This window comes from Actinomadura bangladeshensis (assembly GCF_004348335.1).
Taxonomy (GTDB): domain Bacteria; phylum Actinomycetota; class Actinomycetes; order Streptosporangiales; family Streptosporangiaceae; genus Spirillospora; species Spirillospora bangladeshensis.
This window is the reverse complement of sequence record NZ_SMJW01000022.1, coordinates 1-49,876: the sequence shown is the minus strand read 5'-3', so window position 1 is coordinate 49,876 and position 49,876 is coordinate 1. Positions and strand designations below refer to the sequence as shown.

Sequence of the window (49,876 nt, the reverse complement as noted above, 5' to 3'; positions counted from 1 at the left end):
TCGCAGACCCCGCTCGGCGCCGCCCCCGTCCGCGGGTTCACCGGGCAGGACATGGGACGGGTGCTGGCCGTCCGCGGCACCGCCACCGCGGCCGCCGCGCTGGCGTCCTGGCACGTCGGCCGGCTCATCACGATCGTCCCGGGCGGCCGCGCCTCCACGATGGGCCTGGCCGCCCTGGTCGGCGCCCAGCTCGGCCAGACCCTCATCGCCCGCTGGCACAGCCCCCTCCTGCTGGCCACCTGCGCGGTCTCGGCCGCCGCCCTGTTCGCGATCGTCGAGACGCCGGGCATCAGCCAGTTCTTCGGCTGCACCCCCCTCGGGCCGGGCGCCTGGACGGTGGTGACCCTCTCGGCCACGGCCGCGACGGTCGCCGCCGCCGCGGCACCGCGCCTGCTCCCCTCCACCACCGAGCCGATCACGATCGGCGAGTCGGCATAACCGACCATCCGGACATGTGTGACACTTGGCGCGGTCGCAGCGCTCCCTGATCATGGCTCGACCGTGGACGGAGAGGCATGCTGAAGCGCACACTGATCGGGACGACGGCCGCCGCCGTGGCGGTGGCGGGCGCGGTGACCTGGACGGTCTCCACGGAGTCGACGGCGCGGACCTCGGCCGCCGTAGGACCCGGCCACGGCCGGGTGCACGCCCGCGCACTCCAGGACATGCCGGGCGCCGCCTCGTCCAAGGGCCGGACCGCTGGGCTGCCCGCCGCGACCACCGAGCCGTTCAGCCTCGTGGGCGTCACCTGGAACCGGCCCCGTGAGGAACTGCGCGGCACCGTCCGCCTGCGCACCCGCGACGCCCGCACCGGCCGCTGGTCGGGATGGCGCGCCCTGGAGCCGCAGCTCGCCGACGCACCCGACGAGGGCGGGCGCGGTGGCACGAACGGCCTGTGGGTCGGCCCGTCCAACGGCGTCGAGGTGCGGGTGGCCGGGCAGGGCCGCCGCCTTCCCGACGGCCTGCGCGTCGACCTGATCGACCCCGACCGCACGACTCCGGCGAAGCCCCGGGCCGCCGGCCCGGACGCGGGCACCGGGTTGAAGCTGATCGCCGCGACGACGCCCCTCACCGCGCCGAAACCGGCCATCGTCGCCCGCGCCGGATGGGGCGCCGACGAGTCCCTGGTCAGGAACCCGCCCACCTACGACTCCTCGGTGAAGGCGGCGTTCGTCCACCACACCGACACCGGCAACTCCGCCACGTGCGCGGAGTCGGCGGCGGTGATCCGGTCGGTGTTCCTGTACCACGTGAAGAGCCAGGGCTGGGACGACATCGGCTACAACTTCCTGGTCGACAAGTGCGGCACCATCTTCGAGGGACGCGCCGGGGGCGCGGAGCGTCCCGTCCACGGCGCCCACACCTACGGCTTCAACACCGACACCACCGGCATCGCCGTCCTCGGCACCTACACCGCCGCGAACGACGCCACCACGCCCGGCGTGGCCCCGACCAAGGCCGCCCTCGACGGCGTCGCGAAGATCGCCGCCTGGAAGCTCGGCCTGACCGGCATCGACCCCACCGCGAAGACGACCCTGACCTCCGCCGCCCCCGACGGCACGGGCGGCAAGTACCCGTTCGGGCAGCAGGTCGTCTTCAACACGATCTCCGGCCACCGCGACGGCTTCGCGACCGCGTGCCCCGGCGTTCAGCTCTACAACGCGCTGCCCGCCGTCCGGACGGCCGCGAAGCAGATCACCGTCCCGGCCCTCGCCGCCACCGTGACCGGTGCGGCGGCGAGCGGCGGCCGGTACTACACCAAGAGCACGGCCACCCTGAACTGGACGCCGTCCGAAGGCGCGACCTACACCGTCGCCGTGGACGGCAAGACGGCCGCGACCGGCGCGTCATCGGCGACGGTGACCCTCGCCCCCGGCACGCACACCGTCCAGGTGCACGCCACCTTCGCCGACGGCACCACGTCCTCCTCGCCCGCGTTCACGATCGTGGCGGACACGACGCGTCCCGCCGTCTCGTCCATGAACCTCGTCCTGCGCAAGGGCACGGTGAACAGCACCGCGGTGCCCCTGTCGCTCATCTGGAAGGCCACCGACAACGCCGCCCTGACGTCGGTGAAGGCGACCTCGCCGTCCGCGAAGACCTTCGCGCCGACCACCACGAAATGGGCGACGTCCGCGAAGCTGTCGGCGACGACCCCCTGGTCGCTGACCGCCACCGACGCCGCCGGCAACACCGGCACCGGCACCATCAGCCGCTACGTCGGCGGCATCAGCGAGGGCGCCGCCCGCCGCACCGGCACCTGGAAGCTCACCACCACGAAGTCCTACTACGGCGGACGCGGCCTCTACAGCGGCTCGAAGGGCGCGAGCGCCAGCTGGACCTTCACCGGCCGCGCCGCGGGCCTCATCTTCAAGCGCGCCTCCTACCTCGGCGCCGTCCACGTCTACGTCGACGGCACCAAGATCGGCACCCTCGACACCCGCGCCTCGACCACCGCCTACCGCCAGCTCACCTGGGGCGGCACCTGGGCGACCAGCGGCAAGCACACCATCAAGATCGTCGTGGCCGGCACCTCCGGCCGCCCCAAGGTGGGCATAGACGGCCTCATCTACCTCCGCTGACCCCTCCGCCCGCCTTCGAGCAAGAGGTGCCCATGCAGGCCGACCGAACATGGGTGGTTCCCCAAGGCGACCCGGCTGCGGTGATGGACGCCGTTCTCCGCACACTCGCCGCGCTGAATTGGAAGGACGTGACAAGGCAGGGCTGGACGGTGCACGCCAGAACCGGCTCACGCCTCGCATTCCGCCTATGGGGCGCCTACCTCGCCCCCGGCCGCAGGCGCTTCCCGGTGCGAACGACCGTGTCCGTCGCCTCCTCTCCTTCCGGCCCCGCCGTCACCATGTCAGTGGCCGGCGATGAGGGTTGGTACGCCGTCAGACTCCCCATCGTGGACCGCCTTCTCGCTGAAGCCGCCACCACGCTGCACACGGCCCTCGAAAACGCGACAATCCACACCGCAAACGACACCGGCTACTAGTTGCGCATGTGACGCGTGTTTCGCTTTCCAAGGACGGCGCCGACCAGTCCGCAGGGACCGGCCCGGAGTTTTCGGGTTCCAGAAAATCTTGCTGTCGCATCATCTACGCGGGTCGTCCATCTGCGGAAGGCGATCTGCCGCTCGGGTTCGCGGACGCACACGTGCAGGGCCTCTCACCCGTCCAGCACGCCGAGCTCAGCCCCCATGGCCCAACATAGCCGCGGCCTATACCCGGACTGGATCGAGCGGCTCGCCGCCGCCTGGGGGCGGCCGATCGAACTCCGCTCCTCCCGCCTGCTGTGCCTGGCGGACGAGGAGAAGGAGCATGGCCGGCTCGTCGACGAGGTACTCCCCTCCTCCGCGAGCGCGCCGTCGCCGCTGAGCCGCTCGTGCGGACGCGAGCCGCTTCTCGGATCCGCCATAACGCGAGGGCTGTAGCTGGCGGACGCCCTCGCGGTCGAGTTCATGCGCGTGATGGCCGTGCGGGAGTCGGCCCTTGAGACCGATGTCGGCATCGACTGCGTGTAGGACCATGCCGAAGAGATCCGCGCGGACGGAGATGGGGCGGTGGAGGCGTCGCGAGCGGCGGTCCGCGCCCCGGATCGTGCTGGCGTGTGCCGTGCCCGGTGCCAGTAACGCGCAGGTGGCGCGGATCTGGGGAGGTCGGTGGTGATGGTGCGCCAGTGGCGGGCTGCGTTCGCGCGGGCGGGCTGGATGCGCCAGGGATGGGCGGCCCGAGAACGGGTTGACGGTGACTGCCCAGGAGGACCGGCCGGGCCGACCGCCGCCGATCACCCTTGACCGGCTCCTCCTGGCTCAACCATGTCGAGCGCTGCTTCGGCTTCCTGGCCGAGCAGAAGATCCCTCGGGGGTGCGTACGAGAGCGTGCAAGCGACCGGAGGCCGACATCCGGGCTGGATCACCGACTGGTACGCCACCCGCGACCGTTCGTCTGGACCAAGACTGCCGAAAAGATCCTCGAATCCCTTGCACGCGTCTGCCGACGAATTTCAGGCGCAGGACACCATCTCACCGTATCCCCGGCCATTCGCTTTCCGCGCGCCGGACCAGGCGCAGGCTGTTGAGCGCCACATGGTCGCGGATCCGGGCGGTGGTCAGGTCCCACTGGCGGGTCAGGCCCTGAAAGCGGTCGAAGGCGTCCCACAGCCCGTACAGGCCGGGCTGGACCCGCGCCTTGGGCATCCAGTGGTGCAGCAAGTGGTCGATGACGGGGCCGATGTGCTGGAGCGTCCGGTCCAGGTCCCCGGATCCGGGGCGCGCCCGCTCGATCTGCCGGTGGACGAAGTCGAGCAGCCAGTCGTGCAGTGCGAGGTCCTCGACCAGGTCGAGCAGGTCGGAGATGTTCGGCCAGGCGACTGCGAGCCGGAGCAAGCGGGTGCCCTCGGGCAGGACGGTGAAGCGGTAGAGGCCCGGGTCGCCGTCCTCCACGGGCTGCAGCGCCCACCGCCACCGACCGAGAGGGGCGTGCAGCGGCTGCCTGCCGTCGAGCAGGCCCGACCGCTGGAGATCGAAGATCGTGGACTCGGCGGTCCGCCCCATCTCGATGTTCAGGTGGCCGTGCTCGTCCTCGGCGAATCCCGCGGCCACGTCCTCCGGGCGCAGTCGGCCGAGGCACTCGACCACGCCGGGCTCGGCCAGGTAGTGCGACCACGCCTGCCGGTACCGCCGGGACGACGGCACGAGCGTGGTGTGCGAGCAGGACTGCACGATCAGGCCGCCGGTCAAGGTGGCCCGTGTCGCGAACGTGCCGACGCCCCGGACGCGACGTCCCGAGTGCGAGGGCATGAAGCAGTCGATGCCGGCCAGCCGCCCGGGCGAGACCGCGTAGGCGCGCGGGTACGCGGTGTGCCGCACCTGCTCACCGGGCACTAGGTCGAGCAGCCTGACCGTCTCCGCCATGGACAGCTGCGCGGAGTGCCCGAGGAGGCCAGTGCGGACCTCCCCGATGGAAAGGGTGCTCTCAGAAGCCGTCGTTGAAGACATGGGAGATCCTGCCGACGACGTCTGCGGGAAGCTCGATGCCCTGGGCGGCGGCCTGCGCGGCGGTCTGCTCGCTGACGGCCGGATCGACGGAGACCTGATCGAGGATCGTCCGGACGGCGGCCTCCACACCGGCGAACCGGGTCTCCAGCACCGACATCGTCTGGAAGGCGGCGAACGGCTGGGCGCCGTCGGTGAGCCGGACCAGCGGCGGAAGATCCTCCCAGCGGTCCGGGTACTCGGCCGTCCACCGCTCGGGCGAGATCACGGGCTTGCCCTGATGACGGAGGAGTCCCAGCCGGAGCAGCTGCCAGACGGCCGAGAGCATCGCGCAGGACCATCGCCGTCGGCCGTCCAGGTCGTCCCAGAGCTGGACCTCCATGCAGATGGAGTGGCTCCGGGCGCCGTTCTGCTCGGGAGGGCGCCAAGGACGGGTGGCGAGCGCCTCGTCCAGCCCGTCCGGTCTGAGCCTGTCTCTGCTGTTGGAGACCCAGCCGGTCGTGTGGACCGGCGGGCGGAGGCCGTTGCTGCCGCGCGGGGGATCGGAGACGATGCGCCCGAGGACCAGTTCCGCCGGCGAGACCTCGCCGGCGGAGGCGCACGCGGACTCCCGCACCAGGTAGTCGATGCCGAGCCCGGCGTCGCGTGCCGCGTCGAGTAGTTCCGGCACGAGCTTCTTAGGCGAGGTGAGCTGGCTGAAGTAGTCGTCGACCAGGAAGCAGGTACTGACCCGCATCGGCGCTGGATGGCGGGCGCGAACGGAGTCCGCCCAGGGACTGATCCGCGCGAAGTGGCGGCCCAGGGCCTGCGGACCTTCCAGCAGGTCCTCCATGTACAGGTGACCGAGTTCGAGCGACAGGTGCGAGCGCGGCACCAGCTCCACGCGGGGCCTGCTCGTGAGGACGGCGACCTCCAGCTCGGGTTCCGTCATATCCGGCTCCATGCCCCCGGGTCGTCCAGATTCCTGGCGAGCCCGGCGAACGCCTCGACAGTGCCCTCGTTGGCGATCTCGGCGTAGACGTCCTCGTCGGTGATGAGCTGCTCCCGCCACTGGAGCACCGGGTCGACGGGCACCGTCGCGATCACCGAGGTGCGGCCCAGGCCCGCGATGTTGGCCTGCTCGTTGAGGTTCCGGTCGACCTGGCGAAGCCATGCCTCCTGCTCGGCGCGCAGGCCCAGCACGCCCTGGTCACTCTTCGGGTCGATCACCGCAGTCCGTACGAAGCGGATGCGGCGGCGCAGCTGGTCGCGGTCGTGGCCGAACAGGCTGCCGAACTCCAGCAGCCCCCGGTCCTCGAAGACCAGGTCCGCCGCGGCCGAGATATGCTGCCTGGTCCAGCGGTGGAAGACCAGCCAGCGGGTGTCGGGGATGCGCTTTTCCCGCGCGGTGACGGTGAGGATCATCTCCGCCGCGTGGGAGCGCCCGGCGCTCAGGTCGATGAAGATCACCGAGAACTGGCTCTGCAACAGCAGCAGCAGGTCGGCGCAGCGGTCGATGACCTCCGGCTTGGCGGTGAACTCGCCGCCGCCGAGGTCGCCGGGATACAGGACGAGGTTCCCGGCGCCGGTGGGCCGCGGACCGGTGCCCGGGGGCCGCCGGCTCTCCGACCATATGTCGACATGGCCGGGCGTCACCGTCTTGCCCTGCAGATAACGGTGGAGCCCGTCCTCACCCTGCGTCCCGTGAGCCATCCGCTCGACCCCGAAGATCGCCCCCGCGGTCGGCGAACCGAAGTCGAAGTCCAGGTAGCAGACGTCATCGCCCTGGATCGCGCGCCGGTAGGCGACGTTGCAGGTGGTGACCGAGCGTCCGGTGCCGCCCTTGTCGGAGGTGGCGATGACGAGCACGTCAACCGCTCCCTTCCGCGGCGTTCCGCCGCGCCACGCCGACCTTCTCCAGCATGCGCAGGATCTCCATCGCGATCCCGATGGCGGTGGCCGGCCGCAGCGGCGCGATCTCGTGGGCGTGGCGGAGGTTGAGGCGCGCCTCCTCCAGTTGCGCGCGCAGCGCTCCCCGATCGACCACGTTGGCCTCGAGGAGTTCCAGGTCGAAGAGGTTGTCGGTCTCGCTGAGGATGCCGCGGGCGTAGGCGTGGATGTCGCCGTTGCGCGGCGGCGGGTCGCGGATGAGGCCGATCGCCATGACGATGCACTCGACGATCCGCTCGGTGTAGTACCAGGACGGGCGGTCGTTGTGCTGCTGGATGCTCTCGAAGACGTTCGCCGCGTCGTCCCAGAGCCCCGCGTTGGCCGAGCGTTGGATCCGGCGGCGGAAGATGTGGTCCCAGATCTCGTCCGCAGTCTGCACGAGGTCTTCCCGCAGGTCGGCGTCCCCGGACAGCCGGGCCAGACGTAGGACGTTCTTGAGCAGCAGCGGGGCAAAGTCCGTGAGCCGCCAGAGCAGGTCGGGCCCGCCAACCCCGCTGCCACCGAGCTGGATCTCCGTCCCGGGAATGTGATGACGGAGGGCGGGATCGCCCTGGGTCGCCCGGCTGGTCACGCGGCCGCGCTCCCCAAGCTTGGTGAGGAGCTTCGCCAGCCGCGGGAGTTCCGTGGTCCTCCCGCCGCGGACCTCCTGGTCCTGCAGTACGAGCGAGATGATCAGCAGGCTGAAGTGGTCGGACTCCCGGTCGTCGGTGGTGCGCCATGGCAGGTCCTCCAGCGACCACCGGTGGGCGTCGCCGAAGGTCGCGATCGTGCCCCAGTACCGGTGGGTGAGTTCCCAGCGCAACTTGAGCGCACCGGCGAGGCGCTGCTGCTCCTCGTTGAGGAGGCCGAGGACGGTCGTGCGCCCGGAGAACAGGTCCGCGATGCCGTCCAGGGCGTTCACCGTGAAGTAGAGGAAGGGGGCGCTCTCGGCAATGCCGCTGCGCTGGTTCGTCACCGAGGTGGCGATGTCCACCTCGGGAGCGTCCTCGGCGATGCCCCAGGTCCAGCCGATCTCGAACAGCCGGTTGCGGTTGTCGATCAGTTCGGCGACGCGCTGCTGACGGAATCCGAAGAGCACGTCCCCGAGGGAGGCCCGGATCTCCTGGAGCGACGCGCGCAGTTCCTCGGCGACCTGGCGGTTCGAGCGGCCGGCCCGGTTCACCGTGCCGAGCAGAGCCCGGCCCTCGTCGGAGTCCGGCGTGAAGACGTTGATGACGAAGCTGCGCAGCAGACCCACCAGCGCGGCGGTCAGCCGCACGTTCGCGATCCGCTCAAGGTGGCGCAGCCGGCGCTCGACCTCGGGGTTCATGACCGTGCTGCCGAAGGTGCGGACGAGTGACAGCGTGCCCAGCATCAGCGAGACCGCCATCGAGAAGGAGTCGACGACGTCGATCCGCATCTGCTCCGGGGTGGGCTCCGCGCCGTCCGCGGTGCTCTCGAAGTAGCTGCCTCCGGTGAAGGAGGGGCCGTCGCTGTCGGTGTAGTACTCGATATGCTCGATGAGCAGCTCGATCAGGCGCCGGGGGATATCCAGCTCGTCGCCGAGCGGCCGGAGCACCTCGAGGATGTCGTCGGCGGTGTCGTCGGGCCGGTCGAGGCGGAAGTAGGGGAGGACCGTCGCCGGATAGATGATGCACAGGAGTTGCTCGGCATCGCTGATCGAATTACGCTCGTGCCGGCCACCCCATTGCCATTTGTCCCCATCGAGCGAGACCCTCACGAGGGAGCGCCAGAGGTTGAGGAGCTCTTCGCGTGGCTGAATCCTCATCGTGCTGGGCTTTCAGTTGATCTCTTAATGCCGCAAGCCAAGATCATTCCAGTGTAACCCGGGCGGATCGGCTTTTCTGCCGCGCTCAGCCGTTTCACCTGATGCAGCTCTGTGGAAACAGGCATGGACGCTGTGACGTCGGCGATGGACACCGCCACAGCCGGAAAGTCCTGATCGCGGACCCGCCAGCCTTCGGAGTTCTCCATGAATCCGACGGCGAACGGAGCGCCCGGCCGGAGTGCCTGCACGAACCTCGCCAGCGCCGCCCTGAACTCCGAGCTGTCCCCGGATATGGATTCGGCCACGAAGAACATCGTGCCGGCGTCCCATTGCTCGCCGGGGAGGTCGAAGACCGACGCCTGCTTGATCTCGATCCGGGCGTGGGCCTTGATGGCCTCGTGCAGCGGGCCGGCGGCTGCGTACTCGGGAATCTTGGTGTACTCGTCCCAGAAGGGGGTCCAGGCATCCAGTGAACCGCTGAGTTCACGTGTGAGCCAATCGATACTCGAGGTAGATAGATCGATCAGTGTCACTGTGGAGCAAAAGGGGAGCATGGAGAAGGCGGGATAGAGATTGGCTCCAGTGCCGACATCGACACCGCGCAGATCAGTTCTGCCCTGAAGATGATCGGCCATGAAGGCAGCGATCGTCGCGATGAAGCTCAGATCGTCCCGGTGTGGTTCCTGGTAGTTGGACTGCCAGTAGGTCGGCAAGTCCAACTGGTTCCACGAAACGTCTCGGTTGAAACTGCACTTCGCTGGCCGCTCCTGGTCAAGATCAGTCTTGCGGTGCGTGGACAATAGTCCTCCCGAAACGCCCATACCTCATTGTAAAAATGTATACGTGATGGCGCGTCTTAGATCAAGAGTGCGCCGAAACCAGGCAGGTGGGCATGTCCCTTTTGTCATCCGGGAACTACCGGAGCTCGACGAGCTGGCCGCGGCCTGCGAGTTGGTCGACCGGATCTGGGGGTTCGAGGACGGCGCCCTCTCGATCCTCGGGGAGATCATGCGCGGCTACGCCTATGAGGGGAACTACGTCGCCGGGACCTTTCACGGCGGCGCGCTGGTCGGCGCGTCGGTCATCTGGACCTTCGATCCGCCCGTACGCCGCAACGCGCACTTCAACCTCGCGAAGCTCGGCGCGCGCGCCGAGGCCTACCTCGAGAACCACTACGGCCAGTTGCCCGACGCCATCAACGGGGCCCGGACCAGTCCGACCGGATCAGGGTCGTCTGGGACATCGCGGAGCCCGATGTGCGGCAGGCGGTCGAACGCGGCCGTCCAACGCCGGTAGAAAATCCGGCCGATGCGCAGCGGCTGCTCGCCGTCCGGCCGGACGGGGGCCAGAAATCCGTGCGGCGGATTCCGAGACGGTCCTGCTCGAGGTGCCCAGGGACATCAAGGGCATTCGTATGGCCGACACCGACCTCGCTGCCCGCTGGTGCGGCGCGATGCGGAACACGCTGGGCCGCCTCGTCGCGGACGGCGGAGTCGTCCTCGGGTTCCACGATAAGGCCAGCTACGTGGTCCAGCAGAAGTGATCAAGGCCATGCGGAGCCTGATTCTAGAAAGTGGTTGACCGTGTCTAGAGAACCCTTACCGTCGATCACCGCTGGCGCTGTGGTCAGAAGGATGGCCGTCGCCGCGGTCGCCGGGACCTTCGCCTTCATCATCACGAACTACGGCGCTGACCAGACCGTCGCCCAGTCGCTCACCCTCTCGGTGCTGATCGGCAGCGTGATCATGCTCGTGCAGCTGCTGATCGACTTCGATGGCAGGATCGAGAGGATCGAGCGATGGATGCACGCCACCGATCTGGCCATTGAGTCCGCCAAGTGGCAGCAGGCACTGGGCGACTCGGCCCTGGACCGCGAGGCCTTCACCCGGTTCCGTGAGGCCGTGGTGAACTTCGGCCAGGACTGCCCGCCGCTGATCAGGCGGTTCACCGAAATCGTGGTGAAGGGCGACACCGAGCTGATCGACAGGCTCAGCCGAGGCGACCGCGAGATGACCTGCGATGGCGAGGACCACGACTGGATCCTCCAGCTCACCCAGGCCACCATGAAGACCATCGATGCGACGAGCACCACCACGGTCGACGGGGAAGAGGAAAGCTTCACCGGTGGCTTCTGGACCAGCGAGCACGGGCGGCGCTATCTCAAGGCACAGGCCGAAGCGAGGACCCGGGGAGTGACCATCCGCCGCCTGTTCATCATGCCGGGTGACCCCGACGACAACGACGAGGTCTTCCGGTCGATCGCCCAGGAGCAGCGCGGTGCCGGGATCGAGGTAAGGGTGCTTCGCTACGACCAGATTCCCGCTCTCCACGATGCTCCGACGGACTTCATCCTCTTCGACGAGGAGGTCGCCTACGAGGCCGTCCCGGCCTCCAACCGCCAGCTCGGCTTCTTCATGACCCGCCTCCGGACCCGGACCGACTACACCCGCGCATGCAAGGAGCGTTTCGAACTCCTCTGGCAACTCGCCGCGGAAGCGCCCTAGGCCGGTTAGAGGCCCGATCTGCTCTGCTTACGAGCTGCTCGTTGCAGACTAGGGTCGTCGCTGGGATCGGGACGCCCTGGCCCGGGATGACGTTGAGAGTCTGCGGTGCGCCGCCCTCGACCCAGGTTCAGCTCGGACATCGTGCCGGAAACGTCTTGACACCTTGGTCGAGGAGCCCGTTCTGCCCCGGACGCGTTCGTGAAGGAGAACGAGCCCGACTTGCTGAACGTGAGCGGGATGCTGTCGGCTCCCACCGCGATGCCCGCGCAGTTGATCGAGAAGCCGGCTGAGGACTTCAGGTCCACCTTCGTGGACGTGCCGCTGAAGCCGGGTGTCTGACTCGGTCCATTCAAACGACCGTTGGGACCGCCCCGCATGGCACGGGCATCGTGCTCGTCTTGCCCGTCGCCCTGCCGGAAACAGACAGCGCAGATCTCGAAGTGACTATTTCCGGCCTTTCCGGCGACAACCGCGATTCCTCGGCCGGTGCGAAAATCTGGTTGGTTCTGTCGGGCGCGTGGCTCAGGATGTGGCGTGTGGACGTTCCCAGGCTCGCCCCCGAGGAGGTGGATGCCCTGCTTCACGACCTGTGTGTTCGCCTCGGCTTCTGCCTGCCGCCGGCGGACCAGGCAGTGCTTCGCGCGTCACCTCCGGTGGGCGTGGACTCGTTCGCGGAGGCGGTCTTCCGAGCCGAGGGCCTGGACGCATCGCCTGATGGCGAGTTGTGGCGTCAGGTCCGCGAGACGGTGGCGCGGGCTTTCGAAGCCGGCTCTCGAACTGGGGGGTGTGGTGAGGAGTAGGGACCCTGGGGAGAAGAAGCGGCTCAGCTATGCCAAGGATCGGCGGAACGCCTACGCGGAGAACGACAAGTCGTCGCGGAACGCGGTGCGGCTGAACAAGCGGTTCCCCAATCGCGCCAACCGCCACCGTCTCCAGCGGATCCTTCGGGATGCCACGGGCAGTCCCGACGCCGGCAGGGCGGGCGAGGTCGAGGAGCGGCTGGCGCGGCGGCGGCCGAAGACGTGGCGGAAGGAGCCCGGTCTGCCGCTGGGGGACTGGGTCGAGAGCAGGCTGCAACGGCGTCTTCGCCGAGAGGGCGGAGGGTCGGTCGACGAGCAGCGGCTTGCCAGAGTCGAGCGGCGCCGCAGCCACCGGGCCAAGCTCCGCTCTCTCACACGGGCGCAGGTCGCCACCGAGGGGACTGTCGAGCGGCGCTGGTGACGTGGTGGCACCTGACCCGAGCCCTGCTCACCGACCGGGCGACGGGACAAGCCCGGAGGACACCCGCGGCACCGGCCTGCTGCGAGGGAAGCACGGCCCCGCCTGACGGGCTGTGATGCACAGTCCAGTTCCACGCGTCTCAACAAGCCTGCACCTGCGACCTCACCGCGAAATCTCCGTCAGCCGGGAGTCGCGACGCACCGGTACGGGGCCCACCCGCCGTGCGGCGTTCGCGTGCTCAGGCGCCCATGCCTCCCGGTTCGCAACCAGGTTCAGCGGACGTCCAGGCGGGAAACCGTGAGGCCCAGCGCTCCGCCCTCGCCTGGGCTGTGTCCGGCTTTCAGCAGCCAAGGGACGAGCCGCGCCATCTCCAGGATTGCGGCGCCGTGTCCGGCGAACGTCCAGTCCACCCCTCGACTCCCACCGGCGCTCGACCCGCTTGCTCCCCAGCACAGCGGGTGCGCGTGCAGGCTATCGATGATCTTTGCCAGGACGTCCAGGTCTCGGTGAGCCGGAGTGGCTACTCGCCGAGTCCTCGCACTGGAGGATCCCTCCTCAGCGGTTCGCTGGTCGTTCCGAGTTCTTGGCGGGCGGCCTCCAGGAATGCGAAGCGGAGTTCACGCTTCAACGGCGTGCCCTCTCCTGTGACCTGTCCCCGGAGCAGGGCATGGAGCTCCGAAGTGTAGTCGTGGGCTGCCTGCGCGACGGGCGGGGAGCAGAGGAGTTCGGGGGCCTTCTTGGAAAGCCAGAGCGCGTGCAGGAGTTGCCACTTCTCGGAGTCGTCCACCTGCTCTCCCATGGAAAGCCGGTCCAAACACAGTTCTACCTGCTGGGCGGCGGACAGGAAATCCATGAGCACTGTTTTGCGCTCTGAGCGCTCCGCGCTGGCTTGCTCCAACCTCATTCGACGTGCCTCTACACGCGTTGAGAGGTACTGACCGATCAAGGTTCCGGTCGAACCGAGAACCACCCCTGCCAGCGGCAGAACCGTCGTTGACACGCTCACGTTGCTGGGACGGCCGAAGCCGATCAACGGTTCCCGGGGTCCTGCAAGAGTGCTCCGCCCCGCGAAAGGCCCTGGAGCGACGTAGCCACTGGTGTTCCACACCTCCCCACGGCCCGACGAGACCGGGGCTCTTCTTCAGCCGACGCCGAGACGAGTATCTCCGCCAGTTGGTTTCGCAACCACTGCCGACACTCCGCCCGAGCCGCCGCCGACCTCGGCTGGTCACCCCGCATCCACGCCGTCCGCCACGCTCAAGCCTCTTGGCTCCTCGCCGGCGGCGCCGGCCTTCAGGTCGTCGAAGAGCGCTTGGGGCATCGCCGTACCTGGGCCGTCTCGGTCTCGCACACGATCGGCGTGAGGGGTGAGCATGGACGACCGCCGGGTACATGGTCGGCCTGAGGTCGATGAACCAGCAGGGGGATGAGCCATGCAGATCGCCATCATCGGGGCGGGCAACGTCGGCAGCGCCATCGCACGCGGCTGCGTGCGGGCCGGACACGACGTCGTCATCAGCGCGACCGACCCCGCCCACGCCGAGGGCGTCGCCGGCACGGTCGGGGCGCGGGCGGCCGAGTCGAACGCGGCGGCCGCCGACGGCGCCGACATGATCGTGCTCGCTGTGCCGTATCCCGCCGTCTCGTCCGTGGCGGCCGAGATCGCCGACGTCGTCGCGGGCCGCGTCATCATCGACGTCACAAACCCGATGAACGCCGACTTCTCCGGGCTGGCGGTCACCGACCGCTCCGCCGCCGAGGCTCTGCAGGAGTCGCTGCCGCAGGCTCTCGTGGTCAAGGCCTTCAACACCGTTTTCGCCGCCAACCAGGCCGACCCGGCCGTCGACGGCACGCAACTCGACGGGTTCTACGCGGGCGATGACGCGGACGCCAAGCAGAAGGTGGCCGACCTCCTCTCGGCCATCGGCTACCGCCCCATCGACACCGGCGCCCTCGCGGCGGCGCGGGCGCTGGAGCACATGGGCTTCCTCAACATCTCGCTCAACGCCGCCAACGGCTGGCCGTGGCGGTCGGGATGGAAGCTCGTCGGCCCCACCTCCGCTTGACGTCCGGCGGCCGTGCGGCACCAGCGGGTCACATGATGCGGGCGACGGCCTGGCGCAGCGTGTCGGCGCTGTGCCGCAGCGCCGCGTGCTCCTCGTCGTTCATGTGGGGCTGGTGCATCTGCTGACGCCGCCGCGGCCGACGACGCTGAGCAGCGACAGGGCATAGCGGATCTCGTTCTCGACCTGGTTGAAGGCGCCGCTGGGGGCGAACTCGCGGAACTCCTCCAAGCCGTCCTCGTCGGACGGGCCGAACGCCGCGGCGATCGCCGTCTACCTGTACTCGGGGCAGTTTATGCCAGTAGGTGTCGCCATCACCTACTGGCCGTTCTCACTTACTGGAGCCGGCATTGCTTGCTATACCGGAGGAGAGCTATTCCCTGCGCGCACTGCCCGTGCCATTGCGGGGGTTGGCCTAATCGGCGCGATGCGGGGAGGTGCGATCGGGTGGAGAGCCCGTCATTCATCGCTCCCAGCGGCCTGGAGTATGCGCGGGACGTTGCCGATGCCATTCTTTATGAAGGCTATCTGCTCTATCCGTATCGCCGTTCGTCGAGTAAGAATCGCGTGCGCTGGCAGTTCGGAGTGATCGTCCCACCGGCATGGGCGGAGGCGCAGGGGCTGACCGACACGGGCGTGGCCGGGTCCGCCGAGGCCCCATGGCAGCAGACTGCATGCCTGCTGCAGGCGCCGCTGGACGAAACGATCCTGTGCCGGGTCCGGTTTCTCCAGATTCAGCGCAAATCGGTAGAGGAGCGCTTGGGTGACGGCTCATACCTTTCGGTCGATTCGTTGCGTTCGGGAACACGGCTGGAACTCGGATTCGATGAAGCCCTGCCGCAGGAGTTCGATTTCTGGTTCTCCCTGCGGGATGTCCTGGACGATCCGCAGGAGTTCGGCGCCCAGGCCCCCGGCGGGATTGACACCGAGCATCTTGAGGATGAGGGAGGGCGTCTCTTCGGCCGAGTCCGGCGCCGGCGGTGCCCGGTCACGGCCACGGTCTCGGTGTCGGCCTCGGCAGCCGCCGGAGGAGACGGTCCGTGCCAGGCCCATCGGCTGAGCGTCCGCGTGGCGAACGCGGGCACGATGACGCCGCCGGGAGCCTCCCGTGACGAGGCGCTGGCGGAATCGCTGATCGCCTGCCATGTGCTGTTGGGCACGGACGGGGGCTCGTTCCTGTCTCTGCTGGATCCGCCGCGATGGGCCAGGCCGGCGGTCGAGGAGTGCGTGAACGTCCACACGTTCCCCGTGCTGGCCGGCCCACCGGGCGACGACCACGTGGTCTTGTCTTCGCCGATTCTGTTGTACGACCACCCGCGCGTCGCGCCGGAGAGCCCCGGTGATCTGCACGATGCGACGGAGATCGACGAGATCCTGTCGTTGCGCACCCTGACGCTGACGGACGCGGAGAAGCGGGAGGCTCGCGCCACGGATCCGCGTGCCGCCGCGATCCTGGACCGGACGGAGTCGATGCCACCGGAGGTGTTCTCTCGCCTGCACGGGGCGGTGCGGTCGCTGCGGCCCGTGGCGAGAACCGATTCGGAGTCGCCGCCGGGGGGCGGCGTCGTCGTGGTCGGCGGTGTGTCCGTCCGCCGGGGGAGCCGGGTACGGCTTCGGCCGCGGCGACGGGGCGTTGATCCCCAGGACCGGTTCCTGGACGGCAGGACCGCCCTGGTCGAGGCGGTGCTCTGCGACGTGGACGATGCCACGCACCTCGCGGTCACGGTGGAGGACGATCCGGCCGCGGAACTCAACCAGTGGTACGGGCGGTTCCGGTACTTCTCTCCGGACGAGGTGGAACCGCTGTCCGCGGAGGTGGGCCCGTGAGGGGCGGGGCGGCGGCGTGCCGGGTCCTGGTGGCGGGGATCGGAAACGTGTTCCTGGGGGACGACGGGTTCGGCGTGGAGGTCGTCCGGCGGTTGGAGCGCTCCGCGCTCCCGGCGAACGTGGAGGTCGCCGACTACGGCATTCGCGGTGTCCACCTGGCGTACGAACTGCTGAACGGCCGGCATGACGTCTTGATCATGGTGGACGCGGTACCCGTCGAAGGCCCGCCCGGCACCCTCACCGTCATGGAGGTGGACGCGGCGGCGGTCGACGGCGCGGCGCCCGGCGCGGACCCTGCGGATCCGCTCGGCCCGCCGGCCGTGGACGGGCACGGCATGCATCCCGTGGCGGTGCTCCGGCTTCTCCGGCAGCTCGGCGGCGAGCTGCCCCGTGTGCTCGTGGTGGGTTGCCGTCCGGCCGTCATCGATGAGCGCATGGAGTTGTCGCAGCCCGTGCACGCGGCCGTGCAGAACGCCGTCCGATTGGTGACCGAGCTGGCATGCGATGAAGCCGCTGGTGACGAGGCCGCACATGAACAAGACGCGAGCACGGATATGGAGCAGACGCATGCATGAGCTGGGGATGTGCGAAGGCATCGTCGAGGCGGTCGTGCGGCGGGCCGGTGACCGGCCGGTGCGCGCCGTCCGGGTCCGCGTCGGCGGCCACCCGGTCGACCCCGACGTGATCGAACAAGGCGTGCGGGTGGCGGCGATGGGCACTGTGGCCGAGGGCGCCGACATCGACCTGATGCTGGAGCCGCTCCGCGTCCGCTGCCGTCGGTGCCGCGCGGAGACGCCGGTGAACAGCGCCATGGCCCTGGCGGCGTGCCCGGCGTGCGGTGCCGTGGACGTGGAGGTCGCGGGCCACGAGGACGTCGTCCTGGAGTCGATCACCGTGGACGCGCCGGTCGGGAGGAACCGCTGATGGACGCCATCGGGCTGCTGCCGCGGGGCGTCGAGCACACCTCGCACTTGAGGAGGTACGGACCATGGCTCGGGTGAATGGTTACGACGAGATCCATATCTTGTGGATCTCCGAGGGGATGAGCTGCGACGGTGACACCGTCTCGGTGACCGCCGCCGGTCAGCCGGCGATCGAGGACGTGGTCAACGGCCTCATCCCGGGGTTGCCGAAGGTGCACCTGCACAACAAGGTGCTCTCGCCCACGCTCGGCGGGGAGGAGTTCCTGGCACCGTTCCGGGCCGCGGCGAACGGCGAACTGGAGCCGTTCATCTTCGTCCTGGAGGGCTCGGTCCCCAACGAGAAGATCAATGGGGACGGCTACTGGTCGTCGTTCGGGAACGACCTGGAGACCGGTGAGCCGCTGACGCTGAACTGGTGGATCGACCGGCTGGCGCCGAAGGCGTGGGCCGTCGTCGCCGCGGGCACCTGCGCCACCTACGGCGGGATCCACGCGATGGCGGGCAACCCGACCGGGTGCATGGGGCTGGCGGACTACCTCGGGTGGGATTTCAGGTCGGCGGGCGCTCTGCCGATCGTCAACGTGCCCGGGTGCCCCGTCCAGCCCGAGAACTTCATGGAGACGCTGACCTGGGTCCTCTACCATGCCGCGGGCGCGGCGCCTCCGCCGCCGCTGGACGACAAGCTGCGGCCCCAGTGGCTGTTCGGCAAGACCGTGCACGAGGGCTGCGACCGCGGCTCCTACTACGAGCAGGCCGACTTCGCCAAGGACTACAACTCGCCGAAGTGCCAGGTGAAGGTCGGCTGCTGGGGGCCGGTGGTGAACTGCAACGTGCCCAAGCGCGGCTGGATGGGCGGCATCGGCGGCTGCCCGAACGTGGGCGGCATCTGCATCGCGTGCACCATGCCCGGCTTCCCGGACAAGTTCATGCCGTTCATGGACGCGCCGCCCGGCGGCAGCCTCTCCACGACGCTCATCAAGCCTTACGGCGCCTTCATCCGCAGGATGCGCGGGATCACCAACGGCACCGCCAACAAGGAGCCGAAGTGGCATCACAACCGTGAGGTGCTGACCAGTGGCTACGACCCGCGCTGGCGCCCCTGAACCACACCCGGCGGCGCCGGGACCGCGGCCCCGCCTCGTCGACCACGACCGGATCGCCGGATCGAGGAGAGGACCGTACCGATGAAAACGTCCGAGCAGGCGGCCGCCGTCGGAGAGGCCGGGCAGCTCGTCGAGATGTCGTGGGATCCGATCACCCGCATCATCGGCAATCTGGGCATCTACACGAAGATCGATTTCGCGAACCGGCGGGTGGCCGAGTGCCACAGCACGTCGTCGCTGTTCCGCGGTTACTCGGTGTTCATGAAGGGCAAGGACCCGCGGGACGCCGGGTTCATCACCAGCCGCATCTGCGGCATCTGCGGCGACAACCACACCACGTGCTCGGTGTACGCGCAGAACATGGCCTACGGGATCAAGAACCCGCCGCTGGCCGAATGGATCCTCAACCTCGGCGAGGCAGCCGAGTACATGTTCGACCACACGCTCTTCCAGGACAACCTCGTCTTCGTCGACTTCTGCGAGGCGATGGTCAAGGACACCAACCCCTCGGTGCTGAGGCGGGCCAGGGACACCGAGGCGCCGAACGCCGCGGTGCACGGCTACCGGACGATCGCCGACATCATGGAGGCCTTCAACCCGTTCGAAGGCGCGGTCTACAAGGAGGCGCTGCAGGTCAGCCGCACCACGCGGGAGATGTTCTGCCTGATGGAGGGCAGGCACGTGCACCCGTCGACGGTGTATCCGGGCGGTGTCGGGACGATGCCGAGCCCCACGGTGTTCACCGACTACCTCTCCCGGCTGATGGACATCGTCGATTTCGTCAAGAAGGCCGTCGCCATGAACGACGACGTCTTCGACTTCTTCTACGAGGCGCTGCCCGGGTATGAGGAGGTGGGCCGCCGCCGCATCATGCTCGGCTGCTGGGGCGCCTTCCAGGACCCCTCGGTCGTCGACTACAAGTACGAGACGATGAACCGCTGGGGTAAGGCGATGTACGTCACCCCCGGCATCGTCGTGGACGGCGAGCTCCTCACCAGCAACCTGGTCGACATCAATCTCGGCATCCGCATCCTGCTCGGAAGCTCCTACTACGACGACTGGGTGAACGAGGAGCCCTTCGTTACCCACGATCCGCTCGGCAACCCGGTGGACATGCGCCACCCGTGGAACCAGACCACCCTTCCGGTGCCGCAGAAACGCGACTTCGACGACAAGTACAGCTGGGTGATGAGCCCGCGCTGGCTGCATCCGGGGACCGGCGACCACCTCGCGCTGGACACCGGCGGCGGGCCGTTCGCGCGGCTTTACACGACCGCGCTGGCGAATCTGGTCGACACCCCGTACGTGAAGTCGACCGGGTCCAGCGTGCAGATCTCGCTGCCGAAGGGCCGGAGCCTGCCGGAGATGACGCTCGAATGGCGCATCCCGCAGTGGTCCAACGCCCTCGAACGGGACCGGGCCCGCGCCTACTTCGTCGCCTACTCGGCGGCGATGGCGCTGCACTTCATCGAGCAGGCGCTCGGCCTCGTCCGCTCCGGCGACACCAAGGTGTTCGAGGACTTCGAAGTGCCCGACGAGGCGATCGGGTGCGGATTCCACGAGGCGGTGCGCGGCGTGCTGTCGCACCACATGGTGATCCGGGACGGGAAGATCGCCAACTACCATCCGTACCCGCCGACGCCGTGGAACGGCAGCCCGCGCGACAGCTTCGGGACGCCCGGCCCCTACGAGGACGCCGTGCAGGACATGCCGATCTTCGAGGAGAACGGCCCCGACGACTTCCGGGGCGTCGACATCATGCGCGCCGTCCGCAGCTTCGACCCGTGCCTGCCCTGCGGCGTGCACATGTACCTCGGCGGTGGGCGGACGCTGCAGAAACTGCATTCCCCGATGTTCGGATCGACCCATGGCTGAGCCCGCGACGGGCCGGGAGGCCCGTCCCGGCGTCGCGGACGACGACGTCCCCCGCCGCCTCGACGCTCAGGCGGTCGCCGGCCGGCTGGGCCTCCTCGACGAGAAGCTCGGCACGCTGGAACGGACGCCCGGCGCGACGGCGGAGACGGCGCTGGACGCGGTCACCCTCCTCACCGAGGTGTACGGGGAAGCCCTGACGCGAGTGATGGACTGCGCGTCGACGGAGCCCCGCCTCCTTGATCTCCTCCTCGGCGACGACCTCGTCGGTCATCTGCTGGTCCTCCACGACATCCACCCCGAGCCGGTCGAGCGGCGCGTCACCCGCGCCCTGGACGCGCTCCGGCCCCGGCTGCACCGCGGCGGCGCCGACGCGGAGCTCGTCGCGATCGAGGAGGAGACCGCCCGGGTACGGGTGAACAGGAGCGGATGCGGCTGCGGCGGAGGCACCGAACCCATCGAGGACGTCGTCCGCGAGACGGTGCTGGCAGTGGCTCCCGACCTGGCCGATGTCCACGTGGCCGCTCCGGACACGGGCACGGGCACGGCCGCGGCGTCGAAGGCCTTCGTACCGGTCGAGGCGCTGCTGCGGCCTCCCGCCGCCGCCGTGGACGGTGCCACATGACGACCTCCGGGGCGCTCGGCCGCGCGATCCTGAGATCTCCCACCCGGGAGCGGGAGGACACGTGCGGCCTGTGCGACGTGCCCATCGTGGACGGCCATGCCCATGTTCTCGACGAGCGCACCAGTGACCTGCTGTGCGCCTGCCGCGCGTGCGCCCTGCTCTTCGAGAAGGACGGGGCCGGAGTGGGGCACTACCGGCTCGTGCCGGACCGCAGGGTGCGGCTGACCGGCGTCTCGGTCGCCGACCTCGGCGTCCCGGTGCGGCTCGCCTTCTTCGTCGTCGGGTTGGACGGAGCCGTCGTCGCCCGGTACCCGAGCCCGTTGGGCGCCACGGAATGGACGGTGGACCCGCCCGCCTGGACGGCCGTCAGCGCACAGAACCCGGAGTTGGCGTCGATGCTGCCCGCGGTCGAGGCCCTGCTGACCAGTTCGATCCGTGAGGCGGACGAGCAGTGGCTCGTCCCGATCGACGACTGCTACCGCCTCGTCGCCGTCATCAAGGAGGCGTGGACGGGGCTGTCCGGGGGAGACCGCGTGTGGACGGCCGTCGAGGCGTTCTTCACCGGACTGGCCGATCGGTATGGCCGTCCAGGAGCCTCAGCCCGGCCTCACGGATCACGAGAGGAGACCTAGCCATGGCGAAGATCCGCGTCGGGAAACCGGACGTCGCCCCTGACACGCCGTCGCACACCAAGGGCGTGATGCAGGGAAACCGGAGGGGCGCCTACGGCCGCGAACACGGATACCACGAGGACGGCACCGCCGACTCACGGCGGTCGACCGGCATACGGCCCAAGAAGCGCGACCCGATTCTGCCGATCATGCCGAACCTGCCGCCCGGCTGACCCGAGGGGAGCGAGACGACGTGCGGAAAGTATGGATCGGTGCGGCCTGCCTGGCCGCTGCCGGATTCTTGGCGCTGGTCTGGAAGGAGATCCCGGCGATGCGCCGCTACATCAAGATCGAGCGAATGTGAGCGGGAAGGACGGCAGCGCGGATGTGCCTCGGCATTCCCGGTGAGATCGTCGAGCTCTCACCCGACCGCGACGACCTCGCCAGAGTCGACGTCGTCGGCGTCCGGCGCGCCGTCAACATCGGCCTGCTCGGACCGGACGGCGTGCGTCCCGGCGACTGGGTCCTGGTCCACGTCGGCTTCGCCATGTCCAAGATCGACGAGGCCGAGGCCCAGGCGACGCTCGATCTGCTGCGGGGGCTGGGGCGCGCCTACACCGACGAGCTGGAGGCGCTCGCCGATTCCGACATCAGCTGAGGCCCGTTGCGGGCCCGGCGCCACGCGAGGTTCCGACATCCCAAGGAGAGGCGGCTGACCGGTATGCGGTTCGTCGACGAATTCCGCGACGCGGATCAGGCCCAGGCGCTGTCCGCGCAGATCACCGCGCTGTGCGAGCCCGGCCGGCAGTACAAGTTCATGGAGGTCTGCGGCGGTCACACGCACACCATCTACAAGCACGGTCTGGAGGACTACCTGCCGGAGAGCATCGCGCTCGTGCACGGGCCCGGCTGCCCGGTGTGCGTGATCCCCATGGGACGCGTGGACGACGCGATCGCCATCGCCCGGCACCCCGACGTCATCATGACCTCGTTCGGCGACATGATGCGCGTGCCCGGCGGCACCGGCTCGTTCTTCGACGCCAAGGCCGAGGGCGCCGACATCCGCATGGTGTACTCGCCGCTGGACGCGCTGAAGATCGCCCGGCAGAACCCGGACCGCCGGGTCGTCTTCATGGCGATCGGATTCGAGACGACCGCCCCGTCCACGGCGATGACCGTCCTGCGGGCGGCGGCCGAAGGGATCGAGAACTTCTCCGTCTTCTGTAACCATGTGACGATCCTCCCGGCCATCAAGGCGATCCTGGACTCACCCGACCTGCGACTCGACGGCTTCCTCGGCCCCGGCCACGTCTCGACCGTCATCGGCTGCGGCCCGTACGAGTTCATCCCCGGCCGCTACGGTAAGCCGCTGGTCTGCTCGGGCTTCGAGCCGCTGGACGTCCTGCAGTCGGTCCACATGCTGCTGCGGCAGCTCGCCGGCGGCCGCGCCGAGGTGGAGAACCAGTACACCCGCGTCGTGCCCTGGGACGGGAACCCTAAGGCGCTGGAAGTCATCGGGGAGGTCATGGAGCTGCGGCCGTACTTCGAATGGCGCGGGCTGGGGTTCATCTCCCACTCGGCGCTGCGGGTCCGCGACGCATACGCCGTCCACGACGCCGAGCGCATCTTCGATATCCCCGGCATCCGGGTGGCCGATCCCAAGGCATGCCAGTGCGGCGAGGTCCTCAAAGGCGTCATCAAACCCTGGGAGTGCAAGGTCTTCGGCACCGCCTGCACACCCGAGACACCGATCGGAACCTGCATGGTCTCCTCCGAAGGGGCCTGCGCGGCCTACTACAACTACGGACGTTTCACGCGCGACCGCGTCAAGGAAGTGACGCGCGCATGACGACCGGCGCCGCGACCACCGCAGGGCGGTCAGCCGAGCAGCGAGTCCTGGACCGCATCGAGCGGGCACGCCTCCGCAAGGCCAAAGTCAACGCGGAACGCATCACCCTGGCCCACGGGGCCGGCGGCAAGGCAACCCAGAGCCTCATCGAGGCCGTCTTCGTCGACGCCTTCCGCAACCCGCACCTGGAAGCCATGGCCGACGGCGCCACCCTCACCCTGAACGGTGCCGCCCGGACGGTCTTCACCACCGACACCTTCGTGGTCTCGCCCCTGTTCTTCCCCGGCGGAGACATCGGGGACCTCGCGGTGAACGGCACGGTCAACGACCTGGCCGTCTGCGGCGCCCGCCCGATGTACCTGTCGGCGGGTTTCGTCCTGGAGGAGGGCTTCCCCGTCGCAGACCTGCGGCGGATCGTGGAGTCGATGGCCGTGGCCGCCGCGGCGGCGGGCGTCGCCGTGGTCACCGGCGACACCAAGGTCGTGCAGCGCGGCAAGGGCGACGGCTGCTACGTCAACACCTCCGGCATCGGCGTGCTGGAGCGGGACCTGACGCTGAGCCCCTCCGCCGTGCGGCCCGGCGACGCCGTGCTGGTCTCCGGGCCGATCGGGGACCACGGCGTCACGATCATGCTGGCCCGCGGCGAACTCGACATCGAGGCCGACCTCGCCTCGGACACCGCACCGCTGCACGAACCCATCGCGGCCCTCCTGGACGCCGTGGCCGGCGGGGTGCGCGTGCTCCGCGACGCGACGCGCGGGGGCGTGGCGACCGTGCTCAACGAGATCGCCCAGGCGGCCCGGCTCGGCGTCGTCCTGGACGAGGCGCGAGTACCAGTGACGCCCGTGGTCAACGGAGCCTGTGAGTTGCTCGGCATCGACCCGCTGTACGTTGCCTGCGAGGGACGGTTCGTCGCCGTCGTGGACGGCGAGCACGCCGATGCGGCGCTGGCGGCGCTTCGCGGCCACCCGTCGGGGGAAGCCGCCGCGATCATAGGACGTGTCGCGGAGGAGCCGCCTGGCACCGTCCTGCTGAAGACGTCATTCGGCGGCACGCGCATCGTGGACATGCTGGTAGGCGATCCGCTGCCGCGGATCTGCTGACCGTTCAGCTGGCGGCGCGGTCGCGCGCCGCCGCGACGACCGCTTGCCCGAGGGAGATTCCACCGTCGTTGGACGGCACCCGGGAATGGACGAGGACCCGGAAACCCTCGTCCTCCAACCCTGAAACGACCCGCTCCAGCAACACCAGATTCTGGAAGACGCCACCGGACAGAGCAGCCGTGCCGAGGCCGGTGCGTTCGCGCAGGACACACGCGGCCCTGACGGCGGCCTGCGCCAGCCCATTGTGGAATCGGGCGGCGATCCGGCCCACGGCGACACCGGAAAGCAGATCGTCGACGACGCAGCGGATGAGATCGCCTCCCTGGATGACCAGCGGATCGTCCTCCCGTACCGTCACCGGATAAGCGCCGCGTTCCCCCGGTGCGACCCGCTGTTCCAGCTCGATGGCGGCCTGCCCTTCGTACCGTGCCACGTCCCGGACGCCGAGAATCGCCGAGACCGCGTCGAAGAGCCGCCCGGCGCTGGAGGTGAGCGGGGCGTTGACGCCCTTTCGAGCCAGCGCGGCGACGGCGTTCCATCGCTCGCGATGCCGCCGCACGATGTCCAGATCGGGAAGGGCGTCACCGTAGGCGGCCAGGAGATGGGCCACCGCCATCCGCCACGGTTCCCGGATCGCTTGCGCGCCCCCGGGCATCGGCACCGCCTCCAAATGCCCGGCCCGCCGGAACTCCGCCAGATCGGCGACGAGTAGTTCACCTCCCCAGAAGGTGGCGTCATCCCCGAACCCGAGACCGTCGAACGCGACGCCGATGACCGGGCCTTCCTCCCCATTGTCGGCGAGACAGGACGCGATGTGGGCGTGGTGATGCTGAACCCCCACGATGTCGACGTCCTCCAACTCCAGCGCGTACTTCGTCGACAGATAGTCCGGATGCAGATCACGGGCGACGAGCATCGGCTCCACGTCGAAAAGGCGGCGGAAGTGCGCGATGCCCTCGGTGAACGACCGCAGCGTCTCGTAATTCTCCAGATCGCCGATGTGATGGGACACGAATGCCCGGTTCCCCTTGGCCACGCAGAAGGTGTTCTTCAGTTCCGCCCCGCATGCCAGGACCGGACGCGGGAACGGCCAGGCGGTGGTCAGGGGAGCGGGAACGTATCCGCGTGAGCGTCGGACGAGCAGCTCTCTACCGCGGAATACGCGCACCACCGAGTCGTCGGTACGCACATGGATGGCCCGGTCGTGCGTCAGGAACCCGTCCGCGATCCCGGAGAGCCTCTTCAATCCGTCGCCGTCGCGGTAGGCGATCGGCTCATCGGACACGTTGCCGCTCGTCAGGACGAACGGCCGTCCGAGATGCTCGGCGAGCAGGTGATGCAGGGGAGTGTAGGGCAGCATCACGCCGAGTTCCCGATTCCGCGGCGCCACCGCGTCCGCGACCCGGGCCCCCGGAAGGCGCGGCGCCAGCAGAACCGGGCGGCGTATTCCCGCCAGCACCCCTTCGCCGGCCGGTTCCAGCCGGACCAGTTTCCGCGCCGAGGCCAGATCCGAGACCATCACGGCGAACGGCTTGTCCTCCCGGTGCTTGCGGGCACGCAGCGCCCGGACGGCCCGCTCATCGTCGGCGAGGACGGCCAGGTGGTAACCCCCGAGGCCCTTGATCGCGAGAATGCGGCCCTGCCGGAGCCAAGCGGCCGCGGTCGTCAGCGGCTCCCCATCGACCGGAACTCCGTCCGGGCCGCTGAGCCGCAGTGTCGGCCCGCACTCAGGACAGCACACCGGTTGCGCATGGAACCTGCGGTCGGCGGTATCGGTGTACTCCCGCGCGCATGCCGCGCACATTCCGAACGCCGCCATGGTCGTGTTGTGCCGGTCATACGGCACATCGACGACGATGGTGAACCGCGGTCCGCAATTAGTGCAGTTCGTGAACGAATAGCCCGACCGGCGGCCCGCCGGGGCGACGACCTCGGCGAGACACTCGGCACAGGTCGCCGTGTCGGGGGAGACCAGCGCGGATCGTGCCGCCGCATCCGAACTCGGCACGATCCGGAACCCGCGCTCGTCCACCGGCACCGCCGGCTGCGACCGCACCCGCTCCACCACGGCCAGCGCCGGCGCCCGGCGTTCGAGGTCGGCGACGAACACGTCCAGCTTCGCGCGATCGCCCTCGACTTCCGCGAAGACGCCCTCCGAATCATTTCCCACGAACCCCGCGATGCCGTATTCCCTCGCCAGTTCGGAGACGAAAGGGCGAAACCCCACGCCCTGGACGATCCCCTCGATCCGGAGCCGGAGTCGCGTGACCGTCGCCATCGGACCTCACAACCGCCCGCACAGCGCCGACTGAGTGAGCTCCCAGAGCACGTGGTACAGCGTGGTCTGCGCCTCTTGGATCCTGTGGACGGACGAGGAGGGCACGACGAAGAGATGGTCGACCGTCCGGGCCTGCGCCATTCGCCCCCCGTCGTAGCCCGCGAACCCGACCGTCATCATTCCTCTGCGGTTCGCCTCGTCGAAGGCGTGCAGCAGATTCTCGGAGCCGCCGCTGGTCGACAGCCCCACGGCGATGTCCCGCGCACCCGCCAGCGCCGCCAACTGGCGCGCGTAGACCACCTCGAAGCTCACATCGTTGGACAGGGCGGTCACCGTGGCGACGTCATGAGGAAGGGACACGGCGGGCAGCGGCCGATGAGGCGGGGGAGGGCTGACATGGAGTTCCTCGATCTGCCGCGCATCGGTGCTGCTGCCGCCGTTGCCGAAACTGAACAGCCGGCCGCCGTCCTGAAAGCACGCGGCCATCTGCCGCGCGCATCGGACGAGCCGCTCACCGTGCAGGTCGACGAGAGATTCCCGCAGCGCGACGATCTCACCGGCCTTTTCCTGGGTGGACGCGCGCACGTCCGCGACAACCGAGCCGCTATCGACCAGTCCCGGAGAGAGGAACGGATACAGCGATTCCGGGTTCATGTCGGCTCCTCCACCACGGCGATGGCCTCCTTGGCGTGGACCAAGACCATGTCACCCGGCCCGGCGTCGACCAACGCGAGGCTGATTTCCTCCGGACCGTTCTCGGTATCGACGATCGCGAGCCGATCACCCATCACTTCACGCACCCGAACCTGGACCGCGGTGTCGGAACAGGTGACGCAGACATCCTGGTGACAAGCCGCCACGGGCACCTCGCCGACCGTTTCGCCCCTTGTCATATCCCGCCCTCCGGCTCCAGCGACCCCGGCCGCTCGATGAAGACATGAACCAGTTCCCACAGAATGTGGTAGGCGGTGACGTGCAGCTCTTTGACCACGCACGGATCGTGGGATCGGGCGATCAGGGCGTGATCCACCGCCTTGTCACCGGCGATGTCACCGCCGTCCCCGCCGAGCAGCGCCACCGTCAGGACCCCGAGTTCGCGACCGGCCTGAAACGCCCGCAGGACGTTCGGGCAGCGCCCGTCGGGCGAGATGCCGAAGGCGATGTCCCCGGGAGAGGCAAGTAGCCGCAACCGGTCGGCGAACCCCTCCGCGTCCTGGTCACCACGGCCGGTGGCGTGCAACGTGAGTGCGGGCAGGGCCCTCTTCCCGACGATGACCGGGTGCACGAATTCCACCGCGACATGCTGGGCGTCCGTCGCCGCACCGCCGTTGCCGAAGGTGATGATCTTGCCGCCACGGTGGAATCGCAGTGCCATGTCCCGGCAGGCCATGGCGATCAGGTCCGCGTCCTCGCCCAATGCAAGACCCGGATTCACGCGGCGCCGGAAAGCGGCTCGAACGGCGTCTTCCGCCGCTTCTTGTACCATCTCCTGCTCCTCAGGGACGAGAGAACGCGGCGGCAGGGTCGGGCGTCCGGGAGGCCGTCTCCCACAAGGACAGGAAAGCGCCGACCACGTTGCCGAAATCGGTCAGGTCCTCCATCCGGTTCTTCAGCTCGGCCGCACCCGCAGGCGTGAGTTCATACAGCCGCCGGGCCGGCCCCGAGTCGGAAGGAACCCATCGAGACGTCAGAAGCCGCTCACGCTCAAGGCCGCGCAGGACCCGATACGCATGCCCCGGCTCGACGCCCAGCACCCCCATTCCCGCCAACCGCTCGATCAGGTCGTAGCCATGGCCAGGCCGCTCGTAGATGAGGAGCAGCAGAAAGGGCTGAAGTAGGCGGACCTCACTACCCCACACGACTTCCCCCGCACCGTTCCAGCGCGACGAGAGCACTGACCGCAAGGGTGGGCCCGGGCGGTTTTCGATGCCCACCCGCGAGACGAGCCCCCATGGTCGACCTCCCAAGCTCGCTGTCCCCGAGCGCAACTGGCGACAGAAACCTCACCACACCGTGAACTTCACAAAGGCGGACAAAGCGATACCACCAAGCCCACCGGCCTCTCCGTATATGTCACTCGGCGAAACGACTAACCGCACCGAGCTGGAACCAACACCAAAACCTCAAGATCTATTGAAGGAGGGTGGTCGTGATCAGGGCGGAGCCGAGTTGTCGATCGCCGGCCCGCGACAGCCGGTGCCGTTCGACGTCCGCGGACGAGGCGTCCAGGCCACGCCGCAGCAGGAGGCGCGTCGCGTGACCCCGGTACTAGGACGGGCTGCAAGGCTCGGCGGGGTCCTGGTTCTCGACAACGACGCCATCAACAAGGCCGCCGCGGACCGCGACGTCCTTCTCTGACCCGAAGGGTGTGGTTCGGGGAGACATGTGGGCAGAGCGCCAGGCGGTGAGTCGGGCCGTGGAATGGTCGGTAGAAGAAGGAATCACCCTGAGGCATCGATGGGAGCAGATGGCGTGGGCGTGCTGTTCGATTACTTCCGGGCACCCGATGGGGAGGCGGCGCTTCGGCTCCTTGGACCGGTCGCCCGAAGAGTCTCCGTGGAATACCGGCCCTTGGGTGGAAGAACTCGGCAATCGAATCCGTGACGCATTCGCCGAGGTCGATGACTGCGCACTGCCGTCAGTCGCAGATGAGTGGGCCCGGATCGAGGAGTTCGGCGGTCATACGGACGCGGCATCTGCCCTGGACTTCATCGAGAAATTTGTGGCTCTGGCCCGTCGAACTCCTCGACGAGCACGGCGCGCTGCCCGCCTCCTGGGCCGCGTTCATCGGCGCCCAGGCGTGCGCGGTGCTGGCCGTCGCCCACTCCGTGGACCTGATCCACCGGGGCGTGAAACCGGAGAACCTCATGCTCTGCCCGGACGGAGCGGTCAAGCTGATCGACTTCGGGCCGGCGACCTCGACCGGCGACGAGTTCTCCCGCATCACCCAGACCGGCCAGGTCCCCGGCACGGCGCGGTACATGGCGCCCGAACTGCCGCGCGGCGAGGAGGCCGGCCGCGCCGGCGACCTGTACGCCGTCGGCTGCCTGTACACCACCGCCCTGGCCCACCTGCGCTAGGCGTGCCGGCCGGCGTAGGTGTCGTCGACCTCCCACCCCACCTGCGCCTCGGCCGACACGACGCCCTCGACGCGGCGGATGCCGTGCAGCAGCGCCGGGACGATCGACCGGCGGTCGACCGTGCCCTGGACCGTCACCCGGCCGTCGGTCACCGTGACGGTGCAGCCCCGGGCCTCCGCGCCGAAGCGGCGGGTGACGGCCTCGTCCAGGACGTCCCGGCGGATCTGCTCGTCGGGGCGGCCGTACACGCGCAGGACGTCGGCGCGGCTGACGATGCCGACGAGCCGCCCCGTATCGGCGTCCACGACGGGGAGCCGGCTGACGCGCCTGCGGCGCATCAGCCGGGCCGCCTCCTCCACGCTCGCGCCGGGGGTGATCGTGACGGCGGGCGCCGTCATGAGGTCGGCCGCCGTCGTGCCGGCCGCCTTGCGCAGCTCCCGCCGGCGCCGCGGCCCGGCGAACGGATGCGGAGCCTCGGCGGCGTTGGGATCGGCCTCCTTGAGCAGCAGGTCGGTGGACGACACCAGCCCGGAGACCGTCCCGTCCTTCCGCAGCACCGGGACGGCGTCCACGCCGTGCAGTCGCAGCTCGTTGACGATCTCCTTGAACGAGGCGCGCTCCGAGACGGCGAACACCCCGGTCGTCATGACCTCCTCGACCCTGGTCTGCATGGTTCCTCCAAGAGGTGCGGCGCGGCGACCGCTCGCCGGCTGCCTCCAGCGTGAGGCCGCCCGCCGCCCGCGCCCACGGACCAAGGTCCTCATGAGACGGGCCGCGGGTCCTCAGCCGCGCACCCCTCCTACCGGCCGACCCGCGGCGCGGCGTCCGCAGCGGCGATCACCGCGTCCCCCTGTGTCATGAGAGGTCATCGTGGGGCATCACGCCGGTCGTCGAGGAGACCGGAGCGCCCCGGTCCGGTGGACGCTTCACCAGACCGGGGCGCCGGGGCCGTCACACCGTGAGGCTCGGTGTGCCGGTCACGATGAGGTGCAGGTGGGGCTGAGCGATGTGGCCGTACCGGTGGCGGTGAAGCCGACCTGGACGGACGCGCCGGGGGCCAGCGCGCCGTTCCACGGCGTGTTGGTGACGGTGGCGGTGGACCCGCTGGTGGTCAGCGTGCCGTTCCAGAGCTGGCTGATCGAAACGCCGCTGGGCAGCGAGAAGGTCAGCTTCCAGCCGTTGATCGCCGAGGTTCCGGCCTTGACGGTGACCTGGCCTTGGAAGCCGCCTCCCCAGGAGTTCACCGTCTGGTAGGTCGCCGTGCAGGCGCCGCCGCCCGGCGGGGGAGTAGTAGGTGGCGTGGGGCTGGACGAGGCAGGCGGATCGGGCGCGTTGCGCGCGAGGTCGTAGGCGAGGGCGGGGACGAAGGATCCGGCCGAGTAGTCGCAGCCGTCCGCCTCACCCGGCGGCTTGACCCACAGGTAGCCGTCGATGTTCTGGTCGCCGGTGTCGAGGGTTGGGTAGGTGCCGATGCGGTGGTCGGTGTTGTCGTCGCCGCACCAGTCGCCCTGGGCGCCGGCGGCCCCGCCGTTGCGGCTGGTGTCGATGACCTGGTGTTTGCCGGAAATCCCCTGGGACTGCAGGTAGGAGATGATCGACCGGCCGTACGCCGCCTCGTTCGACAACGGCTGGAAGTTCGACACATTGGTGAAGAAGCCGTCGGCGTACTGCACACCGGCGGCCTTCAACCGGCTGCCCTGCTCGGTGGCGGAATTCCAGGCCGAGTGGCCGCCGTCGAGATAGACCTTCGCGTTCGAATCGGCGCTCTTGATCGTCCGTACCGCCTGGGTGAGCGCCTGGTTGCGCGCCGCGAGCGCGGAGCCGTCCAGGCAGGTCTGCAGCGCGAGCGAGTCGGTCTCCAGAATGATGACGGCCGCACGGCCGCCCAGACCCTGCGCGAACCTCGAGATCCACTGCTGGTACTGGCCGAGGTCGGGGGCGCCGCCGGCGCTGGCGCCGCCGCAGTCGCGGTTGGTGATCTCGTACACCGAGAGCACGGGAGTCTGGTTGACCGCGCTCGCCGCGTTGACGAACGAGGAGACCTCCGATGTCACGGTGTCCGGCTTGAACACGGCCATCCAGCGCGCCTGCGGCTGGCTGGCGATCCTGTCGCGGATGACCGGGGTCCGTGCGTCGTTCGGGTTGGCCGCGACCCATCGGACGACCTGCGTGTCCGGATCGCGGTAGAGGGTGCCGGACAGCGTGCCGGCGCTCGCCTGGCCGCCGACGACCAGGCCGGCGGCGGCGAGACAGGCGACGGCGATGGCGGCGATCAGCGCTCGCCAGCGGCCGTCACCCCGCGGATGATCGGGCATGACCCGTCCTTTCCGTATGAGGCGTCGATGAATGCCAGGGCGGCGCCTCCGGCCGATCCCTGATGGAAGCCCGCCATACGCGGTGTTGATCCACCGGCCGTCTCGATGATCGGCCACTCCGCCAACTCTGGAATGGGGTGCGTGCGGCACTCATCGGCGGCATGCAGGTATGACGCATTCGTGCATGTGACGTATATACCTGCAACACGCACGACTGCCCAGAACAATGTGGAAACGCCATGAAATGTGCTGGTAGCGCGCGTGAAAGAGATGAAACCCGGCGATGAGCCCGCCCGTCACGGCGCCACCGTGCGCGCCGCGGGTCAACCCGACAGGCGGAGCGGGACGGACTTGGGGCCGAACTCCAGCCAGTTCAGCATTTCCACGTTCCCGTCCAGCGCGACCTCGGACGTTCCGTCCAGCAGGGCCCGCAGGGCGGCGGTCATCTCCATGCGGGCGAGGGCGGCACCGGGGCAGCGGTGGGCGCCGCGGCCGAACGCCAGGTGGCGATTCGGGCGCCGGTCCAGGTCGAGCCGGTCGGGTTCGGTGAAGACCTTCTCGTCTCGGTTGGCCGAGGGGAACAGCATGGTCACCGGTTCCCCCGCGCGGATGGTCCGGCCGCCGACCTCCACGTCGCGGGTGGCGGTCCGGGCGAACACCCGGTACGGCGCGTACAGCCGCAGCAGTTCCTCGACGGCGCCCGCCAGCAGGTCGGCCCGGTCCCGCAGCCGTTCCTGGAGGTCCGGGTCTCGGGCCAGGTGGACGGCGGCGCTGCCGAGTACGGCCTGCGGGGCGCCGATGCCCGCGACGATGGTCTGCCGGACGGTCCCGACCACCAGGTCATCGGGGATGGGCGGGTCCGCGTCCAGGAGGCTGGTGACCATGTCGGTGCCCGGGTCCCGCGGGTCGCGGCGGCGCTCGTCGACGAGGGTCCGTGCGACGTCGTACAGTTCGTCGCTGGCCGCCATGATCCGGGCCCGGTCCATGTCCTGGATGGCGAAGCTGTACTCCACGCCGATGCGTCGGATCTCCAGCATCTGGTCGAGCGGAACGTCCAGGAACAGGGCGAAGCACTGCGCGGCGAACGGCAGCGCGAACTCCTTGGCGTAGTCGCCGCCACCGCGCGCCAGCAGCGGTCCGAGCAGTTCCCCGGCCGCCGCGGCGAAGGCCGGCTCCAGGCGCCGCACCGCCGCGCGGCTCATGACCCGGTCCAGCGGGGCGCGGTAGACCCCGTGCTCGGGCGGGTCGAAGTGCAGCGGCGGCCGGCGCCGGCTGCGTGGCACGTGCGGGACGACGTTCTGCACGGCGGTGCTGAACGTTGCGCTGTCGCGGGCGATCCGTACGACGTCGTCGTAGCGGGTCACCGCCCAGAAACCGCCGTAGGCGTCACTCCACGGTACCGGGCAGCGCCGCCGCAGGTCGGCGTAGACCGCGTGGGAGCTGTCGAAGGTCTCCGGCTCTCGCGGATCCCAGTCGGACGGGCGTTCTGTGGTCATGCGTCCCCGATTCACGGTGGTCGGAATTCACTGTGGTTCGGAATTCACTGCGGTCAGAGCGGGCGGGCGGGTCACAGCAGGTGGCGGCGGGCGAGGCGGGCGAGCGCCTCGATGCCGTAGACGACGACGGCGATCGAGATGACGATGGCGCCGGTGACGTCGTAGCGCAGGGTGGCGATGGACTCCTGCATCAGGTAGCCGATGCCGCCCGCGCCGACGATGCCCAGCACGATCGACTCGCGCAGTGCCAGGTCGGCCACGAACAGCCCGTTGGCGGTGAACGACGGCACGAACTGCGGCCAGATCCCGGCGGCGAACGCCTGCGGCCGGGTGGCGCCGACCGAGGTCAGCGCCTCGTGCGGGACGGGGTCGAGCACTTCGAGGGAGTCGGTGAAGAACTTGGCGGCCAGCGCGGTGCAGGAGATCCACAGCGCGAGGAACCCGGCGAAGGGGCCGAGGCCCAGGGCCGCGACGAACAGCAGTGCGTACACCAGATCGGGGATGCCGCGGATCACGACGACCAGAGCGCGGACGACCATCGACAGCGGTCGCAGCGGTGCGACGTTCGCCGCGGTGAGCAGTGCCAGAACGAGGCCGCCGAGGGTGCCGACGGAGGCGGCGCCGAGCGCCATGAGCAGGCTCTCCAGGACACCCGTGAAGATCTCGCCGGAGAAGGCGGGCGGCCACATGCCGGTGAGTATCGCGCGTACGTTCGACCAGGAGTCGGCGAGCCGGCCCGGGCTGGGGTCCAGCGACCACAGCGACGCCAGGAAGAGGACGACGGCCGCGGCCATGCCGGCGAAGCGCAGCACACGGTCGCGGTCCCAGCCGACGTCGGCGCGGGCGCGGCCGGCGGGCAGTACGGCGGCGGCCGTCCGGTCGTGCCCGGAGCGGCGGCGGATCGCGACCGACAGCAGTTCGAGGAGCAGGATCAGGATGGTGATCAGGCAGATGATGCCCGTCGCGCGCCGGTAGTCCAGGCTGCCCAGGGCGGTCTGGAGCGCCACTCCGATGCCGCCGGCGCCGACGACGCCGAGCACGGCCGACGCCCTGATATTGATGTCGAGCCGGTACAGGACGATGGAGACCAGCGCGGGCAGCACGCGCGGCAGCACGTTGGACACCGCCACCTGGATCTCGCGGGCGCCGCAGGCGCGGACGGCCTCGGCGGGGACCGGGTCGGCCTCCTCGATCGCGTCGGTCAGCAACTTGGCGATCATGCCGACCGAGTGGACGGCCACCGCGAGCGCGCCGGCCAGTGGCCCGAGCCCGAACACCCGGACGAACAGGATCGCGAAGACCAGCGTCGGCACCGCCCGGGTCAGCACGATCACCATCCGGGCCGCCGGCCGGGCGACCGGCCGCGACCGGCGGCCGCCCGGCGCGGCGCGGGCGGCGGCGAAGGCGAGCGGCACCGAGGCCAGGGTGGCGAGCCCGGTGCCCGCCACGGCGATTAGCAGGGTCTCCAGGATCAGCGTCGCGATGTCGCCGGCGGCGGGGAAATCGGGCGGCAGCATGCGTTCCAGCAGCCGCCGGGTGTCGCCGAGCCCGGCCGCCAAGGACGCCGGCGACAGGCCGATCCACCAGAACGTCACCCAGGTGGCCGTGACGGCCCCGGCGAGCAGGCCGGCCGCGACGCCGGTCCGGGCCTCCAGAGGCGGGCGCAGGGTCGGCGGGTCCGGCTCGTGCTTGGTGCGCACGGCCGGCTCGGTGCTAGTCATGGGCCGCGTCCGCCGTCCTGTAGACGGCGCGCAGCCGTTCCTCCGGCAGGGTGGCGGCGGGCTCGTCCAGCACGATCCGGCCCGAGCGCAGCGCCACCACCCGGTCGGCGATGGACAGCGCCAGGTCGGTCTGGTGCAGGCTGCACACGACCGAGATGCCGTCCTCGGCGCTGATCCGCTTGAGGATCTCGAGTACCCGTACGCTGGCGGCCGGGTCGAGCGAGGCGACCGGCTCATCGGCGAGCACGAGTCCGGGCCGCTGCACCAGGGTGCGGGCGACGGCGACCCGCTGCTGCTGGCCGCCGGACAGCGTGTCGCAGCGCTGGAAGCGCTGGTCGGCCAACCCGACGCGGTCGAGTTGCTCGACGGCTCGCTCCCGCAGGGCGCGCGGGTAGGTCATCACGCCGTAACGGGGCCCGCGCAGGGTGGCCAGCGCCCCCATCAGCGCGTTCTCCAGCGCCGAGAGCCGGCCGACCAGACCGAACTGCTGGAACACGAACCCCACCCGGGCCCGCAGGGAGCGCAGTTCCCTGCGGGAGCAGCCGGCGGGGTCGGTGCCGAGCGTGCGCACGGACCCCTGGTCCGGCCGGTGCATCCCGTTGACCAGGCGCAGCAGGGTGGACTTCCCCGCGCCGGACGGGCCGACCAGCGCGACGAACTCTCCCTGCGGGACGGTCAGGTCGATGCCGTCGAGCACGACCTTGCCGGCGAACGCCTTGCTCGTTCCGGTGAGGTCGAGGACGGCTCCGCCGCGGTTGTCCTTCATGGCGCGCTCCTCAGTCACCGGACGTGCACACCTTGGCCTTGGTGATGTCGCAGATCCGGGCGATCGGCGCATACGTCGCGTCGTTGGCGGTGATGAACGTCCAGGCGTTCGAGGCACCCAGCGGGCAGGCCTCGGCACCGGCGTGCTGCTTCCATGTCGGCGGGCCCTTGATCTCCTTGCCCTCGCACAGCCCGGCGGCGGCCGCGTCGGTGGCGGTCAGCCCGGTCAGCGCTTTGGTGATCTTGGTCCGGACGTCCTGGGGCAGCCAGCTTCCGACCACGACGGGCGGGCCGGGGATGAGCGGCGAGGTCCACACCTTGCGGACCTGACCGGGCTTGAGCTGGCCCCGCGCGGGCAGCAGCTGGTCGATGAAGATGTCGCCGACGAACGCGATGTCGCAGTCGCCCGCCAGCAGCGAGGCCACCGCCGTGTCGTGCCCCTTGGTGAACACGGTCTCGGCGTCCTTTGCCACGTCCACCCCGGCCTCCTTGAGCGAGGCCAGCGGCTGGAGGTAACCGGTGGTGGAGCCGGGGTCGGTGAAGCAGATGTCCTTGCCCTTGACGTCCTTGAGCGAGGTGATGGAGGTGTCGTCCCCGCGCGTGACCCCGTAGGCATGGGCGCCGGGTTCGCCCTCGGGCGCCTGCACGGGGACGGCGACCGGCTCGACTTGGGCGCGGCTGCGCGCCAGGTGGTAGCTGAAGGCCCCGTACACGGCGACGTCGACGCGCTTGGCGACCTGCGCCTCGACGACGGCGGCGTTGCTGGCGACGGGCTGGAACTCGACGGGGGTGCCCAGGTCCTTCTCCAATGCGGCGGTGATCGGGGCGAAGGCCGCCCGGAGTTCGCCGGTCTGCTCGGACGGAACGGCCGCGAAGACGAGCTTGCCGGGTCGGTCTCCGTCGGTCGCCCCGCGCGCTCCGGGCCCGGTGCCGCAAGCGGAGGCGAGGACGCTCGCGGCTGCGACCGCGAGCACGCTGGTGGTTGTCTTCCGGAACATCAGCGACTCCCGTGGTACAGGGTGGTCGGCTCAAAGTAAGCAGGTACCGGGGCATTGTCAACGCCTACGTGACGACCGTAGGATTTGTGTCTACCATTATTGACGGCATGACGAGGACGACCGTCCGACTACTGTCTCCTTTTCCCTGGAGCCGGCATGCGCCTTCCCCACGTCCCCCTTCGGCGAGCGGCCACGGCCGTCACGGCGGCCGCCGCCCTCGCCCTCACCACGGCCCCGCCCTCGGCCGCCGCCGGGCACGCCCCACTCAGCCTCCGCGGCGTCCACCCCACCGGAGCCACCTACGCCATCGAGGTACCCGCCGACTGGAACGGCACGGTGCTGGCCTTCAGCCCGGGCTACGGCCAGGGCGCCGGCGACCAGCAGCGGCCCGCCGAGCTCGGCGGCAACGCCGCCGCGCGGCAGTGGCTGCTGGACCGCGGCTACGCCCTGGCCGGGACCCGCCCGTACGGGGACGGCTGGGCCGTCGAGGAGACACTGCGGGACTCCGCCGCGACCCTCGCCGTCTTCGCCGCCAAGGCCGGAAAGCCCAAGACCGCACTGGCATGGGGCTCCTCGATGGGCGGCAATGTCGCGGCGGGCCTGGCCGAACGCCGGCCGGACCTGGTGGACGGCGCGCTGCCCTACTGCGCCTCGGTCGCCGGGCCGGTGGCCATGCTCAACCAGTCGCTCGACGCCGCGTTCGCGTTCACCACCCTGCTGGCGCCCGGAACCGACGACATCACCCTCGCTCGGCTCGGCTCGGCCGACGCGGAGGCGCGTACCAGAGCCGCCGCCGGGAAAGTGCTGGAGACGGCCCAGCAGACCCCCCAAGGCCGGGCGCGCATCGCGCTGGCCGCCGCGTTCGCGCAGGTCTCGACCTGGTCGGTGCCCGGCACACCCGAGCCCGCCGACGACGACTGGGCCGGGCAGCAGGAGCAGCAGTACGCGGCGTTCATGCCGACCGTGTTCTCGCCGCGATTCCCACTGGAGCAGCGGGCGGGCGGCAACATGTCCTGGAACGACGGTGTGGACTACCGCGAACAGCTCCGGCAGTCCGGGAACGCACGGCAGGTGCGGGCCCTGTACGAAGCGGCCGGGCTCGACCTCGACGCCGACCTCGCACGTCTCGACAGGGAGCCCCGGATCTCCGCGGACCCGGGCGCGGTCGCCTATATGGAACGCAACTTCACCCCTGACGGCGAACTGGACGTCCCCGTTCTGACGCTGCATGAGCGCGGTGACAACTTCCCCACGGTCACGCAGGCCCGCGCCTACTCCGACGCCGTCCGGCGCGCCGGGGACGGGCGGATGCTGCGCCAGGCGTTCGTCGACCGGCCCGGGCACTGCGGCTACACGGGCGCCGAACTGGTCGCCACCGCACTGACCCTGGAACGCCGCGTCAAGACCGGCCGGTGGGGCGCCGACGCCGACGCGCCGCACCTGGGGCGCCTCGCGGAACGTCTCGCCGCCCGGGACCCGGAGCTGGGCACCGCGCAGTTCGTCCGCTTCCGCCCCGACCGGTTCCTGCGTCCGCACGTTCCCGGAGACACCCGATGAGACGGCGCACCGCCATCGCCGCGCTGACCGCGCTGACCACGTTCACCGCGCCGCCGGCATTCGCAACCGCCGCCGCCGGCACTGCCGCACCGCGGGAACTGACCGGCCGGCACGCCGACGGAACCGCCTACACGATCACCGTCCCGCCCCGCTGGGACGGCACACTGCTGCTGGTCGCCAACCGGCAGCGCCTTGACGACGCGTTCCAAGAGCACGTCCTCCGCCAGGGCCGAGCGGTCGCCGGAACGGCGTCGCGGCCGGGCTGGCGGCTCGGCGACGACCTGCGCAACATCGCCGCCACCCGCGCGGTGTTCGCCGGCGAGGTGGGTGCACCGGCCCGCACCATCGTGATGGGCGACTCCCAGGGCGGGCTGCTCGCCCGCGGCTTCGTCCAGTACTACGGCCACCTCGTGGACGGCGCGCTCCCGGCGTGCGGCGGCGGCGCGGGCACCGTCGCCATGTGGAACGCCAAGCTCGACGCCGCCTGGGCGCTGAAGACGCTCATCGACCCGGACTCGCCGATGTCCCTGGTCGGCATCACCGACGCCGACGCCGAGCAGGCAGCCCTCACCGAACTGGTCGACCGCGCCAAGGCGACCCCGCAGGGCCGCGCACGGCTGGCGTTGGCCGCCGCGTTCGCGCAGGTCCCCGCGTGGAACGACCCGGCCGTGCCGCGCCCCGGCCCCGGCGACACGCGAGCACTCGTCGACGGGTGGATCGCCGGGCTTCCGTTCGGCGTCGGCGCCCCGATCCGCGCCGTGTACGAGCAGTACCTCGGTGGCAATCCGTCCTGGAACACCGGAGTCGACTACCGGCGGCAGCTCCGTCTTTCCGGGCGGCAGAGGACGATCACCGGCATCTACCGGAAGGCGGGTGCCGACCTGCGGGCCGACCTGGGCAGACTCGCCCACGCACCCCGGATCGCCGCCGACCCGAGTGCCCTCGCCAGGGCCGAACGGTTCATCACCTACGACGGCGAACTGCGCGACCCCGTCCTCACCCTGCACACCGTCGGCGACCCGGCCGGGCCGGTGTCCGACGAGCGCGCCTACCGCGATACGGTCACCCGCGCCGGATCCGGATCGATGTTGCGGCAGGCGTTCGTGGACCGCGCCGGGCACTGCACGTTCAGCGTCGCCGAACGGGTCACCACCCTGTCGGTCCTGCTGGAACGCATCGACACCGGACGCTGGCCCGCGGTGACCCCCTCGGCCCTGCGCCGCCGGTCCGGAACAGACGTTCTGTTCACGCGAGCCGAACCGACGGCACCGGCCAGGACGTGGGACGCCGCTGACACCCACAGAGGAGAACGCACGCAGGGGAAGATCCGGTGACCGCGGCCGTCCCGGGCTCCCTTCCCCGAGGTAAGCAGGGCGCCGAACCGCAGCGCCTCCTGACGACGCTGCTCGGCGACTACTGGTTCTGGCGGGCCGAGCACATCCCCTCCGCGGCCCTGGTCCGGCTGCTCGAAGAGTTCGACATCAGCGAGGCCGGTGCCCGCGCCGCCCTGCGCCGGGTCGCCTCCCGGGGGCTGCTGACCAGTTCCCGTTCCGGCCGTACCACCGCCTATGGGCTGCCGCCCCGCGCTCACGACGTCATCGTCGCGCACATGCTGCGACTACTGACGTTCGGTGCCTCCACCCCCTCCTGGGACGGCGAGTGGACCGTGGTGATGTTCTCCGTGCCCGAGGACCAGCGCGACACCCGGCGTGCCCTCCGCGACGGCCTGCGCCTCCTGCATTTCGGCATGCTGTTCGACGCCGTCTGGGTCAGCCCCCACGACCGGACCGCCGATGTGGTGGCGCTGACCCGCAGGCTGGAGGTTTCCGGGGTGACCGTCCTCCGCGCCCGCGAGATCGCCGAGGAGGGTCTCGACGGCGTTCTGGACCGCGCCTTCGACATCACCGCCCTGCGGGAACGGTACGAGCGGTTCGTCACCACCTACCGCGAGGAGGGCGAGCGCGTTGCCCGGTCCGGCGTCGCGCCGGCCGAGGCTCTGCGGCTGCGCACGGCCGTCATGACGGACTGGCGGGTGTTCCCCAACCTCGACCCGGACCTGCCCGCCGAACTCCTGCCGCCCGGCTGGCCGCGCGACGAGGCGCGGTGGCTGTGCGTGCGCATCTACGATTCGCTCGGCGAGCCCGCCGAGCAGCGGTTCCGCGAGATTCTGGCCGGCTACGCCCCCGAACTGGCCGAACTTGCCTCCCACCACGTCTTCGCCCAAGCCTCCACGCTGCGCACCGACCATGTGCGGCGGCGCACCGAGTTCGACGAGAGCACCGACCGCGACCGCCTCACCATGCTCAATCGATGACCGGTCGGCGAAGTGGAACCCGGGCGACGACGATCCAGCAGCGGTTTCGGTCCGATGCTCCGACCAGCTTGGTACCGGGCCGGGCCGCGGTGAAGTCGCGGTTGACCAACTCGGGAACCGCGCCGGGTCGCCGCTCCAGCACCGCGCGTTCAGCGGCCCGTGGACGCCGGTGCGGCCGGTGGCCGCGAGGACGTGGGCCGGCGTGGTCTCCGGTGCCGTCGCCGTGCTGGAGGCGGTGATCTTGCACCGGAGGGCGCCGATGTCGTCGAACTCGGCGACGACGACCTCGACCTCATCGTCGGCGCGATGGCCCCTGGCTCGGGCTTCGTCTGCTCCGTGACCAGCGGAGACGCTATCGGCAAGCCCGCGGAGGAGTGCTTCCGGGTCTAGCGTCCGACACGAACCGGCGTGGCGCGCACCGGCGGGGGGCGACGGGGCGCGCCACGACCTTCGCGAAGTGGCCTTGGAGCTCTCACATGCTTTTGATCATCAGTAGTCCCGACGACGCCGCCACCATTGATTTCGTACGCCCCAAGGTGGAAGCGCGCGGAATCCCGGTGCTCTGGTGGGACGAGGATCAGTACCCGGCGCACAGCCGGCTGACCGTCGAGATGGACAACGGCGGATGCCGGCAGATCCTGAAACACCGCGGCCGGACGTACGACCTGGCAGAGGTCACCGCTGTCTGGGATCGTCGCCCCAGCCCGATCCAGGTCGGTGACCTGGTGACCGATGAGGACTACCGGGCGCATGCCGATCTGGTCGCCGGCCGCTTCCGCGACGGCTTCTGGGAACTGCTGCCGGCGCGCTGGATGCCGGCCAAGCCCACTCAAGCGCTGCGGTCCGACAACAAGCTGGTTCACCTCGCCAAGGCCGCCGAACTCGGTTTCACCGTGCCGCAGACCCTTTTCACCAATGACCCGGACGAGTTGGTCCCCGCCTGGAACCGCGCCGGCGGGCAGCTCATCAGCAAAGCGCTGACGTACAAGGACTTCTGGGTCTACGGCGAGCAGCACCTCATCTACACCACCCAGGTGCAGCGGCGTCACCTCGCCGGTCGGCACCGGATCCAGCACGCGCCGGTGATCCTCCAACCCAACATCGCCAAGGCCGCCGAGTTGCGGGTGACCGTGGTGGGCGACCAGATCTTCGCCGCCGAGATCGATTCGCAGTCCTCCCGGCTGACCGCGCAGGACTGGCGGCGGTACGACGACAACACGGTCGCCTACCGTGCCGTCAAGCTTCCCGGCGAGGTGGCCGGACGCTGCCTGGACTTCATTTCCGCACTCGGGCTGAACTTCGGGGCCATCGACCTCATCCGTCGCAAGGACGGAGAGTACGTCTTCCTCGAGGTGAACGTGAACGGGCAGTGGGGCTGGATCGAAACACTCACCGGAATGCCGATCAGCGACGCGATCGCCGATTGGCTGACCGCCGATGAACCCGTCACCCGGACGCGACCAAGGAGACAGCGCCGTGACCACCCAATCGGCATCGACAGCAGTCGCCGAAGCCGCCGCCGAAGCCGGCGTGGACGCTGCATTCGGCGCTGATCTGGTCAGCGCGGTGGCGCTGCTGCGCCGACTGCCCCGGCACCGGGACCAGGTCGGCGAAGCCAGGCGGATGGTCGCCGACTGGTCCTCCGCCCACCCGCGGCGCCGACCCGAACTCGTCGTCGATTCTCCGCCGGGAGACCTGCGGGTCGGCTACGAGACCTGGTGCTCGCCCACCCGGAGGGCGGGAGCGTCGCCCTCACCGGGCAGACCGAAGACGGGGTTCCGTGGTCGATCGAGTACTCCACCCACTTCGCGGCCAACCGGCTGCTCAGCGTGAATGAGCGATCGCTTTCGGTCCCCTCCGCGCTGTTCACGATCCGTGCCTCAACCGGCGGGACCCCACCCTGCACCGGCAACTCGTCGACTACTGCCTCCTGTGGGACCAGGTGTTCGACGAGGACGAGGCGGCGACCGCCGAAGAGCTGGCGGCGGCCGCTGATACGTTCCGCCGCGGCCGTGGCCTGCACAGCCGGGCGGCCACCCTCGAATGGCTGGCCGACGTCGGTCTCTCCGAACGGGCCTTCGCCACCCACATCGAGTTCGTCGCCCGCATCGAGCGGTTCCGGCGAGGCTTCAAGGCCGAGCACGCGGCCGGCCACCTGCGAGCCCACCTTGCCGACTTCGACCGGGTCGACGCGCTCTGGGTGCGGGCGGCCGATTCGAAGGCACTGGACGACTTCGCGGCGGCGCGCACCCCGGCCGACCTTCTCACCTGTCTCGGTCGGCGCACCGGGGACACCCGGCAGGTCGGAGAGGTTCAGCTCACCATGGACCGGCGCTGGGCGCTGGACCTGCCCGCGCCGCTGCGCTCCCTCGCGGCGGGGGAGCTCGCCGGGCCGGTGCCGGAGGCGGGACATCTCATCCTCGGTGGCGTGCGGGGACGGGAAGCCGCCACCGAGGCGGATCCGGCGGCGCTGGCCCGCGCCGGCGAAGCGGCGCTGGCCGAGTGGCTCGCCGAGCAGCGGGCCAAGGCGGAGATCCGGTGGCACTGGCTGTGATCCGCCGGTTGCGGCCACGCCGCCGCGTACCGCTGCGAATGCAACTCTCCGCAGCGGACTGCGCGGCCGCCTGCCTAGTGCGGTGACCACAAACGTGCACCGGGTTGGGTGACACGCCGGCCAGGGGCTGGGACGGGGAGGTTGATCGGCTCCACCCTCGATGACGACAGGTCGTTGTCGAGAGGGGAGTCGGGCTGGTGGCAGAGCCAGTCAGAGCACGGCGGTTGACCCAGGACGAGGGGCGCCGGCTGCAGCAGATCATCCGGCGGGGCAAACACGAGTCGATCCGGGTCCGCCGGGCGATGATCATCCAGGCGTCGTCGGCGGGCACACCGGCCCCGGCGATCGCCCGCCTGGTCGCCGCGCACGAGGACACCGTCCGGGACGTGATCCACGACTTCAACCAGCGGGGGCTGGCCTGCCTGGACCCTGACTGGGCGGGAGGCCGTCCCCGCCGCATCTCGGGCGGTGACACCGCGTTCATCATCCAGACGGCCACCACGCGCCCGGCCAAGCTCGGGCGTCCGTTCACCTGCTGGAGCATCCGCAAACTCGCCGACCACCTCGCCGACCACAGCGACCGGAAGATCCAGATCGGGCGTGAGCGGCTGCGGCAGATCCTGCACGCCCACAGGGTCACCTTTCAGCGGACCCGCACCTGGAAGACCTCCAACGACCCCGACTTCGAGACCAAGCTGGACCGCATAGAGGAGGTCACGACCCGGTTCGCGGACCGGTGCTTCGCCTTCGACCAGTTCGGGCCGCTGTCGATCAGGCCCTGCCACGGCAGCGGCTGGGCCGAGCAGGGGCGGCCCGACCGGTTGCCGGGCACCTATCGACGCACCCACGGCGTCCGCTACTTCCACGGCTGCTACTCCCTCGGCGATGACACCCTGTGGGGCGTCACCCGCCGCGGCAAGAGCGGCGCCAACACCCTGGCGGCGCTGAAGTCCATCCGTGCCGCCCGCCCGGACGGCGCACCGATCTACGTGATCCTGGACAACCTGTCGGCGAACAAGACCCCGCAGATCAGAGCTTGGGCGGCCCGCAACAACGTCGAGTTGTGCCTCACCCCGACCTACGCCTCGTGGGCCAACCCGATCGAGGCGCAGTTCGGGCCGCTGCGCACCTTCGTGATGGGCAACTCCAACCATCCCAACCACACCGTGCTCGCTTGGGAGATCCAGGCCTACCTGCGCTGGCGCAACGCCAACGCCCGCCACCCCGACGTGCTGGCCGCCCAACGCCGCGAACGCGCCCGGGTCCGCAGCGAACGCCAGCAACGCTGGGGACGACCCCGCCCCAAAGCAGCATGACAAGACCCGGCGAACGTTCGTGGTCACCGCACTAGCGATGGTGCTGAGCTTCCACGGCCGGCGCACCTCCGTCATCGAGGCGCGGCGGCATCTCCCCTCGGACAGGGACGGCGCCTCCGCCCGTGAGCTGATCGGTGCAGGGAAGCGATTCGGGCTGAATCTGCGCGCGTTCGCCGCGCCGGCGGCCGGCATCGCCCGGCTGCCGGGACCGCTCATCGCCCATTGGGGGCACAATCATTTCGTCGTCGTCGAGGACATCCGCGACACGGAGGTGAGCATCGCCGACCCGGCCCAGGGCCGGCGCCGACTGAGCCATGATGAGTTCAAGGGCGGCTACAGCGGCGTCGTACTCTGCGGGAGACCCGCCGGGAAGCTGCCCCGCGGCGCCGACCCGACCTGGCGGACCGCCGTCCGGCTGCTCAGCGGGGTGCTCGGCAGCTGGCCGCTGATCGCCGCCCTGGTCGCCGCGTCCCTCGTGGTGCAGATGTTCCCGCTGCTGGTGGCGGGGGTCACCCGGGTAGTGGTCGACGGGACGACCAGCGGGAGCCTTGCGGAGATGCTGTTCCCGCTCACCGCGGCGGCGGGCGTCTCCTGGCTGGTCTTCACGGTCGTGAGCTGGGTGCGATCGGTGTTGCTGATCCAGCTGCAGACCGGCGTAGCGGCCCGCCTGATGCGCCGACTCGTCGACCACACTTTCACCCTGCCCTTCCGCTTCTTCGACCAGCGTGGCTCCGGCGACCTGCTCACCCGGCTCTCCACCGCCTCGACACTGCGTGACCTGCTGACGGAACGGTCCCTCGCGTTCGGCATCGATTGCATCACCGGACTGGGATACCTGGTACTGCTCGCGGTCGCCTCCCCGCCGATCGCGATCGCGGCCACCGCCGTCGCGGCCCTGTAGGCACTCATCGCGCTGCTGGCCGGACGGGCGAGCATCCAGCGCGTAAGCGAATCGTCGAACGCCCAAGCGTTGACTCAGAACACCCTGGTGGAAAGCCTCGGTGGCGTGGAAACGGTGATCGCCTGCGGGGCGGAGGAGACCACCGTCGCCCGCTGGCGGGCCCGCCATGACCGCGAACTCGCGGCCGCCCGGCGTCGCGATCTGTTCCTCTCCGGGGTCCAAGCGCTCACCACCGCGGCACAGACCGGCCTGGCCGTCGGGCTGCTGCTCATCGTCGCCTACCAGCTGCCCAGCTCGGCGCAGCTCGGTGAACTGCTCGCCCTCGCCGCGCTGGCCGGTGCTGCGCTGGCCCCGCTGGGGTCGCTGCTCACCACCGTCCAGCAACTGCAGGCCGCGATCGCCCATATGGAACGCCTCGGCGACATCATGGACACGCCGTCGGCGCCGACCGGCCGGGTGCAGTTGCCCGGCGGCCTGCACGGCCGCATCGAGGTGCGCGACGCGTACTTCGGCTGCCACCCCTCCCGCCCGGTCCTGCACGACATCACCCTTCGGATCGAACCCGGGCAGCGCGTCGCGATCGTCGGGCCGACCGGCTCCGGCAAGACCACCCTCGGCCGGCTCCTGCTCGGTCTGTTCGAGCCCACCGACGGGCAAATCAGTTACGACGGGGTGCCGCTGGAATTGCTCGACCGCCGGCGACTGCGCCGGCAGATGGGGATCGTCACCCAGCAACCGTTCCTCTTCGAGGGCACGATCGCCGACAACATCACCGCCGGGAAGGACCACTGCACCACCGAACAGATCCAGGCGGCGGTACGGGTGGCCGCGCTCGCCGAGGACATCGCGGCTATGCCGATGGGATTGCACACCACCGTCGGCGAGGCCGGCTCGCAGGTCTCCGGTGGCCAGCGGCAACGGATCGCGCTGGCCCGTGCCGTGGTGCATCAGCCCAGCGTTCTCCTGCTCGACGAGCCGACATCGAGCCTGGACGCCCGTACCGAGGCGATGATCCAGGCGGGACTCACGGCGCTCGGCTGCACGCAGGTGGTGATCGCACATCGCCTCTCCACGATCCGGGACGCCGACCTCATCGTCGTCATCGACCGGGGGTCGATCGTGGAACAGGGCACCCACGACTCTCTTGTCTCCCGGGGCGGCCGCTATGCCCGACTCGTACGCGAACAGCAGGACCAGCGGAACCCGGCGATCAGCGGACCATGAGGCCGTCCTCGGCGAGTGCCGCCGCCAACTCCGTGCGACGGTGGATGCCGAGCTTTTCATATGCCCGCTGGAGATGGTTCTCGACCGTACGGGGGGATACCGACAACGTCCGCGCGATCGTCGCGGTAGCCATCCCGCTCGCCGCCAGCTCGCTGACCTGCGGGCAGTCTGTCGCCGTCCGTGATGGTCGATGCTGTCAATCCCCTCAAAGCACGGTGGTTCTGACTCTCTCGCGGAGCAGCCGACTCCTACCGTTGGTATGATTAAGTCGTGGACGCCAAGAAAACTTCCGTTAACCAGCCTCTCCGTGTCGCGAAACGCCGCAAGGCCGCGAGTGGACACGGTGCGACCGAGAAGTTGTCGGCCACCATCAGCCGGGGCCGCAAGGCTGAGATCCGCGAACAGGCCCGCAAGCTGGGCCTGTCCGATTCTGCCTACGTTGATGAGGCGATCGCGGCCAAGCTCCAACTCGACGCCCTCGCCGAGTTCGTTGACGAACTGGAAGATCGGCACGGACCGTTCAGTGAGGACGAGATCCAGGCCGCTCTCGCCGCTTGGCCGTCCGCGCAAGATCAGTGAGCACCGGGCGAGGCCGTCGGGCTGCGAGGCTCGGCGGGGTTCTGGTACTCGATAACGACGCCATCAACAAGGCGGCCACGGACCGCAACGTTGCGATCTTCTTCGCGGCTGCGCTGCGCAAGCAGGCCCGCTTGGTCACGTCCAGTGTCGTGCTGACGGAGATCCTGCGCGGTTCCGACCGGGACACGAAACTGAACCATGTGCTGTCCAGCACCAGGACTCTCGTTGAGCCTGTCACTGAGGACCTTGCGCGCGCCGCCGGGAAGCTGGTCGGTGACGCAGGGTTCGACTCCACGGAGGTTGTCGACGCCTTGGTCGCCGCGACGGCTCACATGTACGCCGATCGTGCGGAGGCGGCGGGGCAACAACCTGATGTGCTGATCTTGACCGCCGACGCCACCCATCTGCCGGGCTTGGCCGGCGACCGAAAGGGAGTAAGGGTGCAGAACGTAAAGGACATTTACTCGTCCTGAAACCGCCCGTCACGGCCCCACTGGACGCCGGGGGACGGCCCCGGTGACGAGGCCGCTCTCGACCGTGACGTGCAGGGCGAACCGGGCACGATAAGCGCGCCCGGCGGACCGGGTCGTCTGGCGGATCTCCCCCGGCACCACCGCGTCAGCACCGTCCACCAGAATGCGCTCCACCTGAGTGTCGGCCTTCTCAGGAACGTGATGCTCGGCGATCTCCCGGAAGTCGGACGAGCCGACTTTGACAGCACCACCTGCCCTGCGGCGATTACCTCCCATGTAATCGCTGCCGGCGGCCAAGTCGGCCTTCGCGTGTCGCCAGGACGTCGGCGAAGGCGTCGCGGACGCGTGTCGTCGTCACCAATGTCCATGGGCACATCTAGCGGCGGGAGAACTCGGCCCTGACCCTGCTCGACCAGATGAAGGGCTGGACGCCGAGCCAGAGCAGGCCCAGGAGCATGAGAGAAGCGACGAGGGGGGAGTGGCCCGCGACCAGGTCCAGGCCCGGCCCTGCCACCTCGTAGACGGGCACGACCCAGAGCAGGGCCACCAGGCCCTCGACGAGTACGGCCATGGTGATCAGGGCATGGCGGGCGGGTGGATCGGTCACCCGTCCGGCGAGTGATGGGTTCACCGCGGTGAAGCCGAACATGAACGCGAGCGCGCTCAGCACCCAGGAGATCTCAAGTCCGACAATGGGCATGACCGGTGTGTCGTACCCGAGGAACGAGTCCAAGATGAGGGCTTCCACGTGAATGCCGGTGAGGATCGCGAACAGGAGGGCGAGGACGAGGGGCTGCCTGTGCGGCAAGAACCACAGCCCGCACATGAGGATGAACGCCACGACCACGGGCAGCAGAAAAATGATCGTATTACGCGCATACAGTTCGAGGAGAGGATCCCCGCCGGGGTCCCTCAGCGGCCCGCCCAGAAAGACCAGGGCGGCGAGCGCGGTGCACACGACGGCGGCTCTGACGAGGGCCGTCCGGTAGCGCTGGAGCGGCATCTCGCTGGTGGGCGGATGGAGGAGCGCGGTGCGGGGCGGCCGGTGAGGGATGGGCGGTCCGGCGTCGGCCGCGGTCTCGGCGGTGTCGGCGGTGGGGTCCAGGACGGCGTGGAGCAGGTCGCGGACCTGGGCGGGGGAGAGCCGTTCGTCCGGGTCCTTGCGCAGCAGGCCCTTCAGGGCCTGTGCCAGCGGGCCGCCGCACTGGGGCGGGGGCGGCTGCCCGGTGGCGATCGCGACGAAGACGGCGCCGTGGCTGGGCCCGTCGAACGGGCGGCGGCCCTCGACCGCCGCGTACAGGGTGGCGGCCAGGGACCACAGGTCCGAGGCCGCGGTGACGGCCTTGCCCTCCACCTGTTCGGGTGACATGTAGGCGGGCGTGCCCAGCACCATGCCCGAACGGGTGATGGTGGCATCGCCCTCCAGCGCGGCGATGCCGAAGTCGGTGAGCAGGACCCGGTCGCCTTCCAGCAGCACGTTGGCGGGCTTGACGTCGCGGTGGACGACGCCCTGGGCGTGGGCGGCCGAGAGGGCGTCCAGCATCGCCAGCCCGATCGCGGCGACCTGGCCCTGGGGGAGCGCCTTCTGTTCGGCCAGCAGTTGTTCGAGGGACCGGCCGCGGACCAGTTCCATGACGATCCAGGGACGGCCGTCCTCGCCCATCACCCGGTCATGGACGGTGACGATGCCGGTGTGCCGCAGCCGCGCGGCGGCGCGGGCCTCGCGTTCCATCCGGGCGTACCAGTCATGCCGCTCCTGGTCGGTGACCTGCTCGGGCACCTGGAGTTCCTTGACGGCGACCTCGCGGTCGAGATCGATGTCATGGGCGCGCCACACCGAACCCATTCCGCCCCGGCCGATCTGGCCGAGCTTCCGGTACCGGCCCGCCAGCACCCCGTCCCCGTCCC

Annotated in this window: 56 protein-coding genes and 1 pseudogene; 35 read left to right on the top strand and 22 right to left on the bottom strand. The window is 69.8% G+C overall.

Features of this window, described 5'->3' with window-relative positions; genetic code table 11:
* The 4 genes from E1284_RS07120 to E1284_RS07105 form a co-directional block, all read left to right on the top strand.
* Positions 1 to 438 (top strand): cation transporting ATPase C-terminal domain-containing protein (locus tag E1284_RS07120; protein ID WP_131938189.1); only part of this gene is annotated, 438 nt, incomplete at its 5' end.
* A gap of 77 nt (positions 439 to 515) precedes the next feature.
* Positions 516 to 2,582: an N-acetylmuramoyl-L-alanine amidase gene (locus tag E1284_RS07115; RefSeq protein ID WP_131938188.1), complete on the top strand. Its 2,067-nt coding sequence runs from the start codon at positions 516 to 518 to the stop codon at positions 2,580 to 2,582.
* Between the two features lie 32 nt (positions 2,583 to 2,614).
* Positions 2,615 to 2,998, top strand: a complete 384-nt coding sequence (locus E1284_RS07110; RefSeq protein ID WP_131938187.1) for a hypothetical protein — start codon at positions 2,615 to 2,617, stop codon at positions 2,996 to 2,998.
* A 204-nt stretch (positions 2,999 to 3,202) separates the two neighbouring features.
* On the top strand, positions 3,203 to 3,436 hold the full coding sequence (locus E1284_RS07105) for a hypothetical protein (protein ID WP_131938186.1): 234 nt from the start codon (positions 3,203 to 3,205) through the stop codon (positions 3,434 to 3,436).
* A 591-nt stretch (positions 3,437 to 4,027) separates the two neighbouring features.
* Here E1284_RS07105 and E1284_RS07100 read toward each other — a convergent pair.
* From E1284_RS07100 to E1284_RS07080, 5 genes are read right to left on the bottom strand one after another with little or no spacing between them, the layout of a single operon-like run.
* A complete protein-coding gene (locus E1284_RS07100; protein WP_131938185.1) occupies positions 4,028 to 5,002 on the bottom strand; it encodes an SCO2521 family protein in 975 nt (324 codons plus the stop codon).
* A complete protein-coding gene (locus E1284_RS07095) occupies positions 4,980 to 5,930 on the bottom strand; it encodes an SCO2522 family protein (protein ID WP_131938184.1) in 951 nt (316 codons plus the stop codon). The genes E1284_RS07100 and E1284_RS07095 overlap by 23 nt, the downstream gene beginning before the upstream one ends.
* The gene (locus E1284_RS07090) at positions 5,927 to 6,847 is read right to left on the bottom strand and encodes an SCO2523 family variant P-loop protein (RefSeq protein WP_131938183.1); all 921 of its coding nucleotides are present in this window, start codon (positions 6,845 to 6,847) and stop codon (positions 5,927 to 5,929) included. The genes E1284_RS07095 and E1284_RS07090 overlap by 4 nt, the downstream gene beginning before the upstream one ends.
* 1 nt (position 6,848) lies before the next feature.
* The gene (locus E1284_RS07085) at positions 6,849 to 8,696 is read right to left on the bottom strand and encodes an SCO2524 family protein (RefSeq protein ID WP_131938182.1); all 1,848 of its coding nucleotides are present in this window, start codon (positions 8,694 to 8,696) and stop codon (positions 6,849 to 6,851) included.
* On the bottom strand, positions 8,693 to 9,517 hold the full coding sequence (locus tag E1284_RS07080) for an SCO2525 family SAM-dependent methyltransferase (RefSeq protein ID WP_279433027.1): 825 nt from the start codon (positions 9,515 to 9,517) through the stop codon (positions 8,693 to 8,695). Before E1284_RS07080 ends, E1284_RS07085 begins: the two co-directional genes overlap by 4 nt.
* A gap of 46 nt (positions 9,518 to 9,563) precedes the next feature.
* Here E1284_RS07080 and E1284_RS07075 point away from each other — a divergent pair, with 46 nt between their 5' ends.
* The 6 genes from E1284_RS07075 (at position 9,564) to E1284_RS07055 (ending at position 12,421) form a co-directional block, all read left to right on the top strand.
* Positions 9,564 to 9,992 (top strand): hypothetical protein, encoded by a 429-nt coding sequence (locus tag E1284_RS07075; protein WP_131938180.1) that lies wholly within the window; start codon positions 9,564 to 9,566, stop codon positions 9,990 to 9,992.
* A 118-nt stretch (positions 9,993 to 10,110) separates the two neighbouring features.
* Positions 10,111 to 10,239 (top strand): hypothetical protein, encoded by a 129-nt coding sequence (locus tag E1284_RS43605; RefSeq protein WP_279433026.1) that lies wholly within the window; start codon positions 10,111 to 10,113, stop codon positions 10,237 to 10,239.
* Positions 10,240 to 10,330: 91 nt separating this feature from the next.
* Complete coding sequence (locus E1284_RS07070) at positions 10,331 to 11,200, top strand: DUF6879 family protein (RefSeq protein ID WP_131938179.1); 870 nt, start codon at positions 10,331 to 10,333, stop codon at positions 11,198 to 11,200.
* A gap of 198 nt (positions 11,201 to 11,398) precedes the next feature.
* Positions 11,399 to 11,539, top strand: coding sequence for a hypothetical protein (locus E1284_RS41265; RefSeq protein ID WP_165965158.1), 141 nt, complete (start codon positions 11,399 to 11,401; stop codon positions 11,537 to 11,539).
* 59 nt (positions 11,540 to 11,598) lie between these two features.
* The gene (locus tag E1284_RS07060; protein ID WP_207923606.1) at positions 11,599 to 12,000 is read left to right on the top strand and encodes a hypothetical protein; all 402 of its coding nucleotides are present in this window, start codon (positions 11,599 to 11,601) and stop codon (positions 11,998 to 12,000) included.
* Positions 11,990 to 12,421, top strand: a complete 432-nt coding sequence (locus tag E1284_RS07055; protein ID WP_131938176.1) for a hypothetical protein — start codon at positions 11,990 to 11,992, stop codon at positions 12,419 to 12,421. The genes E1284_RS07060 and E1284_RS07055 overlap by 11 nt, the downstream gene beginning before the upstream one ends.
* Positions 12,422 to 12,693: 272 nt before the next feature.
* Here the strand turns inward: E1284_RS07055 and E1284_RS41260 are convergent, their stop codons facing one another.
* Together E1284_RS41260 and E1284_RS07050 are read right to left on the bottom strand one after the other, a co-directional pair.
* Positions 12,694 to 12,831, bottom strand: a complete 138-nt coding sequence (locus E1284_RS41260) for a hypothetical protein (protein WP_165965157.1) — start codon at positions 12,829 to 12,831, stop codon at positions 12,694 to 12,696.
* A 110-nt stretch (positions 12,832 to 12,941) separates the two neighbouring features.
* Positions 12,942 to 13,421, bottom strand: a complete 480-nt coding sequence (locus E1284_RS07050; RefSeq protein WP_131938175.1) for a hypothetical protein — start codon at positions 13,419 to 13,421, stop codon at positions 12,942 to 12,944.
* 433 nt (positions 13,422 to 13,854) lie between these two features.
* Here E1284_RS07050 and E1284_RS07040 point away from each other — a divergent pair, with 433 nt between their 5' ends.
* Positions 13,855 to 14,487, top strand: coding sequence for an NADPH-dependent F420 reductase (locus E1284_RS07040; RefSeq protein ID WP_131938174.1), 633 nt, complete (start codon positions 13,855 to 13,857; stop codon positions 14,485 to 14,487).
* A gap of 99 nt (positions 14,488 to 14,586) precedes the next feature.
* Here the strand turns inward: E1284_RS07040 and E1284_RS43600 are convergent, their stop codons facing one another.
* Positions 14,587 to 14,715, bottom strand: coding sequence for a hypothetical protein (locus E1284_RS43600; protein WP_279433025.1), 129 nt, complete (start codon positions 14,713 to 14,715; stop codon positions 14,587 to 14,589).
* A 216-nt stretch (positions 14,716 to 14,931) separates the two neighbouring features.
* Between E1284_RS43600 and E1284_RS07035 the strand changes: the two genes are divergently transcribed.
* From E1284_RS07035 to hypE, 12 genes are all read left to right on the top strand, one after another.
* Positions 14,932 to 16,311, top strand: a complete 1,380-nt coding sequence (locus E1284_RS07035; RefSeq protein WP_131938173.1) for a hypothetical protein — start codon at positions 14,932 to 14,934, stop codon at positions 16,309 to 16,311.
* Complete coding sequence (locus E1284_RS07030; protein WP_131938172.1) at positions 16,308 to 16,886, top strand: hydrogenase maturation protease; 579 nt, start codon at positions 16,308 to 16,310, stop codon at positions 16,884 to 16,886. The genes E1284_RS07035 and E1284_RS07030 overlap by 4 nt, the downstream gene beginning before the upstream one ends.
* Positions 16,879 to 17,235, top strand: coding sequence for a hydrogenase maturation nickel metallochaperone HypA (locus tag E1284_RS07025; RefSeq protein ID WP_243714306.1), 357 nt, complete (start codon positions 16,879 to 16,881; stop codon positions 17,233 to 17,235). The genes E1284_RS07030 and E1284_RS07025 overlap by 8 nt, the downstream gene beginning before the upstream one ends.
* Before the next feature lie 64 nt (positions 17,236 to 17,299).
* Positions 17,300 to 18,337 (top strand): NADH-quinone oxidoreductase subunit B family protein, encoded by a 1,038-nt coding sequence (locus E1284_RS07020; RefSeq protein ID WP_131938171.1) that lies wholly within the window; start codon positions 17,300 to 17,302, stop codon positions 18,335 to 18,337.
* An 81-nt stretch (positions 18,338 to 18,418) separates the two neighbouring features.
* Positions 18,419 to 20,212 (top strand): nickel-dependent hydrogenase large subunit, encoded by a 1,794-nt coding sequence (locus E1284_RS07015; RefSeq protein WP_131938170.1) that lies wholly within the window; start codon positions 18,419 to 18,421, stop codon positions 20,210 to 20,212.
* Positions 20,205 to 20,834: a NifU family protein gene (locus E1284_RS07010; RefSeq protein ID WP_131938169.1), complete on the top strand. Its 630-nt coding sequence runs from the start codon at positions 20,205 to 20,207 to the stop codon at positions 20,832 to 20,834. Before E1284_RS07015 ends, E1284_RS07010 begins: the two co-directional genes overlap by 8 nt.
* Entirely contained in the window at positions 20,831 to 21,466 is a 636-nt protein-coding gene (locus E1284_RS07005; RefSeq protein WP_131938168.1) for a DUF5947 family protein, read from the top strand. Before E1284_RS07010 ends, E1284_RS07005 begins: the two co-directional genes overlap by 4 nt.
* A gap of 2 nt (positions 21,467 to 21,468) precedes the next feature.
* Positions 21,469 to 21,678, top strand: coding sequence for a hypothetical protein (locus E1284_RS07000; protein WP_131938167.1), 210 nt, complete (start codon positions 21,469 to 21,471; stop codon positions 21,676 to 21,678).
* A 20-nt stretch (positions 21,679 to 21,698) separates the two neighbouring features.
* Complete coding sequence (locus E1284_RS43955; RefSeq protein WP_424923472.1) at positions 21,699 to 21,809, top strand: DUF6893 family small protein; 111 nt, start codon at positions 21,699 to 21,701, stop codon at positions 21,807 to 21,809.
* A 21-nt stretch (positions 21,810 to 21,830) separates the two neighbouring features.
* Positions 21,831 to 22,103 carry a HypC/HybG/HupF family hydrogenase formation chaperone gene (locus E1284_RS06995; protein WP_131938166.1) on the top strand — a complete coding sequence of 91 codons (273 nt, stop codon included), beginning with the start codon at positions 21,831 to 21,833 and terminating at the stop codon, positions 22,101 to 22,103.
* A gap of 63 nt (positions 22,104 to 22,166) precedes the next feature.
* The gene (gene hypD, locus E1284_RS06990; protein ID WP_131938165.1) at positions 22,167 to 23,294 is read left to right on the top strand and encodes a hydrogenase formation protein HypD; all 1,128 of its coding nucleotides are present in this window, start codon (positions 22,167 to 22,169) and stop codon (positions 23,292 to 23,294) included.
* A complete protein-coding gene (gene hypE, locus E1284_RS06985) occupies positions 23,291 to 24,397 on the top strand; it encodes a hydrogenase expression/formation protein HypE (protein WP_131938164.1) in 1,107 nt (368 codons plus the stop codon). Before hypD ends, hypE begins: the two co-directional genes overlap by 4 nt.
* A gap of 4 nt (positions 24,398 to 24,401) precedes the next feature.
* On the opposite strand, the gene hypF is transcribed toward hypE, so the two are convergent.
* Genes hypF through E1284_RS06960 form a run of 5 tightly spaced genes read right to left on the bottom strand, consistent with a single transcriptional unit; the run spans position 24,402 to position 28,570 of the window.
* A complete protein-coding gene (hypF, locus tag E1284_RS06980) occupies positions 24,402 to 26,675 on the bottom strand; it encodes a carbamoyltransferase HypF (RefSeq protein WP_131938163.1) in 2,274 nt (757 codons plus the stop codon).
* A 6-nt stretch (positions 26,676 to 26,681) separates the two neighbouring features.
* On the bottom strand, positions 26,682 to 27,329 hold the full coding sequence (locus E1284_RS06975) for a D-sedoheptulose-7-phosphate isomerase (RefSeq protein ID WP_131938162.1): 648 nt from the start codon (positions 27,327 to 27,329) through the stop codon (positions 26,682 to 26,684).
* Positions 27,326 to 27,568, bottom strand: coding sequence for a HypC/HybG/HupF family hydrogenase formation chaperone (locus E1284_RS06970; protein WP_131938161.1), 243 nt, complete (start codon positions 27,566 to 27,568; stop codon positions 27,326 to 27,328). Before E1284_RS06970 ends, E1284_RS06975 begins: the two co-directional genes overlap by 4 nt.
* Positions 27,565 to 28,161 (bottom strand): D-sedoheptulose-7-phosphate isomerase, encoded by a 597-nt coding sequence (locus E1284_RS06965; protein ID WP_131938160.1) that lies wholly within the window; start codon positions 28,159 to 28,161, stop codon positions 27,565 to 27,567. Before E1284_RS06965 ends, E1284_RS06970 begins: the two co-directional genes overlap by 4 nt.
* Before the next feature lie 10 nt (positions 28,162 to 28,171).
* Positions 28,172 to 28,570 (bottom strand): helix-turn-helix transcriptional regulator, encoded by a 399-nt coding sequence (locus tag E1284_RS06960; RefSeq protein WP_243714305.1) that lies wholly within the window; start codon positions 28,568 to 28,570, stop codon positions 28,172 to 28,174.
* 825 nt (positions 28,571 to 29,395) lie between these two features.
* Here E1284_RS06960 and E1284_RS06955 point away from each other — a divergent pair.
* The gene (locus E1284_RS06955; RefSeq protein WP_165965156.1) at positions 29,396 to 29,755 is read left to right on the top strand and encodes a protein kinase domain-containing protein; all 360 of its coding nucleotides are present in this window, start codon (positions 29,396 to 29,398) and stop codon (positions 29,753 to 29,755) included.
* On the opposite strand, the gene E1284_RS06950 is transcribed toward E1284_RS06955, so the two are convergent.
* The 6 genes from E1284_RS06950 to E1284_RS06925 all read right to left on the bottom strand — a co-directional run bounded on the left by E1284_RS06950 (position 29,752) and on the right by E1284_RS06925 (position 37,050).
* Positions 29,752 to 30,426, bottom strand: coding sequence for a CBS domain-containing protein (locus tag E1284_RS06950; protein ID WP_165965155.1), 675 nt, complete (start codon positions 30,424 to 30,426; stop codon positions 29,752 to 29,754). The two genes, E1284_RS06955 and E1284_RS06950, sit on opposite strands and share 4 nt — an antisense overlap.
* A 306-nt stretch (positions 30,427 to 30,732) precedes the next feature.
* Positions 30,733 to 32,070, bottom strand: coding sequence for a glycoside hydrolase family 6 protein (locus E1284_RS06945; protein ID WP_131938157.1), 1,338 nt, complete (start codon positions 32,068 to 32,070; stop codon positions 30,733 to 30,735).
* Positions 32,071 to 32,393: 323 nt separating this feature from the next.
* The gene (locus E1284_RS06940) at positions 32,394 to 33,566 is read right to left on the bottom strand and encodes a cytochrome P450 (RefSeq protein ID WP_131938156.1); all 1,173 of its coding nucleotides are present in this window, start codon (positions 33,564 to 33,566) and stop codon (positions 32,394 to 32,396) included.
* Positions 33,567 to 33,637: 71 nt separating this feature from the next.
* On the bottom strand, positions 33,638 to 35,287 hold the full coding sequence (phnE, locus tag E1284_RS06935; RefSeq protein WP_131938155.1) for a phosphonate ABC transporter, permease protein PhnE: 1,650 nt from the start codon (positions 35,285 to 35,287) through the stop codon (positions 33,638 to 33,640).
* Positions 35,280 to 36,053: a phosphonate ABC transporter ATP-binding protein gene (gene phnC / locus E1284_RS06930; protein ID WP_131938154.1), complete on the bottom strand. Its 774-nt coding sequence runs from the start codon at positions 36,051 to 36,053 to the stop codon at positions 35,280 to 35,282. Before phnC ends, phnE begins: the two co-directional genes overlap by 8 nt.
* A gap of 10 nt (positions 36,054 to 36,063) precedes the next feature.
* A complete protein-coding gene (locus tag E1284_RS06925) occupies positions 36,064 to 37,050 on the bottom strand; it encodes a phosphate/phosphite/phosphonate ABC transporter substrate-binding protein (RefSeq protein ID WP_131938153.1) in 987 nt (328 codons plus the stop codon).
* 156 nt (positions 37,051 to 37,206) lie between these two features.
* On the opposite strand from E1284_RS06925, the gene E1284_RS06920 reads away from it, so the two are divergent.
* The 9 genes and pseudogenes from E1284_RS06920 to E1284_RS06880 all read left to right on the top strand — a co-directional run bounded on the left by E1284_RS06920 (position 37,207) and on the right by E1284_RS06880 (position 46,916).
* On the top strand, positions 37,207 to 38,607 hold the full coding sequence (locus E1284_RS06920; protein ID WP_131938152.1) for an alpha/beta fold hydrolase: 1,401 nt from the start codon (positions 37,207 to 37,209) through the stop codon (positions 38,605 to 38,607).
* The gene (locus E1284_RS06915; protein WP_131938151.1) at positions 38,604 to 39,941 is read left to right on the top strand and encodes a hypothetical protein; all 1,338 of its coding nucleotides are present in this window, start codon (positions 38,604 to 38,606) and stop codon (positions 39,939 to 39,941) included. The genes E1284_RS06920 and E1284_RS06915 overlap by 4 nt, the downstream gene beginning before the upstream one ends.
* A complete protein-coding gene (locus E1284_RS06910) occupies positions 39,938 to 40,921 on the top strand; it encodes a PaaX family transcriptional regulator (protein ID WP_131938150.1) in 984 nt (327 codons plus the stop codon). The genes E1284_RS06915 and E1284_RS06910 overlap by 4 nt, the downstream gene beginning before the upstream one ends.
* Before the next feature lie 159 nt (positions 40,922 to 41,080).
* Positions 41,081 to 41,311: a hypothetical protein gene (locus tag E1284_RS06905; protein WP_131938149.1), complete on the top strand. Its 231-nt coding sequence runs from the start codon at positions 41,081 to 41,083 to the stop codon at positions 41,309 to 41,311.
* A gap of 86 nt (positions 41,312 to 41,397) precedes the next feature.
* The gene (locus E1284_RS06900; protein WP_131938148.1) at positions 41,398 to 42,474 is read left to right on the top strand and encodes an MvdC/MvdD family ATP grasp protein; all 1,077 of its coding nucleotides are present in this window, start codon (positions 41,398 to 41,400) and stop codon (positions 42,472 to 42,474) included.
* 389 nt (positions 42,475 to 42,863) lie between these two features.
* A complete protein-coding gene (locus tag E1284_RS06895) occupies positions 42,864 to 43,475 on the top strand; it encodes a hypothetical protein (protein ID WP_131938147.1) in 612 nt (203 codons plus the stop codon).
* Between the two features lie 197 nt (positions 43,476 to 43,672).
* Positions 43,673 to 44,791 carry an IS630 family transposase gene (locus E1284_RS06890; RefSeq protein WP_131938146.1) on the top strand — a complete coding sequence of 373 codons (1,119 nt, stop codon included), beginning with the start codon at positions 43,673 to 43,675 and terminating at the stop codon, positions 44,789 to 44,791.
* A gap of 19 nt (positions 44,792 to 44,810) precedes the next feature.
* Positions 44,811 to 46,019, top strand: a pseudogene (locus E1284_RS06885) (ABC transporter transmembrane domain-containing protein); the annotation flags it as partial.
* A gap of 78 nt (positions 46,020 to 46,097) precedes the next feature.
* A complete protein-coding gene (locus tag E1284_RS06880) occupies positions 46,098 to 46,916 on the top strand; it encodes an ATP-binding cassette domain-containing protein (RefSeq protein ID WP_341770377.1) in 819 nt (272 codons plus the stop codon).
* Here E1284_RS06880 and E1284_RS06875 read toward each other — a convergent pair.
* Positions 46,903 to 47,064 (bottom strand): response regulator transcription factor, encoded by a 162-nt coding sequence (locus E1284_RS06875; protein WP_279433028.1) that lies wholly within the window; start codon positions 47,062 to 47,064, stop codon positions 46,903 to 46,905. The genes E1284_RS06880 and E1284_RS06875 overlap by 14 nt on opposite strands.
* 122 nt (positions 47,065 to 47,186) lie before the next feature.
* Here E1284_RS06875 and E1284_RS06870 point away from each other — a divergent pair, with 122 nt between their 5' ends.
* Both E1284_RS06870 and E1284_RS06865 read left to right on the top strand, forming a co-directional pair.
* Entirely contained in the window at positions 47,187 to 47,495 is a 309-nt protein-coding gene (locus E1284_RS06870; RefSeq protein ID WP_131938142.1) for a hypothetical protein, read from the top strand.
* Entirely contained in the window at positions 47,492 to 47,968 is a 477-nt protein-coding gene (locus tag E1284_RS06865; protein WP_165965154.1) for a PIN domain-containing protein, read from the top strand. Before E1284_RS06870 ends, E1284_RS06865 begins: the two co-directional genes overlap by 4 nt.
* 9 nt (positions 47,969 to 47,977) lie before the next feature.
* Here E1284_RS06865 and E1284_RS06860 read toward each other — a convergent pair whose 3' ends face one another.
* Both E1284_RS06860 and E1284_RS42390 read right to left on the bottom strand, forming a co-directional pair.
* Positions 47,978 to 48,265 carry a nuclear transport factor 2-like protein gene (locus tag E1284_RS06860; protein ID WP_207923605.1) on the bottom strand — a complete coding sequence of 96 codons (288 nt, stop codon included), beginning with the start codon at positions 48,263 to 48,265 and terminating at the stop codon, positions 47,978 to 47,980.
* A gap of 79 nt (positions 48,266 to 48,344) precedes the next feature.
* On the bottom strand, positions 48,345 to 49,876 hold a 1,532-nt coding region (locus E1284_RS42390), incomplete at its 5' end, for a serine/threonine-protein kinase (protein WP_207923604.1).

Coding starts and splice junctions, on each gene's coding strand:
- E1284_RS07115 (WP_131938188.1), top strand. CDS start 516: ATGCTGAAGCGCACACTGATCGGGACGACGGCCGCCGCCGTGGCGGTG.
- E1284_RS07110 (WP_131938187.1), top strand. CDS start 2,615: ATGCAGGCCGACCGAACATGGGTGGTTCCCCAAGGCGACCCGGCTGCG.
- E1284_RS07105 (WP_131938186.1), top strand. CDS start 3,203: ATGGCCCAACATAGCCGCGGCCTATACCCGGACTGGATCGAGCGGCTC.
- E1284_RS07100 (WP_131938185.1), bottom strand. CDS start 5,002: ATGTCTTCAACGACGGCTTCTGAGAGCACCCTTTCCATCGGGGAGGTC.
- E1284_RS07095 (WP_131938184.1), bottom strand. CDS start 5,930: ATGACGGAACCCGAGCTGGAGGTCGCCGTCCTCACGAGCAGGCCCCGC.
- E1284_RS07085 (WP_131938182.1), bottom strand. CDS start 8,696: ATGAGGATTCAGCCACGCGAAGAGCTCCTCAACCTCTGGCGCTCCCTC.
- E1284_RS07080 (WP_279433027.1), bottom strand. CDS start 9,517: ATGGGCGTTTCGGGAGGACTATTGTCCACGCACCGCAAGACTGATCTT.
- E1284_RS43605 (WP_279433026.1), top strand. CDS start 10,111: ATGGCCGACACCGACCTCGCTGCCCGCTGGTGCGGCGCGATGCGGAAC.
- E1284_RS07070 (WP_131938179.1), top strand. CDS start 10,331: ATGGCCGTCGCCGCGGTCGCCGGGACCTTCGCCTTCATCATCACGAAC.
- E1284_RS07040 (WP_131938174.1), top strand. CDS start 13,855: ATGCAGATCGCCATCATCGGGGCGGGCAACGTCGGCAGCGCCATCGCA.
- E1284_RS07025 (WP_243714306.1), top strand. CDS start 16,879: ATGCATGAGCTGGGGATGTGCGAAGGCATCGTCGAGGCGGTCGTGCGG.
- E1284_RS07020 (WP_131938171.1), top strand. CDS start 17,300: ATGGCTCGGGTGAATGGTTACGACGAGATCCATATCTTGTGGATCTCC.
- E1284_RS07015 (WP_131938170.1), top strand. CDS start 18,419: ATGAAAACGTCCGAGCAGGCGGCCGCCGTCGGAGAGGCCGGGCAGCTC.
- E1284_RS07010 (WP_131938169.1), top strand. CDS start 20,205: ATGGCTGAGCCCGCGACGGGCCGGGAGGCCCGTCCCGGCGTCGCGGAC.
- E1284_RS07005 (WP_131938168.1), top strand. CDS start 20,831: ATGACGACCTCCGGGGCGCTCGGCCGCGCGATCCTGAGATCTCCCACC.
- E1284_RS07000 (WP_131938167.1), top strand. CDS start 21,469: ATGGCGAAGATCCGCGTCGGGAAACCGGACGTCGCCCCTGACACGCCG.
- E1284_RS06995 (WP_131938166.1), top strand. CDS start 21,831: ATGTGCCTCGGCATTCCCGGTGAGATCGTCGAGCTCTCACCCGACCGC.
- hypD (WP_131938165.1), top strand. CDS start 22,167: ATGCGGTTCGTCGACGAATTCCGCGACGCGGATCAGGCCCAGGCGCTG.
- hypE (WP_131938164.1), top strand. CDS start 23,291: ATGACGACCGGCGCCGCGACCACCGCAGGGCGGTCAGCCGAGCAGCGA.
- hypF (WP_131938163.1), bottom strand. CDS start 26,675: ATGGCGACGGTCACGCGACTCCGGCTCCGGATCGAGGGGATCGTCCAG.
- E1284_RS06975 (WP_131938162.1), bottom strand. CDS start 27,329: ATGAACCCGGAATCGCTGTATCCGTTCCTCTCTCCGGGACTGGTCGAT.
- E1284_RS06970 (WP_131938161.1), bottom strand. CDS start 27,568: ATGACAAGGGGCGAAACGGTCGGCGAGGTGCCCGTGGCGGCTTGTCAC.
- E1284_RS06965 (WP_131938160.1), bottom strand. CDS start 28,161: ATGGTACAAGAAGCGGCGGAAGACGCCGTTCGAGCCGCTTTCCGGCGC.
- E1284_RS06950 (WP_165965155.1), bottom strand. CDS start 30,426: ATGCAGACCAGGGTCGAGGAGGTCATGACGACCGGGGTGTTCGCCGTC.
- E1284_RS06945 (WP_131938157.1), bottom strand. CDS start 32,070: ATGCCCGATCATCCGCGGGGTGACGGCCGCTGGCGAGCGCTGATCGCC.
- E1284_RS06940 (WP_131938156.1), bottom strand. CDS start 33,566: ATGACCACAGAACGCCCGTCCGACTGGGATCCGCGAGAGCCGGAGACC.
- phnE (WP_131938155.1), bottom strand. CDS start 35,287: ATGACTAGCACCGAGCCGGCCGTGCGCACCAAGCACGAGCCGGACCCG.
- phnC (WP_131938154.1), bottom strand. CDS start 36,053: ATGAAGGACAACCGCGGCGGAGCCGTCCTCGACCTCACCGGAACGAGC.
- E1284_RS06925 (WP_131938153.1), bottom strand. CDS start 37,050: ATGTTCCGGAAGACAACCACCAGCGTGCTCGCGGTCGCAGCCGCGAGC.
- E1284_RS06920 (WP_131938152.1), top strand. CDS start 37,207: ATGCGCCTTCCCCACGTCCCCCTTCGGCGAGCGGCCACGGCCGTCACG.
- E1284_RS06915 (WP_131938151.1), top strand. CDS start 38,604: ATGAGACGGCGCACCGCCATCGCCGCGCTGACCGCGCTGACCACGTTC.
- E1284_RS06900 (WP_131938148.1), top strand. CDS start 41,398: ATGCTTTTGATCATCAGTAGTCCCGACGACGCCGCCACCATTGATTTC.
- E1284_RS06880 (WP_341770377.1), top strand. CDS start 46,098: ATGGAACGCCTCGGCGACATCATGGACACGCCGTCGGCGCCGACCGGC.